At 71.7% G+C, this 56,163-nt stretch carries 53 protein-coding genes and 2 tRNA genes (1 of these 55 only partly in view); 35 read left to right on the forward strand and 20 right to left on the reverse strand.

All coding sequences use genetic code 11. The features are described 5' to 3' along the window. Window positions 1-101: 101 nt before the first annotated feature. From PYR91_RS25145 to PYR91_RS25160, 4 genes are all read right to left on the reverse strand, one after another. Complete coding sequence (locus tag PYR91_RS25145) at window positions 102-995, reverse strand: NUDIX hydrolase (protein WP_279783442.1); 894 nt, start codon at window positions 993-995, stop codon at window positions 102-104. Further along, window positions 988-3,081, reverse strand: coding sequence for an RNA degradosome polyphosphate kinase (locus PYR91_RS25150; RefSeq protein ID WP_279783445.1), 2,094 nt, complete (start codon window positions 3,079-3,081; stop codon window positions 988-990). Before PYR91_RS25150 ends, PYR91_RS25145 begins: the two co-directional genes overlap by 8 nt. A gap of 62 nt (window positions 3,082-3,143) precedes the next feature. Further along, on the reverse strand, window positions 3,144-4,268 hold the full coding sequence (locus tag PYR91_RS25155; RefSeq protein WP_279783448.1) for a TetR/AcrR family transcriptional regulator: 1,125 nt from the start codon (window positions 4,266-4,268) through the stop codon (window positions 3,144-3,146). 163 nt (window positions 4,269-4,431) lie between these two features. Beyond that, window positions 4,432-5,373, reverse strand: a complete 942-nt coding sequence (locus PYR91_RS25160) for an acyl-CoA desaturase (RefSeq protein ID WP_279783452.1) — start codon at window positions 5,371-5,373, stop codon at window positions 4,432-4,434. 352 nt (window positions 5,374-5,725) lie between these two features. On the opposite strand from PYR91_RS25160, the gene PYR91_RS25165 reads away from it, so the two are divergent. The 12 genes from PYR91_RS25165 to PYR91_RS25220 all read left to right on the forward strand — a co-directional run bounded on the left by PYR91_RS25165 (window position 5,726) and on the right by PYR91_RS25220 (window position 16,556). Beyond that, window positions 5,726-5,798 (forward strand) — tRNA-Gln (locus PYR91_RS25165). A gap of 208 nt (window positions 5,799-6,006) precedes the next feature. Beyond that, a complete protein-coding gene (glmU, locus tag PYR91_RS25170; protein ID WP_279783454.1) occupies window positions 6,007-7,524 on the forward strand; it encodes a bifunctional UDP-N-acetylglucosamine diphosphorylase/glucosamine-1-phosphate N-acetyltransferase GlmU in 1,518 nt (505 codons plus the stop codon). Between the two features lie 76 nt (window positions 7,525-7,600). Beyond that, on the forward strand, window positions 7,601-8,581 hold the full coding sequence (locus PYR91_RS25175) for a ribose-phosphate diphosphokinase (RefSeq protein WP_279783455.1): 981 nt from the start codon (window positions 7,601-7,603) through the stop codon (window positions 8,579-8,581). 153 nt (window positions 8,582-8,734) lie between these two features. Then, window positions 8,735-9,331 carry a 50S ribosomal protein L25/general stress protein Ctc gene (locus PYR91_RS25180; RefSeq protein WP_279783458.1) on the forward strand — a complete coding sequence of 199 codons (597 nt, stop codon included), beginning with the start codon at window positions 8,735-8,737 and terminating at the stop codon, window positions 9,329-9,331. Between the two features lie 93 nt (window positions 9,332-9,424). Beyond that, window positions 9,425-10,021 (forward strand): aminoacyl-tRNA hydrolase, encoded by a 597-nt coding sequence (gene pth / locus PYR91_RS25185; RefSeq protein ID WP_279783460.1) that lies wholly within the window; start codon window positions 9,425-9,427, stop codon window positions 10,019-10,021. A gap of 296 nt (window positions 10,022-10,317) precedes the next feature. Beyond that, window positions 10,318-11,670: a sugar transferase gene (locus PYR91_RS25190; RefSeq protein ID WP_279783904.1), complete on the forward strand. Its 1,353-nt coding sequence runs from the start codon at window positions 10,318-10,320 to the stop codon at window positions 11,668-11,670. 43 nt (window positions 11,671-11,713) lie between these two features. Then, window positions 11,714-12,490, forward strand: coding sequence for an inositol monophosphatase family protein (locus PYR91_RS25195; protein WP_279783463.1), 777 nt, complete (start codon window positions 11,714-11,716; stop codon window positions 12,488-12,490). Between the two features lie 35 nt (window positions 12,491-12,525). Then, complete coding sequence (gene cysD, locus PYR91_RS25200) at window positions 12,526-13,440, forward strand: sulfate adenylyltransferase subunit CysD (RefSeq protein WP_279783465.1); 915 nt, start codon at window positions 12,526-12,528, stop codon at window positions 13,438-13,440. Between the two features lie 55 nt (window positions 13,441-13,495). Then, entirely contained in the window at window positions 13,496-14,758 is a 1,263-nt protein-coding gene (locus tag PYR91_RS25205; protein WP_279783467.1) for a GTP-binding protein, read from the forward strand. Window positions 14,759-14,981: 223 nt separating this feature from the next. Further along, a complete protein-coding gene (locus PYR91_RS25210) occupies window positions 14,982-15,623 on the forward strand; it encodes a tetratricopeptide repeat protein (protein WP_279783468.1) in 642 nt (213 codons plus the stop codon). Between the two features lie 115 nt (window positions 15,624-15,738). Further along, on the forward strand, window positions 15,739-16,140 hold the full coding sequence (locus PYR91_RS25215; RefSeq protein WP_279783470.1) for a RidA family protein: 402 nt from the start codon (window positions 15,739-15,741) through the stop codon (window positions 16,138-16,140). Window positions 16,141-16,394: 254 nt separating this feature from the next. Further along, a complete protein-coding gene (locus tag PYR91_RS25220) occupies window positions 16,395-16,556 on the forward strand; it encodes a hypothetical protein (RefSeq protein ID WP_279783472.1) in 162 nt (53 codons plus the stop codon). Here PYR91_RS25220 and PYR91_RS25225 read toward each other — a convergent pair. Further along, complete coding sequence (locus PYR91_RS25225; protein WP_279783474.1) at window positions 16,553-17,152, reverse strand: ATP-binding protein; 600 nt, start codon at window positions 17,150-17,152, stop codon at window positions 16,553-16,555. The genes PYR91_RS25220 and PYR91_RS25225 overlap by 4 nt on opposite strands. 237 nt (window positions 17,153-17,389) lie before the next feature. On the opposite strand from PYR91_RS25225, the gene PYR91_RS25230 reads away from it, so the two are divergent. Continuing rightward, window positions 17,390-18,226: a helix-turn-helix transcriptional regulator gene (locus tag PYR91_RS25230; RefSeq protein WP_279783475.1), complete on the forward strand. Its 837-nt coding sequence runs from the start codon at window positions 17,390-17,392 to the stop codon at window positions 18,224-18,226. Further along, window positions 18,214-18,423, forward strand: coding sequence for a DUF397 domain-containing protein (locus PYR91_RS25235; RefSeq protein ID WP_279783476.1), 210 nt, complete (start codon window positions 18,214-18,216; stop codon window positions 18,421-18,423). Before PYR91_RS25230 ends, PYR91_RS25235 begins: the two co-directional genes overlap by 13 nt. A 67-nt stretch (window positions 18,424-18,490) precedes the next feature. Here PYR91_RS25235 and PYR91_RS25240 read toward each other — a convergent pair whose 3' ends face one another. Next, on the reverse strand, window positions 18,491-18,856 hold the full coding sequence (locus PYR91_RS25240) for a GntR family transcriptional regulator (protein ID WP_279783477.1): 366 nt from the start codon (window positions 18,854-18,856) through the stop codon (window positions 18,491-18,493). Beyond that, window positions 18,856-19,854 (reverse strand): hypothetical protein, encoded by a 999-nt coding sequence (locus PYR91_RS25245; RefSeq protein WP_279783479.1) that lies wholly within the window; start codon window positions 19,852-19,854, stop codon window positions 18,856-18,858. Before PYR91_RS25245 ends, PYR91_RS25240 begins: the two co-directional genes overlap by 1 nt. A gap of 75 nt (window positions 19,855-19,929) precedes the next feature. Here PYR91_RS25245 and PYR91_RS25250 point away from each other — a divergent pair, with 75 nt between their 5' ends. The 5 genes from PYR91_RS25250 (at window position 19,930) to PYR91_RS25270 (ending at window position 25,085) form a co-directional block, all read left to right on the forward strand. Beyond that, complete coding sequence (locus tag PYR91_RS25250; RefSeq protein ID WP_279783480.1) at window positions 19,930-20,511, forward strand: hypothetical protein; 582 nt, start codon at window positions 19,930-19,932, stop codon at window positions 20,509-20,511. A gap of 138 nt (window positions 20,512-20,649) precedes the next feature. Then, the gene (locus tag PYR91_RS25255) at window positions 20,650-22,026 is read left to right on the forward strand and encodes a sulfotransferase (RefSeq protein ID WP_279783905.1); all 1,377 of its coding nucleotides are present in this window, start codon (window positions 20,650-20,652) and stop codon (window positions 22,024-22,026) included. Further along, window positions 22,023-23,210 carry a glycosyltransferase family A protein gene (locus PYR91_RS25260; RefSeq protein WP_279783482.1) on the forward strand — a complete coding sequence of 396 codons (1,188 nt, stop codon included), beginning with the start codon at window positions 22,023-22,025 and terminating at the stop codon, window positions 23,208-23,210. The genes PYR91_RS25255 and PYR91_RS25260 overlap by 4 nt, the downstream gene beginning before the upstream one ends. Before the next feature lie 376 nt (window positions 23,211-23,586). Continuing rightward, window positions 23,587-24,453 carry a WecB/TagA/CpsF family glycosyltransferase gene (locus PYR91_RS25265; protein ID WP_279783485.1) on the forward strand — a complete coding sequence of 289 codons (867 nt, stop codon included), beginning with the start codon at window positions 23,587-23,589 and terminating at the stop codon, window positions 24,451-24,453. A 137-nt stretch (window positions 24,454-24,590) separates the two neighbouring features. Beyond that, on the forward strand, window positions 24,591-25,085 hold the full coding sequence (locus PYR91_RS25270) for a VOC family protein (protein WP_279783487.1): 495 nt from the start codon (window positions 24,591-24,593) through the stop codon (window positions 25,083-25,085). 95 nt (window positions 25,086-25,180) lie between these two features. Here the strand turns inward: PYR91_RS25270 and PYR91_RS25275 are convergent, their stop codons facing one another. The 6 genes from PYR91_RS25275 to PYR91_RS25300 form a co-directional block, all read right to left on the reverse strand. Next, entirely contained in the window at window positions 25,181-26,140 is a 960-nt protein-coding gene (locus PYR91_RS25275) for a sulfotransferase (RefSeq protein ID WP_279783489.1), read from the reverse strand. A gap of 189 nt (window positions 26,141-26,329) precedes the next feature. Next, on the reverse strand, window positions 26,330-27,925 hold the full coding sequence (locus PYR91_RS25280) for a lipopolysaccharide biosynthesis protein (RefSeq protein ID WP_279783491.1): 1,596 nt from the start codon (window positions 27,923-27,925) through the stop codon (window positions 26,330-26,332). 175 nt (window positions 27,926-28,100) lie between these two features. Continuing rightward, entirely contained in the window at window positions 28,101-28,994 is an 894-nt protein-coding gene (locus PYR91_RS25285) for a sulfotransferase (RefSeq protein WP_279783493.1), read from the reverse strand. Beyond that, window positions 28,991-30,091, reverse strand: coding sequence for a hypothetical protein (locus PYR91_RS25290; RefSeq protein ID WP_279783495.1), 1,101 nt, complete (start codon window positions 30,089-30,091; stop codon window positions 28,991-28,993). Before PYR91_RS25290 ends, PYR91_RS25285 begins: the two co-directional genes overlap by 4 nt. A 73-nt stretch (window positions 30,092-30,164) precedes the next feature. Continuing rightward, window positions 30,165-31,757 (reverse strand): O-antigen ligase family protein, encoded by a 1,593-nt coding sequence (locus tag PYR91_RS25295; protein ID WP_279783497.1) that lies wholly within the window; start codon window positions 31,755-31,757, stop codon window positions 30,165-30,167. Next, a complete protein-coding gene (locus PYR91_RS25300; protein ID WP_279783499.1) occupies window positions 31,754-32,959 on the reverse strand; it encodes a Wzz/FepE/Etk N-terminal domain-containing protein in 1,206 nt (401 codons plus the stop codon). The genes PYR91_RS25295 and PYR91_RS25300 overlap by 4 nt, the downstream gene beginning before the upstream one ends. Window positions 32,960-33,454: 495 nt before the next feature. Between PYR91_RS25300 and PYR91_RS25305 the strand changes: the two genes are divergently transcribed. After that, window positions 33,455-34,498: a glycosyl hydrolase gene (locus PYR91_RS25305; RefSeq protein ID WP_279783500.1), complete on the forward strand. Its 1,044-nt coding sequence runs from the start codon at window positions 33,455-33,457 to the stop codon at window positions 34,496-34,498. 21 nt (window positions 34,499-34,519) lie between these two features. On the opposite strand, the gene cysC is transcribed toward PYR91_RS25305, so the two are convergent. Continuing rightward, window positions 34,520-35,788 (reverse strand): adenylyl-sulfate kinase, encoded by a 1,269-nt coding sequence (gene cysC / locus PYR91_RS25310; RefSeq protein ID WP_279783501.1) that lies wholly within the window; start codon window positions 35,786-35,788, stop codon window positions 34,520-34,522. A gap of 92 nt (window positions 35,789-35,880) precedes the next feature. On the opposite strand from cysC, the gene PYR91_RS25315 reads away from it, so the two are divergent. Both PYR91_RS25315 and PYR91_RS25320 read left to right on the forward strand, forming a co-directional pair. Continuing rightward, on the forward strand, window positions 35,881-36,411 hold the full coding sequence (locus PYR91_RS25315) for a SigE family RNA polymerase sigma factor (protein WP_279783502.1): 531 nt from the start codon (window positions 35,881-35,883) through the stop codon (window positions 36,409-36,411). Continuing rightward, on the forward strand, window positions 36,408-37,607 hold the full coding sequence (locus PYR91_RS25320; protein WP_279783504.1) for a hypothetical protein: 1,200 nt from the start codon (window positions 36,408-36,410) through the stop codon (window positions 37,605-37,607). The genes PYR91_RS25315 and PYR91_RS25320 overlap by 4 nt, the downstream gene beginning before the upstream one ends. A 9-nt stretch (window positions 37,608-37,616) precedes the next feature. Here the strand turns inward: PYR91_RS25320 and PYR91_RS25325 are convergent, their stop codons facing one another. After that, a complete protein-coding gene (locus tag PYR91_RS25325; RefSeq protein WP_279783506.1) occupies window positions 37,617-38,348 on the reverse strand; it encodes a class I SAM-dependent methyltransferase in 732 nt (243 codons plus the stop codon). Between the two features lie 419 nt (window positions 38,349-38,767). Here PYR91_RS25325 and mfd point away from each other — a divergent pair, with 419 nt between their 5' ends. From mfd to PYR91_RS25360, 7 genes are all read left to right on the forward strand, one after another. Further along, entirely contained in the window at window positions 38,768-42,319 is a 3,552-nt protein-coding gene (gene mfd / locus PYR91_RS25330) for a transcription-repair coupling factor (protein ID WP_279783508.1), read from the forward strand. Window positions 42,320-42,422: 103 nt separating this feature from the next. Continuing rightward, window positions 42,423-43,058 carry a SurA N-terminal domain-containing protein gene (locus PYR91_RS25335; RefSeq protein WP_279783509.1) on the forward strand — a complete coding sequence of 212 codons (636 nt, stop codon included), beginning with the start codon at window positions 42,423-42,425 and terminating at the stop codon, window positions 43,056-43,058. Window position 43,059: 1 nt separating this feature from the next. Continuing rightward, window positions 43,060-44,025: a MazG family protein gene (locus tag PYR91_RS25340; protein ID WP_279783510.1), complete on the forward strand. Its 966-nt coding sequence runs from the start codon at window positions 43,060-43,062 to the stop codon at window positions 44,023-44,025. A 177-nt stretch (window positions 44,026-44,202) separates the two neighbouring features. Beyond that, window positions 44,203-45,480, forward strand: coding sequence for a phosphopyruvate hydratase (gene eno, locus PYR91_RS25345; RefSeq protein ID WP_279783511.1), 1,278 nt, complete (start codon window positions 44,203-44,205; stop codon window positions 45,478-45,480). A 57-nt stretch (window positions 45,481-45,537) separates the two neighbouring features. Further along, window positions 45,538-45,954 (forward strand): septum formation initiator family protein, encoded by a 417-nt coding sequence (locus PYR91_RS25350; RefSeq protein ID WP_279783513.1) that lies wholly within the window; start codon window positions 45,538-45,540, stop codon window positions 45,952-45,954. A gap of 103 nt (window positions 45,955-46,057) precedes the next feature. Beyond that, window positions 46,058-46,621 carry a DUF501 domain-containing protein gene (locus PYR91_RS25355; RefSeq protein WP_279783515.1) on the forward strand — a complete coding sequence of 188 codons (564 nt, stop codon included), beginning with the start codon at window positions 46,058-46,060 and terminating at the stop codon, window positions 46,619-46,621. Next, entirely contained in the window at window positions 46,618-47,532 is a 915-nt protein-coding gene (locus PYR91_RS25360) for a Ppx/GppA phosphatase family protein (protein WP_279783516.1), read from the forward strand. Before PYR91_RS25355 ends, PYR91_RS25360 begins: the two co-directional genes overlap by 4 nt. A gap of 475 nt (window positions 47,533-48,007) precedes the next feature. Here PYR91_RS25360 and PYR91_RS25365 read toward each other — a convergent pair whose 3' ends face one another. Genes PYR91_RS25365 through PYR91_RS25375 form a run of 3 tightly spaced genes read right to left on the reverse strand, consistent with a single transcriptional unit; the run spans window position 48,008 to window position 49,377 of the window. Further along, window positions 48,008-48,580 carry a TIGR03086 family metal-binding protein gene (locus tag PYR91_RS25365; protein WP_279783518.1) on the reverse strand — a complete coding sequence of 191 codons (573 nt, stop codon included), beginning with the start codon at window positions 48,578-48,580 and terminating at the stop codon, window positions 48,008-48,010. Further along, entirely contained in the window at window positions 48,567-49,049 is a 483-nt protein-coding gene (locus tag PYR91_RS25370) for an SRPBCC family protein (protein ID WP_279783520.1), read from the reverse strand. The genes PYR91_RS25365 and PYR91_RS25370 overlap by 14 nt, the downstream gene beginning before the upstream one ends. Beyond that, on the reverse strand, window positions 48,982-49,377 hold the full coding sequence (locus PYR91_RS25375; protein ID WP_279783522.1) for a metalloregulator ArsR/SmtB family transcription factor: 396 nt from the start codon (window positions 49,375-49,377) through the stop codon (window positions 48,982-48,984). Before PYR91_RS25375 ends, PYR91_RS25370 begins: the two co-directional genes overlap by 68 nt. Window positions 49,378-49,533: 156 nt before the next feature. Between PYR91_RS25375 and PYR91_RS25380 the strand changes: the two genes are divergently transcribed. From PYR91_RS25380 to PYR91_RS25405, 6 genes are all read left to right on the forward strand, one after another. After that, window positions 49,534-50,361 (forward strand): uracil-DNA glycosylase, encoded by an 828-nt coding sequence (locus PYR91_RS25380; RefSeq protein ID WP_279783524.1) that lies wholly within the window; start codon window positions 49,534-49,536, stop codon window positions 50,359-50,361. A 159-nt stretch (window positions 50,362-50,520) separates the two neighbouring features. Then, the gene (locus tag PYR91_RS25385; protein WP_279783526.1) at window positions 50,521-51,840 is read left to right on the forward strand and encodes an NAD(P)/FAD-dependent oxidoreductase; all 1,320 of its coding nucleotides are present in this window, start codon (window positions 50,521-50,523) and stop codon (window positions 51,838-51,840) included. A 231-nt stretch (window positions 51,841-52,071) separates the two neighbouring features. After that, a tRNA-Leu gene (locus PYR91_RS25390) sits at window positions 52,072-52,144 on the forward strand. Between the two features lie 508 nt (window positions 52,145-52,652). Beyond that, the gene (locus PYR91_RS25395) at window positions 52,653-53,447 is read left to right on the forward strand and encodes a Bax inhibitor-1/YccA family protein (protein WP_279783528.1); all 795 of its coding nucleotides are present in this window, start codon (window positions 52,653-52,655) and stop codon (window positions 53,445-53,447) included. A gap of 194 nt (window positions 53,448-53,641) precedes the next feature. Beyond that, on the forward strand, window positions 53,642-53,875 hold the full coding sequence (locus PYR91_RS25400; RefSeq protein ID WP_279783907.1) for a DUF4287 domain-containing protein: 234 nt from the start codon (window positions 53,642-53,644) through the stop codon (window positions 53,873-53,875). Between the two features lie 114 nt (window positions 53,876-53,989). After that, entirely contained in the window at window positions 53,990-54,334 is a 345-nt protein-coding gene (locus tag PYR91_RS25405) for a TIGR03618 family F420-dependent PPOX class oxidoreductase (RefSeq protein WP_279783530.1), read from the forward strand. Between the two features lie 88 nt (window positions 54,335-54,422). On the opposite strand, the gene PYR91_RS25410 is transcribed toward PYR91_RS25405, so the two are convergent. Both PYR91_RS25410 and PYR91_RS25415 read right to left on the reverse strand, forming a co-directional pair. Continuing rightward, window positions 54,423-55,640: an acetyl-CoA C-acetyltransferase gene (locus PYR91_RS25410; RefSeq protein WP_279783533.1), complete on the reverse strand. Its 1,218-nt coding sequence runs from the start codon at window positions 55,638-55,640 to the stop codon at window positions 54,423-54,425. Between the two features lie 230 nt (window positions 55,641-55,870). Then, window positions 55,871-56,163 carry the 3' end of a PQQ-binding-like beta-propeller repeat protein gene (locus PYR91_RS25415; protein WP_279783535.1) on the reverse strand. The gene runs 1,060 nt beyond the window's last position, so the window shows 293 of its 1,353 coding nt (coding positions 1,061-1,353); its start codon lies beyond the right edge, outside the window; the stop codon is at window positions 55,871-55,873.

The following is a 56,163-nucleotide window of genomic DNA, read 5'->3' on the forward strand; positions in this document are numbered from 1 at the left end:
CGGCGCCGGGAGTGACAGCACAGAGCGGTGCCGGGGTGGGGTCGCGCCGGGTGGGCGGCACGGGGCGCTCGGCCGGCGTCGGGTTTGCTCGGTTGGCGAGGTCAGGTGATGTAGCGGTCGGCGGTGGTTATTCGGCCGTCCTTGTGGTGGAGGACCGCCACGCCGCCTTTGCGCAGGTGGGTGTCCTCGATGTGGCCTTCGTGGCGGCGGTCGCAGAGGCCGGTGATGAGTTCGGGCAGCACCTTGCCGTGGCTGCACACGGCGGTGGGGACGCCCTCGTCCATGAGGGAGAGGGCCAGTTCGAGGGAGCGGGTGGCGTCGTAGCGGGTCTCGGACAGCAGGTCGTCGGTGCGGATGCGCAGCGCCTCCCTGGTGCCGTACGGCAGCAGGGTCTGCACGCAGCGGCGGCTGGGGGAGCTGACCAGCGAGCCGGGGCGGAAGGCGTCGAGGATGTCGGCGATCGTCCGGGCCTGCGCGGTGCCGTCCTCGTCCAGGGGACGCAGGTCGTCATCGCCGCTCCAGTCCTGGCGGGCGCCCGCGTACCCGTGCCTGACCAGCACGAACGGCGTGGTGTCGAGCGGCGCGGCCATCAGGCTGCGCAGCAGGCCGGCGTCCCACTCGTAGCTGAGCCGCTCCCGCGCGTCGGCCAGCGACAGCCAGGCGACCTCGTCCACCTCGTCGGAGGGCTCGGGCGTCACCTGCTCGACCACCTGGGCGACCCAGTAGTCGACGCGCTTGAGCCGCCAGCCCCTCAGGTAATGGACCGGCGGCAGGTGGCGGCCCAGCCGGACGCTCAGCCCGGTCTCCTCGGCGACCTCGCGCATCGCTCCCGCGATCACGTGCTCGCCCGGCTTGATCTTCCCCTTGGGAAAGGACCAGTCGTCGTGCTTCGGGCGGTGGACGAGGGCCACCTCGGGGTCGGCGGCGTCGCCGCGCCAGACGATCGCGCCGCCCGCGTGGATGAGGTCGGTCGGGTGCACCTGAGGCTCAGTCATCGATGGTCCTCCACCGTCGTGTCCCCACGAGATGCGACTGGAGGTCGCGCAGCGGCTGGCCGTCCTGCCCGCGGTGGTGACGCTCCCAGGTGCCGTCCCCGTTGAGCCACCAGCTGCTGGTCGTGTCGGCCATGGAGATGTCGAGCAGCTCCGACAGGTAGGCGCGGTGCTGGGCGCTGCTGACCTTCACCAGCGCCTCGACGCGGCGGTCGAGGTTGCGGCGCATGAGGTCGGCGCTGCCGATCCAGATCTCGGGCCGACGCCCGCCGCCGAACTCGAAGATGCGGGAGTGCTCCAGGAACCTGCCGAGAATGCTCCGGACCCTGATGGTATCGGACAGCCCCGGAACGCCCGGGCGGAGGGTGCAGACCCCGCGAACCACCAGGTCGACCGGGACGCCCGCCTTGGAGGCCGCGTACAACGCGTCGATGACCGGCTCGTCCACCAGGGAGTTCGTCTTCATGCGGATGCGCGCCGGCCGCCCGGCCAGGTGGTGGGCGACCTCCCGCTCGATGCGGGCCACCAGCCCGCCGCGCATCGAGTGCGGCGCGACGAGCAGCCGCCGGTACGCCGAGTGGTGGGAGTACCCGGTGAGGTGGATGAACAGGTCGGTGAGGTCCTCGCCCACCAGCGGGTCGGCGGTGAGCACGCCGAAGTCCTCGTACTGCCGCGCGGTCTTGGGGTTGTAGTTGCCCGTGCCGATGTGGCAGTACTGGCGCAGTTCGCCCGACTGCTCCTGGCGGACGACCAGCGCGATCTTGGCGTGGGTCTTCAGGCCCACCACGCCGTAGACGACGTGGCACCCGGCCCGCTCCAGCTTGCGCGCCCAGGAGATGTTGGCGTGCTCGTCGAACCGCGCCTTGATCTCGACGACCACCACGACCTGCTTGCCGGCCTCGGCGGCGTCGATCAGCGCGTCCACGATGGGGGAGTCGCCGCTGGTGCGGTAGAGCGTCTGCTTGATGGCGAGCACGCAGGGGTCGGCCGCGGCCTGCTCGATGAAGCGCTGCACGCTGGTGGAGAAGGAGTCGTACGGGTGGTGCACCAGGATGTCGCGCTCGCGCAGGACCGAGAAGATGTCGTCCTCGGCGTGCACGGCCTCCGACGGGACGAACGGGGGGAAGCTCAGCTCGCCGCGGTCGAGGTCGGCGATGGTATGCAGCCCCGAGAGGTCCAGCGGGCCGGCGAGCCGGTAGATCTCGTGGTCGGCCACGTCGAGCTCGTTGACCAGCAGGTCGAGCACCTCGGACGTGATCGTGTCCTCGACCTCCAGCCGCACGGGCGGCCCGAAGCGCCGTAGCTGCAGCTCCTTCTCCAGCGCCTGCATGAGGTTCTCGGTGACGTCCTCGTCGACCTCGAGGTCCTCGTTGCGGGTGACCCGGAAGACGTGGTGCTCGACCACCTCCATGCCCTTGAAGAGCTGGGCGAGGTGGGCGGCGATCACGTCTTCGAGCGGGACGAAGCGGTTCTCGGAGGCGGCGACGAACCGGGGGAGCTGCGAGGGCACCTTGACCCGGGCGAAGACGGTCTGCCCCGTGCCGGGGTTGCGGACGGTGACCGCGAGGTTGAGCGACAGGCCCGAGATGTACGGGAACGGGTGGGAGGGGTCCACGGCCAGCGGGGTCAGCACCGGCCGGATCCGCTCGCGGAACAGCCTGCGCATCGCCGTGCGCTCGTCCCTGCCGAGGTCGTCCCAGCGGACGATCTCGATGCCGACGGCCGCGAGCTGCGGCGAGATCAGCTTGTGGAAGGTGGCGACGTGCCGCTGCGCCAGATCGTCGGCGATCGCGCCGATGCGCGAGAGCTCCTCGCGGGGTTTGAGCCCGCTCTTGGTGCGCAGCAGCAACCCGGTCGCCATGCGGCGTTTGAGGCCGGCGACGCGCACCCGGAAGAACTCGTCGAGGTTGCTGGCGAAGATGGCGAGGAAGCGCACCCGTTCGAGCAGGGGGACGGCGGGATCCTCCGCGAGCTCCAGCACCCGCTCGTTGAACTGCAGCCAGCTCTCCTCGCGGTTCAGGAAGCGTTCCTGCGGGAGAGGGGATTCGTCCTGTTCTTCAGGGCGCGGCGTCACGATCTCGGCGGACATATGTCCAAAATGCCCTACTTAATTGAACGACACGTTAACTGGCCAGCAACGAGGGTTTTAGCTTACTCGGGAACCGCGAGCCCGTGGTGCAGCGCCTCGTCGGACACGTGGGGCTGCCGCTCCGCCATCTTGGCGTCGTGGGCGCGCTGCTTCTCCTGCTCGCGCAGCGCCTTCTCGCGGTCACGCTGCTCCTGCGCCCGGGCCTTCTCCTGTTCGCGCAGCAGCTTCTCCTGCTCGCGCTCGTCACGCGCTCGCGCCTTCTCCTGCTCGCGCAGGAGCTTCTCGTGCTCGCGCTGCTCGCGGGCGCGGACCTTCTCCTGCTCCCTGAGCTCCTTCTCCTGCTCCTTCAGCTCGCGCTCGCGGACCTTCTCCTGCTCCTTGAGCTCGCGCTCGCGGACCTTCTCCTGCTCCTTCAGCTCCTTCTCGCGGAGCTTCTCGAGCTCCCGGAACTCCTTGTCGCGCGCCTTCTCCAGCTCCTTGATCCGCTTCTCGCTGAACCGGGGGGCGGGGACGCGGGGCTCGGCGGAGGGCGCGGCCGGCGTGGCGGCCGCCCGCGTGGCGGCCGCGGTGAGGGTCGGGTGCGGGTCGAGCCCGTTCAGACCGTTCCACGCCAGGTTGACGAGGTGGGCCGCCACCTCCTCGCGGCCGGGGGTGCGGGCGTCCAGCCACCACTGGCCGGTGACCGCCACCATGCCCACCAGCATCTGGGCGTACATGGGGGCCAGCGTCGGCTCGTACCCGCGGTCGGAGAACTGGTCGGCGAGCACGTACTCGACCTGGCTGGCGATGTCGTTGATCAGGCTCGCGAACGTGCCGGTGCCCGAGGCGCCTTGGGCGCCCTGGGAGTCGCGCACGAGGATGCGGAAACCCTCGTGCGACTCCTCGATGTACTGCAGGAGCGCGATGGCGGCACGCTCCAGCCGCACCTTGGGATGACCGGCGTTCATCGAGCCCGACACCAGGGCGAGCAGGCGCTCCATCTCCCGGTCGACGACGACGGCGTAGAGGCCCTCCTTGCCGCCGAAGTGCTCGTACACGACCGGCTTGGACACCTTGGCGCTGGCCGCGATCTCCTCGATGGAGGTCGCGTCGAACCCCTTCTCGGCGAACAGGGTGCGGCTGATGCGGATCAGCTGTTCCCTGCGCTCCTTGCCGGTCATGCGGACACGCGAGCGGGGTTCGGCCATGGGTTCCATAATGGCTGGCCCGGCGGGTGCGGCCAACGTCATTGTCTGGATCCTTGTCGGCACGACGGTGTCGAGGGGGTGCGCCGCACCCGGCCCCCGGGGGGCCGGCGCGGCCGCGACGGGGGTGCGGGCCGCCATGTGGCGGCCCGACAGGGGGCCAGGATCAGCCAACTCGCTTCGCCGCCAGACGCTCGGGGGTAGGCCACCTGACGTCCGTCGCCCATCCCGCCTGCTCGAACCAGCGGATCACGCGGGCGCTGGGGTCGAGCTGACCCTTGAGCGCGCCGTGCCGGGCGGAGGTCGGGTCGCTGTGGTGCAGGTTGTGCCAGGACTCGCCGAAGGACGGGATGGCCAGCCACCACACGTTGCGGGACTTGTCGCGCACCTCGAAGGTCTCGTCGCCGAACACGTGGCAGACCGAGTTGATCGACCAGGTCACGTGGTGCAGCAGCGAGATGCGAACCAGGCTGCCCCAGAAGAAGGCGGTCAGCGCGCCGGTGAGCGACCAGGTGACCAGGCCGCCGATCACGCCGGGCAGGATCAGGGACGTCGCCACCAGGTACGGGAAGGCGTGGTGGATGCGGTTGATGTCCTTGTCGTTGATCAGGTCACGCGCGAAGCGCTCGCGGTTGGTGCGCTCGGAGGAGAACATCCAGCCGATGTGGGCGAACAGCAGTCCCTTGGTCAGGGCCTTCCAGTCGTTGCCGAAGCGCCACGGCGAGTGCGGGTCGCCCTCCTTGTCGGAGTACTTGTGGTGGCGGCGGTGGGTGGCGACCCAGTCGATGACGCCCATCTCGATCGCGAGGCTGCCCGAGAGCGCCATGGCGATCTTGAGCTGGCGGTTCGCCTTGAACGAGCCGTGGGTGAAGTAGCGGTGGAAGCCCACGGTGATGCCGAGGCCGGTGAGGATGTAGAAGAACAGGGTGATGATGACGTCGCTCCAGCCCAGGAAGCTACCCCAGGCCATGGGCACGGCGGCGACCAGGGCGAGGAACGGCACCGTGACGAAGACGACGAGCAGGAAGCGCTCGAAGTTGCTCTTCGGCTCTGGCTCGAGGTCGGGTCTCGGTGAGGGGGGAGTCGTGCGGTCTTCTACGACGGTCATTGGCTACCTCGCGTAGTGATCGGTTCCCACGGGACGAACTGGAGCTACGTAACCGTAACTTACGCCATCGTAAGTTAGGAAATCCTAAGCTAGGAATGTGGAGAAGATGACGCTTCGGGCCGGATCCCGTATTGGTTCCGCGTCTTGCGTCCCCCTGCCCACGTTTGATAAAGGGATGCGTTCCGTGACGGCAAAGGGCCGAAGGGATCACCGGGCGCCCGCGGCGGGCCATGATCGTCCCCGCGCCGGGGCGGCCCTCGATGGAACGTTCTCGGGGCGGGCGCAATGCGCTGGGCGGCGGCGGGCTCGGGTGGGTATCCTTGTCCCCGCGGTTCAGAAGCTGCTGAATCGGTCCGGCGTAGGGTAATTGGCAGCCCACCTGCCTTTGGAGCAGGTTTGTCCTGGTTCGAGTCCAGGCGCCGGAACGTCTCCACTCCCCCCGGCGCCGCCGTCTCGGCGCGTCCAGGCCTTCGCCGCAGGTCGGAGGCGATTTCAGCGAGGGGGCTGGTCCCTCGCCGGGAGGCGGCGGGTATCCTCGCGGTGTCGGATGGATGGCGAAACGGCGCCGTAACGGTTGCCGTGCGTCGTCCGCTTCGTCATGTCTCAGCCGCGACGCCGAGGGAGCCTCAGTCCGTGAGTGTGCCGCGCCCGGCAGCCGTCATCGTCCTCGCCGCAGGCGAGGGCACCCGGATGAAGTCCGCCAAACCCAAAGTCCTCCACGAGCTGTGCGGCCGCGCGCTCGTCGACCACATGCTGGCCGCCGCCCGGGGGCTCGCCCCCGAGCGCCTGATCGTGGTGATCGGCCACGCCCGCGAGCAGATGCGCGAGCACCTGGCCGCCACCGGCGCCGACGCCCACCCCGTGGTGCAGGAGGAGCAGAACGGCACCGGTCACGCCGTACGCACCGTCCTTGAGGCGGTCGGCACGATCAACGGCACGATCCTGGTGACCTACGGCGACACGCCGCTGCTGCGCACCGAGACCCTGAGCGGCCTGCTGGCCACCCACGGGGCCGAGGGCAACGCGGTCACCGTGCTCACCGCCGAGGTGCCCGACCCCACCGGGTACGGCCGCATCGTGCGAGACGCCTCCGGCGCCGTCCTGGAGATCGTCGAGCACAAGGACGCCACCCCCGAGCAGCGCGCGATCAACGAGATGAACTCCGGCGTCTACGCCTTCGACGGGCTGCTGCTCGCCGACGCCGTCAAGCGGGTGTCCAGCGCCAACGCGCAGGGCGAGGAGTACCTCACCGACGTGCTGTCCATCCTCCGCGAGGACGGCCACCGCGTGGGCGCGCACGTCGCCGCCGACCACGTCGAGGTCGAGGGCGTCAACGACCAGGTGCAGCTCGCCTTCGCCCGCCGCGTGCTGAACGACCGCGTCCTGCGCGACCACATGCGCGCCGGCGTCACGATCGTCGACCCCGCCACCACGTGGGTCGACGTCGGCGTCACCATCGAGCCCGACGCCGTCGTCCACCCGGGCTCGCAGCTCCACGGCCGTACGGCCGTCGGCGCCCGGGCCCAGGTCGGGCCGGCCACCACGCTCACCGACACCGTCGTGGGCGCGGGCGCGGTCGTGCGCAACGCCGTCTGCGAGGGCGCGGAGATCGGCCCCGACGCGTCGGTGGGCCCGTTCGCCTACCTGCGGCCGGGCACGGTGCTCGGGCGCAAGGCCAAGGCCGGCGCCTACGTCGAGATGAAGAACGCCCGGGTCGGCGCGGGCTCGAAGGTGCCGCACCTGACCTACGTCGGCGACGCCACCATCGGCGAGGGCACCAACATCGGCGCGGCCAGCGTCTTCGTCAACTACGACGGGGTCGACAAGCACCACACCACGATCGGCGACCACGTCCGGGTCGGCAGCGACAACATGCTCGTCGCCCCGGTCGCCATCGGCGACGGCGCCTACACCGCCGCCGGCTCGGTGATCACCAACGACGTCCCGCCAGGGGCGATGGCGGTGGCCCGGGCACGACAGCGCAACATCGAGGGGTGGGTGTCGCGCAGACGAGGCGGCACGGCCTCGGCCGAGGCGGCCTCGCGCGCGACCCGCGCGCAGGACGAGGCGGCCGGGCGCCCCCTCGACCAGGACGGGCAGGGCCGCGACATGGCCGGGCCCGCCGGAGAACGACAGCAGGGGAACGAATGAACCAGCGCGGCGGTCGAATCGGAGGGTACTGCGGTCCTACGCGGGCACGTACCACGTGTCAGGCGAGGAGGGCGGCATGAGCAGCGGAAAGAAGACCACCGGCGAGAAGCACCTGATGCTGATCTCGGGCCGGGCCTACCCCGAGCTCTCCCAGGAGGTGGCCCAGCACCTCGGCTTCGAGATCACGCCGACGAAGCTGCACGACTTCGCCAACGGCGAGATCTACGCCCGCTACCTGGAGTCCGTGCGGGGCAGCGACGCCTTCGTCATCCAGAGCCACTGTGAGCCGATCAACAAGTGGGTCATGGAACAGCTCATCATGGTCGACGCGCTGAAGCGGGCCTCCGCCAAGCGCATCACCGTGGTGCTGCCGTTCTTCGGCTACTCCCGCCAGGACAAGAAGGGCCGCGGCCGCGAGCCGATCACCGCGCGCCTGATGGCCGACCTGTTCAAGACCGCGGGCGCCGACCGCCTGATGTCGGTCGACCTGCACACCCCGCAGATCCAGGGCTTCTTCGACGGCCCGGTCGACCACCTGTTCGCGATGCCCGTGCTGCACCGCTACCTCAGCGGCAAGCTCGACCCCGCCAACACCACGATCGTGTCGCCCGACACCGGCCGTGTGCGCCTGGCGGAGCGCTGGGCCGACCAGCTCGGCACCTCCGTGGCCTTCATCCACAAGCGCCGCGACCTCGACGTCGCCAACCAGGTGAAGGTGCACGAGGTCGTCGGCAAGGTGAAGGACCGCACCTGTGTGCTGATCGACGACATGATCGACACCGGCGGCTCGATCTGCAAGGCGGCCGACGCCCTGTACGAGCAGGGGGCCACGAACGTCATCGTGGCCGCCACCCACGCGATCTTCTCCGAGCCGGCCGTCGACCGCCTGAAGAACTCCCGCATCTCCGAGGTGGTCGTCACCAACACGCTGCCGATCGCCGAGGAGAAGCGGTTCGACAAGCTCACCGTCCTGTCGATCGCCCCGCTGATCGCACGCGCGATCAGCGAGGTCTTCAACGACGGCTCCGTCACCAGCCTGTTCGAGGGCGACAGCTGACACTCCTCCCCTCCGGCCGGCCGCCGCTCATGGCGTTGCCGGCCGGACGCGGCGGGTCGGGTAGTCTTTGAGGGTTGTGCGCTCGTAACGCCTCCCGCTAGGGCGGATGAGGGTGTGCGCCTCCCGTTCCCCAGACTCCCTAGGAGACCTGCCGTGTCCGAAGTACGCATCGCCGCCGAGCCCCGCACCGAGTTCGGCAAGGGCGCCGCGCGCAAGATCCGCCGCACCGACAAGGTGCCCGTCGTCCTGTACGGCCACGGCATCGAGCCCAAGCACCTCACCCTGCCCGGCCACGAGCTGCTGCTCGCGCTGCGCACGCCGAACGTGCTGATCCGCCTGGAGGGCGAGGGCGTCAACGAGCTGGCGCTGCCCAAGGGCGTCCAGAAGGACCCGCTGAAGGGCTTCCTGGAGCACGTCGACCTGCTCCTGGTGAAGAGCGGCGAGAAGGTCACCGTCGAGATCCCGGTCACCACCACGGGCGAGATCGCCCCGGGCGGCCTGCTCGACCAGCAGCTCCTGTCGATCGGCGTCGAGGCCGAGGCCACGCACATCCCCACCGGCATCGAGGTCGACATCGAGGGCCTTGAGGTCGGCGCGGTCGTCACCGCCGGCGACCTGAAGCTCGCCGAGGGCAGCACGCTGTCGGCCGACCCCGAGACCGTCATCCTCCAGGTCATCACCGTCCCGACCACCTCCGAGGCCACCGAGGGCGAGACCGAGGGCGAGAGCACCGAGGGCGACACCGAGTAGTCCCCGCCGTAGGCAGGGCAGCCGCGAGAGCCGGTCACCGGCCCCGGGCTGCCCTGTTCGGTACCTGTGCCGAATCGAACAGAGAGGTCTGTCGTGGACCGCTGGTTGATCGTCGGGCTGGGCAATCCCGGTCCGGAGTACGCCGGTAACCGGCACAACGCCGGGTTCATGGTGGTGGAGGAGCTGGCGGCCAGGGTCGGCGGCCGGTTCAAGGCGCACAGGGCGCACGCCGAGATCGTCGAAGGCCGCCTGGTGGGCGCGCCGGTGGTGCTCGCCAAGCCGCGCTCGTACATGAACCTGTCGGGCGGCCCGGTGAAGGCGCTGGCCGACTTCTACAAGGTGCCGCCGGCCAACGTGATCGTCGTCCACGACGAGCTGGACGTCCCCTACGGAGCGCTGCGCGCCAAGCTGGGCGGCGGCGACAACGGCCACAACGGCCTGCGCTCCCTCACCAAGTCGCTCGCCACCAAGGACTACCTGCGCGTCCGCTTCGGCGTGGGCCGCCCGCCCGGCCGCATGGACGCCGCCGACTACGTGCTGCGCGACTTCGCCACCGCCGAACGCAAGGATCTCCCCTTCCTCGTCGACCGCGCCGCCGACGCGGTCGAGTCGCTTATCACCTCGGGGCTTGAGGCCACGCAGAACACCGTGCACGCCGCCGACCTGAACCCGGTCAAGCCGCCCCGCTGACACCTCGCACGTGGGCGCGGCTCTCGTGGTGTCCGGGAGCCGCCGGGCCGTTCCGCACGCCGCTGACTGCGCCCAGTCCGTCCCCGGTGGGCCGGTGTTGTTCTTGCTTTCCCCAAGATTGCGCCATCAGTAGCGCTAGCATCCCTCACGCACCGTATGCGATCGGCCACGTGGAGGAACCGGTGGGAGTCGGCGAGAGGGCCGTGGTCGCCGGGGGCGAGGCGGCCGAGACCGGCGCGGCGGTGCCGGGACGGGCACGCCTTCCCGGGTGGGCGCGGCGGTACCGCTCCCGGGCGATGGCCGCCGACCTCGGGTGCGGGCTGGTGGCGGGCGCCGCGGCGGTGCTGGTGCGGTTCGGGGAGGTCTCGCCGCACGTCACGCCGTACCTGCTGCTGAGCCTGGTGCTGCCGGCCCTGTGGGTCGCGGTGGTGGGGCTCAACCGCGCCTACGAGGCGCGGCTGGTGGGCGTGGGGTCCGAGGAGTTCCGGCGGATCACCCAGTGCGGGTTCCTGCTCACCGCCGGGGTGGCGATCGCCGCCTACGTGACCAAGACCGATGTCGCCCGCGGGTACGTCGTCCTGGCGTTGCCGCTGATGACGCTGCTCACGCTCGCCTGCCGGTACGCCCTGCGCCGCAGGCTGCACGCCATGCGGGCGAGGGGCTCGTGCATGCGGCGCGTCGTGGCGGTCGGGCACCGGGCGGCCGTCGCCGACCTCACCCGCCGTTTCCGCCGGGAGCGCTACCACGGCATGGAGATCGTCGGGGCGTGCCTGCCGCGCGACGACGCCGCCGGGGAGGTCGAGGGCGTCCCGGTGCTCGGCGACTTCACCGACGTCCCGCTGGTCGTGGGCCAGGCCGGCGCCGACACCGTCGCCGTCCTGGCCTGCCCGGAGCTCGACGGCACCGCGCTGCGCCGCCTGGCGTGGCGGCTGGAGAAGACCCGCACCGACCTGGTGGTCGCGCCCGCCCTGATGGAGGTCGCGGGCCCGCGCACGACCATCAGGCCCGTGGCGGGCCTGCCGCTGCTGCACGTCGAGCATCCCGAGCTGGCCGGCCTGAGGCAGTTGCTGAAGAACGCCTTCGACCGCGTCGTGGCCGCCTGCGCGCTGGCCGTCCTGGCGCCCCTGCTGGCCGGGCTCGCGGTGGCGGTGCGGGCCACGAGCCCCGGGCCCGCGCTGTTCCGGCAGACCCGCGTCGGCAAGGACGGCGTGGAGTTCACCATCTACAAGCTGCGCACGATGGCCCGCGGCGCCGAGTGCCGGCGGGTCCACCTCGTGAGCGACCAGGACGGCCTGCTGTTCAAGATCAGGGACGATCCCCGGGTCACGCCGCTGGGCGGCCGCCTGCGGCGCCACTCCCTCGACGAGCTGCCCCAGCTCGTCAACGTGCTGCTCGGCCACATGTCCCTGGTCGGACCGCGCCCCCCGCTGCCCGAGGAGGTCGCCGGGTACGGCGACGACGTCCGCAGGCGTCTGGTGGTCCGGCCGGGGATGACCGGCCTGTGGCAGGTCAACGGCAGGTCCGACCTCTCGTGGGAGGAGTCGGTCCGGCTGGATCTCCGTTATGTCGAGAACTGGTCGCTCACGCTTGATCTTCAAATTCTCTGGAAGACCTGGTCCGCCGTGGCGCGAGGGTCGGGTGCCTACTAACTTTGGGCGCAGTGGACTCAGCGCAGGCATCGGGAAGGGCATCGTGACCATTCGTGACGACCACGCACTCGCCGCAGATCTCGCCACCGAGGCCGGCACGCGCCTGCTCGATCTCCGCTCCAGCATGGGGCACGCCGACTCCGCCGCCCTGCGCAAGGCCGGCGACCGCGAGGCCCACCTCTACCTGACCGAGTCGCTGGCCCGCCTGCGCCCGAGCGACTGCGTGCTGTCGGAGGAGGGCACGCACGACGAGCGGCTCGACCCGCGCCGCGCCACCGCCGAGCGGGTGTGGATCATCGACCCGCTCGACGGCACCCGCGAGTTCGGCGAGGAGGGCCGTGCCGACTGGGCGGTCCACGTCGCCCTGTGGCAGCGGGGCGACGACGGCGGCGCCCTGGCCGCCGGTGCCGTGGCGCTCCCGGCCCAGGGGAAGACCCTCACCACCGCCGCGCCGCCCACGCTCGCCGCGCCCCGCGAGGGGCGCGTCCGCATCGCCGTCAGCCGCACCCGTCCCCCGGAGTTCGTCAGGAAGCTGGCCTTCCTCATCGGGGCCGATCTGGTGCCGATCGGCTCGGCCGGCGCGAAGATCGCCGCCGTGCTCACCGGCCAGGTCGAAGCATACGTTCACGGGGGCGGGCAGTACGAGTGGGACTCTGCGGCGCCGGCCGCCGTGGCGCTCGCCGCGGGCGCCCACGCCAGCCGCATCGACGGCTCGGCGCTGGCCTACAACCAAAGCAACCCCTCGCTGCCGGATATTGTTGTCTGTCTACCGGATCTGGCGCCGACGCTGCTCGCCGGCATCCGTGAGGTCCACCGTTGACCATCGCCGCGCTATAGCTTCCGGAGGAAGAGGAGATGCTGCAGAGCGACTACACCACGTCGCAGCTTGACGTGCTCGAGGCCGAGGCCATCCACATCATGCGTGAGGTGGCCGCGGAGTTCGAGCGCCCGTGTCTGCTCTTCTCCGGCGGCAAGGACTCCATCGTCATGCTGCGCATCGCCGAGAAGGCTTTCTGGCCCGCCCCGATCCCCTTTCCCCTGATGCACGTCGACACCGGCCACAACTTCCACGAGGTCATCGACTTCCGTGACCGCCGGGTGGCCGAGCTGGGCGCCCGTCTCGTCGTGGCGTCGGTGCAGGCGTCCATCGACGCCGGGCGGGTGGTGGAGGAGACCGGGCGGCGCGCCAGCCGCAACCGCCTGCAGACCACCACGCTGCTCGACGCCATCGAGGAGCACGAGTTCGACGCCGTCTTCGGCGGCGCCCGCCGCGACGAGGAGAAGGCCCGCGCCAAGGAGCGCGTGTTCTCCTTCCGCGACGAATTCGGCCAGTGGGATCCGAAGAACCAGCGGCCCGAGCTGTGGAACCTCTACAACGCCCGCATCCGCAAGGGCGAGCACATCCGGGTCTTCCCGCTGTCCAACTGGACCGAGCTCGACATCTGGGACTACATCCGGCGCGAGCGCATCGAGATCCCCTCGATCTACTTCGCCCACACCCGCAAGGTGTTCGAGCGCGACGGCATGCTGCTCGCCGAGCACGAGGTCGTCAACCGCGGCGACGACGAGCCGGTCTTCGAGACGGTCGTCCGCTACCGCACCGTCGGCGACATGACCTGCACGGGCGCCGTGCAGTCCGCCGCCGCCACCGTCGAGGAGATCATCTCCGAGATCGCCGCCACCCGCATCACCGAGCGGGGCGCCACGCGCGCCGACGACCGCACGTCCGAGGCCGCCATGGAGGACCGCAAGAAGGAGGGCTACTTCTGATGGCCCCGACGATCGCGCCTCCCGTCCGCCGCACGACCGATGGAGAGCAGTTTTGATGGACATCCTGCGTTTCGCCACCGCGGGCTCGGTCGACGACGGCAAGTCGACGCTGATCGGCCGGCTGCTCTTCGACTCGAAGGCGATCTTCGAAGACCAGCTCGAAGCCGTGGAACGTACTAGCCGCGACCGCGGCACCGAGTACACCGACCTGTCGCTGCTGACCGACGGCCTGCGGGCCGAGCGCGAGCAGGGCATCACGATCGACGTCGCCTACCGCTACTTCGCGACGCCGAAGCGGAAGTTCATCATCGCCGACACCCCGGGGCACATCCAGTACACCCGCAACATGGTGACCGGCGCCTCCACGGCCGACCTCGCGATCGTCCTGATCGACGCGCGCAAGGGCGTGGTGGAGCAGTCGCGCCGCCACGCGTTCCTGACGACCCTGCTGCGCGTGCCGCACGTCGTGCTCGCGGTGAACAAGATGGACCTCGTCGACTACTCGCGGGAGCGTTTCGACGAGATCCGCGAGGAGTTCACGGCGTTCGCCGCCAAGCTGAACATCCCCGACCTGACCTTCATCCCGATCTCCGCGCTGCACGGCGACAACGTGGTCTCCCGCTCGGAGAACATGCCGTGGTACCAGGGCACGTCCCTGCTGCACCACCTGGAGAACCTGCACATCGCCTCCGACCGCAACCTGGTCGACGTGCGCTTCCCGGTGCAGTACGTCATCCGCCCGCAGCGGGCGACCGACCCCGCGTTCCACGACTACCGGGGGTACGCCGGCCAGATGGCGGGCGGGGTGCTCAAGCCGGGCGACGAGGTCCTGCACCTGCCGTCCGGTCTGACCACGCGGGTGGCGGGCATCGACACCTTCGCCGAGCCGGTGGAGGAGGCGTTCCCCCCGATGTCGGTCACCCTGCGGTTCGAGGACGACATCGACATCTCGCGGGGCGACATGATCTGCCGCCCCAACAACAGGCCGCAGGTCGCCCAGGAGATCCAGGCCATGGTGTGCTGGATGGCCGACGGCGCGAAGCTGGCGGCCCGCACCAAGCTGGTCATCAAGCACACCACGCGCACGGCGCGCGCCCTCGTCCGCGACCTGCACTACCGCCTGGACGTCAACACCCTGCACCGCGACGAGGCCGCGACCGATCTCGGCCTGAACGAGATCGGCCGGGTGTCCCTGCGCGTCACCCAGCCCCTGTTCGTCGACGACTACGCCAGAAACCGCCTCACCGGCGGTTTCATCCTCATCGACGAGGCCACCAACACGACGGTGGCCGCCGGCATGATCGTCGAGGCCCGCTGACGCCGTAACGCCCGCTGATGCCGTTAGGGCGAGGCCCCCGAACCGGGCCTCGCCTTCGGGGCGGGCCGTGTCTCCGGGGCCTGACGCCGCTCTTCCGTCCGCGAACCGAGCATCGGCCTGATCGAGTCCGTCGGGCGATAGGCTTCCGGCTCGCGCGTGATGAGAAACCCCAGGGCTGGCGGACACCGTCGGTCGCCTTGTGTCGAAGGGCGAGCGGGAGACGATGAGCACGGAAGATCGAATCGAGCGGTCCCGGCTGCTCTACGAACAGTTCGTGTTCGGCGGCGACGCCACCGCGCTAGTGAGCGCGGGGCGAGAGCTCGACGCGGTCGAGGCCGATCTCACCTTGGCCCGTGGCCGGGTGATGCACGGCCGGTTCCTCGCGGAGGGATATGAGGATCCGCGTGAGTTGCCGTCGTTCGAGCACGCGGCACAGCTCTACGAGACGCTCGGCGACGTTCGCGGCGTGGCCGAGTCGCTGTTCTGGGTCGGCATCTTCCACCAGGTGGTGCGGCGAGACGACGACGCCGCGGTTCCCGTGTTCGAGCGGTCCCGGGAGTTCGCCGCGCAGGTCGCGGACCCGCGCATACTGTCCTACGTGCTCCGGCACCTCGGCATCGCCGCGCACGCCCGGGGCCGGTTGGACGATGCTCGCGCGTGGCTGGAGGAGTCGGTGCGGCTTCGCCGGCAGCTCGGCCTCCTGCCCGGTGTCGCCGCGAACATGGTCGGGCTGGCGTACATCGCCGCCGCGCAGGGCCGCCGCGACGACGCGGTGGCGCTGCTGGACGAAGCCGGCACCATCGCCGAGTCCACCGGCGCCCACGGCATCACCCGGCAGGTCGAGGAAGCGCGAACCTCCCTGTAGAAGGCGTCTGCTCCGGAGTTTCCTCTCGCGATCGATCGCCCGGCCGCAGGCCTTCCAGTGGCGTATCCCTGAAAAGGGGGTGCGTTGCCAACGGCGATGGGCGAAGATCCGCGTCATGGCCGAGACTCCGCTGGAAACCATCACCCACAATCCGACCGAGGGCGTGTACGCCGCCGTCGGCGACTACGTCCACGCTTTGGAGGTCCGCAACGCCCAACGGCTGCTCTTCGTCTCCGGAACCATGGGCCTCGAAGCCTCGGGCGCGGCCGGTGCCGGCCTCTCCCGGCAGCTCGAACTGATCTGGTCGAACCTGCGCACCATCCTGGCCTCGGCCGACATGACCGTCGACAACATCGTCCGACTCACCAGCTACCTGCGCGACCCCTCCTACACCGGCCCCAACGCGGAGGCCAGAACGGCGGCCCTTGGCGGTCGCGCCATCCCCACCACCGCGATCGTCGTCCAGACCCTCGCGACCGACTGGCTCGTAGAAATAGAAGTAATCGCCGCAGCCTGACCGAACGGCCAGGCAAATGGGCTTCGCCTTCGGCTCAGCAGTATTCCTGCGGCCTGACGGCTCCCCTGCCCCGGGCGCCCACCTGCTTCGTCGGATAGCGGGGGACAGGCCGCAGAAGCCCCCTCCCCGAATGCCGCCGCAGCGTCCCGCGACACCCGGCCGGCCGGTTCCGCTGTTTCTCGCATAGGTGCCGTGGCGGTCCCGGTAGGCTCCCGAGTCGCGCAAGAGACCAGGGAGGCCGTCTGACGGACGGGGTGCGCGAGTTCGTCGAGATCGAGCGCACCGTACACGGCCAGGAGTCCGGCACCGCCGTCCAGGACGACCTCGACACCTTCGCCCAATCTCTCGGCGTCCCCTTGACCCGCACAAGCGACACCTACGACTCCCTGGTGCGCGCCGCACTGCCCACGGCCTAGAACAGCGCGACGGCATCCGACCCGGTGAGGTCTGGATCAAGCCTTTCGGGTGGTGGGTCGGCTGGAAGAGTGCACCAGACGGTCTGGCCGGGGCCGTGGGGGTTGGGGTGGGAGCCCCAGTGGCCGTTGGAGAGCAGGTCGACGATGGCCAGGCCCCGGCCGCCCTCGGGGAGCAGGATGGCCAGGTCGCGGCCGTCCTGGGTGACGAGGAAGGCCGGGTCCATCCGGATGTGGGGGTGGTCGGCGGTCAGGCCGGTGTCGGTGACCTCCACGCGGAGGCGGTCGTCCTGGGTGGACAGGCGGAGGGTCAAGGGGGCGGAGAACGTCGTGTCGAGGGCCGCTCCGTGGGGCGCGTTGAGGCCGGGTCCTTGAGGGGCGTGGGGAGTCGTTTCGCGGGGTGCTTCGTGGGGCGGGGCGGCGGCTACGTCGTGGTGGGCGTGTTTGACGGCGTTGGTCACCAGCTCTGAGACGGCCAGGCGGACGTGCTCGTACGCCGGGTGGTCCTGGCCGAGCCAGTCGCTTACCTCGGCGCGGGCGCGGGCGGCGCATTCGGGATTGCTGGGCAGGCGGAGTTCTCTGAACGTATCCGGCGCCATTGGCGTGCCTTTCCCGGGAGGGTTCCGGTTGAATTCGAAATTCGCTCGGCACGGTCGTCCGAGGCGCCGCGCGTGACGTCGGCGCGGTCCTCATACGGTGGCAAGAAATCGGGGACCCGGAATGCCGATCGGCGTCCGCACTGCGTTCACAGTCGCGTGAAACCGCTCGCGCGATCAGGTGAAAGCCCTGGATAATCGCTGGGACGCGGTGTCAGGCGGCGAGAGAGGAGCCCGGAGATGAGCGTCCCCCTGGAACCGGATCCGTCCATATCCCCGCGCATTCAGTTCGGTACAGAACTACGCAAATTCCGACTTCTCTCAGGATTCACCCAGCGAAAACTCGGCGCCGCCATACACCTGTCGGTCAGCCAGCTCAGCATGATCGAGAACGGCCACCGCTCACCCAGCATCGAACTGGCCCGACAGGTCGACGAGACCCTCGGCCTCGGCACGGCCCTCACCGGCCTCCTCGACCGCCTCAACCGCGCGGCAGCCCAGCTCCCCCAGTGGTTCCGCCCCTGGCTGGACTTCGAGCGCGAGGCCGAGACGCTGTACATCTGGGAGCTGTCCATGGTTCCCGGCCTGCTCCAGACGGAGGGGTACGCACGAGCACTGATCAGCAATGAGCCGGGCGTGTCCGTTGAGCAGATCGAGGAGCGCATCGCGGCTCGACTCGATCGGCAGACGATTCTCCAGAGGTCCCGGCCGCCCGTGTTGAGTGTGGTGCTGGATGAAAGCGTTCTGCACAGGCCGGTAGGCGGCCCCCACGTGATGCTCGCCCAGATGGACCATCTCCTTTCGATGGGCGACAACTCCTGCATCTCACTTCACGTGCTCCCGTACGAGGCTTACAGCACCGTCGGCTTGCTCGGAGGATTCGTTGTCGCCGACATGCCTGGAGGCGCACCAGCCGTGGCCTATATCGACTCCCAAAGCACGGAGGATCGAGTAAGTGGTGGGCGAGAGGAGGTGCGAGGGCTAGCATTCAGGCACGGCGTGATTCGGGGAGACGCCCTGTCCCGGCGCGCGTCACTCGACATGATCAAGGAGACGAGGCGGAAATGGACGACGTGACCGACGAACTGGGTCAGGCCCGTTGGCGGAAGTCCAGCTTCTCCGGTGGCGACGGAAGTAACTGCGTCGAGGTAGCCCACCTGGCCGGTGGTAAGGCCCTGCGTGACAGCAAGAACCGCACCGGTCCCGTCCTCCTGGTGCCCCACGCCGAGTGGACCGCCTTCCTCGACGACCTGAGGACGGGACGCTCCGCCTGACCCCTCAGGATCCACGGTGGTTCACCGAAGCCCTCCGGCCCATTCTGAGGGCTTCGCGATGCCGTGGTCAGCTTCGCATGGAGAGCAGCGCCTCTCGGGCGGCGGCGAGGGCCTCCTCCTCTGAGGCTCCGGCTTGCAGGGCTGCCCTGGCGAACTCCTCGGCCGCGGCGGCGAGGCGGAGGCGGAACTGGTCGGCATTGCCGGTGATGACGGCCGCTCGGCCGCGGCGTAGCTCCACCAGGCCCTCGTCGCGCAGTTGCTGGTAGCCCCGCAGGACGGTGTGCAGGTTGATGTCGAGGGCGGCGGCCACGTTGCGCGCCGAGGGGAGCTTGTCTCCTGGGGCGGCCGTGCCGTTGGCCAGCGCGGCGCGTACGGAACCCGCCACCTGGTCGGCGAGCGACTGCCCCGACGACGGGTCGACCGTGATCAGCACTACGCCGTCCCCGCCTGACGGTCCCTGCTCAGCCATCCGTTGACCAGCGAGGCCGCCGTCTGCGCTTCGTGTGTGGAGTAGACGAACCACCGGTCGTCGCTGAGCGACAGGGCTAGCACCGGTCCCTTCCCGCTGACGACGCCCCAGCCCGCCTCCCGGTCTTCCAGCTTGTACTTTCCAGGGGGAGCTTCGCTCCTCGCCTCGGCGAACCTCACCATGGCGTAGGGCACCGTCCGGCGCAGGGCGGGCAGCCAGGGGAGCCTCACCGTGACCCCCGAGCCGTCGATCTGCAGGCGGGTGCGCGCCTGCGCCAGCTCGAAGACCGTCCACAGTGCCAGCCATGCCGTGCCCTGCCACGCGCTGGAGCCGTTGGACACGGTCAGCGCGGTCACCGCTGCCAGCACCGCGGCGACCAGGAGCTTGCGCTTGGACCAGGCGTAGGTCACGAACATGGCGCGCTGCCCCGGGCTGAGCGCCATGGTGGGCGCGTGCGGCGGTGGCGTGGCGGTGACAACGGGCGCCGACGGCAGCGGGCCCGCCGCCACCCAGCCCAGAGCGAGCGCCCCCAGCATGGCGGCGATCTCCACCGGGAGGTACCAGGCGGGCCGCGCGGCGACGGCCGGCGCGAGCAGCGACAGCGCGCCGGACACCGGAACGGCCACGCCGATGACGAAGCTGCCGACCACCAGCCCCCGCTGGACCTGCGGCAGGCGCCAGTTGCACAGGAACGAGAGGAGGAACAGCGCTTCGAACCACACCATCACCCCCCAGAGGGGCTGCGAGACCCAGCCATGCCAGGTGGCGGCGTCCCTGGTGTTGATAGCCCAGTTCTGGATGTGGACCCGATCGGGAAGTCGCTCGCCGTACAGGGCGACCACGGTCATGGGCACAGCCAGGAGTAGCAGCGGCCCGGCGGCCGTCAGAACCAGGCGACGGAGCCTGCCCGGCGCGGCGTGATCGTCGTAACGACGCTCCGTGGAGGACAAGGGAATCAACACGGCACACCTCCAACTGTTTGCCTGTCACTATAACAGTGCAAACAATCGTCGGAGGAGGGGCGGAAGGGTGCGTGGATGACCCAGGCGGTCTTGGATGGGGTCATGGACGTCACCAAGGACGGGCGGAGCTGGCGGATCGGCACGGACGCCGAGGTCGCCTGGCTCGCCGGGCGGACCACGCAGGGCTTGTCGGTCACCACGGCGATCCCGCCGGTGTTCGACGCCTACGCGACCTTTCACCCACCCGACGGCGTGGACGTCGAAGCCCATGAACGCGCGGTGGTCGACAGGCTCACCGAGCACACGCCCGACCAGCCCTGGTGGCTGGGCTATCTCGACACCGGCGCCCACGACGTCGTCTTCCCTCTCGCCCCAAAGCTCTCCCTGTACTGGGACTGGGCCTACGTGCTGGTCGAAGCCGGGCCCGAACAGGCCCTCACCTGGCGGACGGGTCACATGCGCGGCGACGGGGCGCTGCCCGACCTGTTCTTCCCCGCGGATCGCTCCTGGCTCGTCTCCGCCCTCTGGGACGACACGTGGACCGACATCGGCGGCACCGCCGCCCTGATCGCCGCGCTGCACCGCGATCCGCTGGTGGGCGCCCGCCCCGTCGGGCCCGACGAAGACGCGCTCCCGCCCGGCCTCACGCGCGACTAGTGGCAGGAGTGGTTGACCTCCCCTTTCTGTGGACAGTAGATCCTTTACCGTTTCGCCACCCGATGATTACTCTCAGCGATAGCGTGTTCACGTTGCGTATCGACTGTCCATCGGGGGTCCGTTCCAGTGGCTGTTCGTGTGATCTTCGTAGGCGGGTTGGGCCGTAGTGGCACGACACTGCTGGAACGGATGCTCGGCGAGGTTCCCGGCATCGCCCCGCTCGGCGAAGTGGTTCACCTGTGGGAACGCGGGGTCAACCACGACGAGCCCTGCGGGTGCGGGCAGCGGTTCGCCGTCTGCCCGTTCTGGCGCCGGGTGGGCCTGCGGGCGTTCGGGGGGTGGTCGCCCGGGCTGGCCGACCGCATACTGACCCTGCGTAACCGGGTCGACCGCACCCGGCACATCCCCGCCCTGGCCGTCCGGCGGTGCGGGGTGGGCCTCAGCGGGTACACCCGGGCCTACTCCCGGGTGTACGAGGCGGCGGCGCAGGTCGCGGCCCGGCCGGTGGTGGTCGACTCCAGCAAGCACGCGTCCCTGGCGTTCTGCCTGCGCACCTCCCCGGTGGTCGATCTCAGCGTCGTCCACATGGTGCGCGATCCCCGGGCGGTGGCCCACTCGTGGCTCAGGCAGGTCCGCAGGCCCGAGGACGGCACGCCCATGGCGCGCTGGCGCCCGTGGAGGACCGCCACCCACTGGTTCGTCCAGAACCTCGCCTTCGAGCTGCTGGCCCACCGTGGCGGCAGGGTGCTCCGCGTCCGCTACGAAGACCTGCTCGACGATCCCCGCACCGTCCTGTCCGCCCTCCTGGCGGCCCTGGGCCTGCCGTCAGGCCGCCCTCCGGCCCCGTACGGCGGCACGGGCAACGGCTTCCTGGCCGCCCCCACCTGCCTCGACACCGGCCCTGCCCCCGCGCCCTCCGCCCTCGGCGACCGGCACGGCGACTGGCCCCAAGGCGGCACAGGCGCGGCCCCAGGCGGCCAGGGCTACGGCGCGGGCCGTGACGGCGCGCCAGGGGCAGGCAGCGGTGTGAGTGCGAGCGGCCGCGGTGCGGTCCCGGGCGGGCACGGCTACGGCGCGGGCCGTGGCGGCGCTCCCTGGGCAGGCAGCGGGGCGACTGGGAGCGGAACCGGTGCGGTCCCGGGCGGGCGGGGCTACGGCGTGGGCCGTGGCGTCGTCCCCGGGGCAGGCAACGGGGTGAGCGGCACCGGCCCCGGTGCGGGCGCGAAGAGCGGTGGTTCCGGTGACGGGCTCGGGTTCCTGCGGCCGGGGGTGGTGCGGTTGTCCGTCGCGCACACCTGCGCGGGCAACCCCATGCGGTTCCGGTCCGGCCCGCTGGAGCTCACGCGGGACGACTCCTGGCGCGAGCACCTGCCCCGCCGCCATCGCTGGCTGGTCACGGCGCTGGCCTGGCCCTTGATGCTGCGGTACGGCTACCGCGTACGCGACCAGCGCGCCCGTGAAGGCGCGGCCGCCTCATGGCTCACCGCCGGCATGCCCGCCTCGGGGTGCCGATGACCCCCACCATCGGCGTGGTCATCCCCACCCGGGGAGACCGCCCCGCATCCCTCCGCGAGGCCCTGGCCGCCGTCCTGGCCCAGCGCCACCCCGGCGGCGTAGACGTCGTGATCGCCGTCGACGGCGCGCCCCCCTCCGCAGTCGCCGCCCAGCTCACCGACCTGCTCCAGCCGTCCGGCGCCCCCCTGCCCTCCGCCACGCCTCCGGTCGACACCGCCCAACTCGTCCCTGACGATCAGGCGGCCGGCCCAGGGTTCCCCGACACGGCCCTAACCGCTGCCACCCGACCGCCCGGCACTGTCCGGTTCCCCCATGCCGACCAGGCGGCCGGCCCGCGGCCCCCCGACACGGCCCTGCTCGCCGGCATCGAGCCGCCCAGCGCGGTCCCGTTCCCCCATGCCGATCAGCCGGCCGGTCCGATGTTCACCGGCATCCGGTCGGCCCGTGCCGCGATGCCGGGGCGGGTCCGGGTGCTGGGCAATCGGTTCAGTCCCGGGTTGCCGGGGGCGCGCAACACCGGCATCGCGGCGCTCGGCACCGAGCTGGTGGCGTTCTGCGACGACGACGACGTGTGGCTGCCGGGAAAGCTGGCCGCCCAGGTGGCCGCGCTCGCGGCCGATCCCGCAGCCGAGTTCGCCGCGTGCGCCATCGAGGTCGAGTACGGCTCGCGCCGCGTGGTGCGCCTCGCCGGGACGAGCAGGGTGACCCGGCGGCACCTCACCCGTTCGCGCATGGTGATGGTGCACTCCTCGACGTTCCTGTTCCGGCGCGGGTCCGTGTGGCCCGACGAGAGCGCACCGGCCGGGCAGAACGAAGACTGGGACTTCGCGCTCCGCGCCGCCACGCGCCACCCCTTGGCGTGTGTCGACCGTCCGCTGGTGCGGGTCCGCTGGGGGTCGTCCCACTACGCGACCCGCTGGTCCGAGCGCATCGCCGGGCTCGAATGGATGCTCGCCCGCCACCCCGACCTGGCTGACGATCCGCGCGGAGCCGCGCGCATCTACGGCCAGTTGGCCTTCCTCAACGCCGCGCTCGGCCACCGGCTCAGGGCCACCAGGTGGGCACTGCGCGCCGTCGCCGCCCGCTGGGCCGAGCCCCGCGCGCCCATCGCGCTGGCGGTCGCCCTCGGCTTCCCGCCCGGCCTCGTGCTCGGGGCCCTCCACACCCGGGGACACGGCATCTGATGGCACTCCCAACTCCCTACGGTCGACCGTGCCCCCATGGCGTCGCCGACGCGGTCTGCTCCGTCGGTCCGCGCACTCGCCGGTCTTCGAGCACGGCGGGGCGCGTGGTCGGGTTTTCAAGTCCTTCCGGTCGGCGGTGGTCCCATGAGGTGACCAGCGCGGCTTCCCCGGCCGGGCCGGGTGCCCGCCGGTCTTCGAGCACGGCGGGGCGCTTGGTGGGGTTTTCAAGTCCTTCCGGTGGGCGGTGGTCCCATGAGGTGACCAGCGCGGTTTCCCCGGTCGGGCCGGGTGCTCGTCGGGCTTCGAGAGAGCGGCGGGGGGTCTGATGGGGCCTCGTACTCCCTCCGGAGGGCCGCATCCCTTCGGCTCCGCCGGCATGACCTCCCTGATCAAGCTCGCCGCGCGCCCGTCGCCGAAAGAACGGCAGGGGGGCCCGCGCGGCGTCGGGCGGGTGCGGGTCGCCGGTGTGGTCGTGGACGCTCTCACCGAGCGTGAGGTGGTGGCGCACGTCATCGCCGCCGCCGCACGCGGGCAAGGGGGGCACGTGGTGACCCCCAACGTCGACATCTGCCGCACCTGCGCCCGCGACCCCGAGGTCCGCGCCATCGTGGCCGGCGCCGAGCTGGCGGTGCCCGACGGCATGCCGCTGGTGTGGGCGTCCCGGCTCCTGGGCACGCCGGTGCCCGAGCGCATCACCGGCGCCGACCTCATCTGGTCGCTGTCGGAGGCGGCGGCGGCCCACGGCATTCCCGTCTACCTGCTCGGCGGCCCGCCGGGGGTCGCGGTCCGCGCGGCGGAGGTGCTGGGCGAGCGCTTCCCCGGCCTGCGGGTCGCCGGCGTCATGGCCCCGTTGTACGGCTTCGACACCTCGGCCGACGGCGTCGCCCTGGTCGAGGAGGCCGTGGTCGCCGCGCGGCCCGGCCTGGTCTTCGTCGGGCTCGGCTTCCCCAAACAGGACCGGTTGATCACCACGCTCCGCGCCGCCGTGCCCGGCGCGTGGTTCGTCGGCTGCGGCGCCGCCATCGCCTTCACCGCCGGCTCGGTGCGGCGGGCCCCCGAGTGGATGCGACGCTCAGGCCTGGAGTGGCTGTACCGCCTGGCCTGCGAACCCGCCCGGCTGGCCCGCCGCTACCTCGTCGACGACCTCCCCTTCGCCCTCCGCCTACTGACGATCTGCCTGCTCAAACGCCTTACGAACGCCATGTTGCGCCGCCTCGGACTCGGGCGAAGACCAATGAGCTGATGCCCCGAGCGCCTGCGTGAGACGGGGCACCGCGTCCTACGCGCCGTCGGGTGGAGTGTCATGTAGGACAGAACCTGGCCTAATCACCTCCTAGCGTCGGTGACACGTTCTGGTGTCACGTCACAGGAGGCACGCACATGTCCGTCAAGGCGATTCCCGAGGGCTACACGACCGTCACGCCGTGGATCATCTCTCGCGACACCGCCGGGGTCATCGACTACCTGCGGCGCGCGTTCGACGCCGAGGAGCTCGGCCGGGTCGCCGGCCCCGGCGGGCGCATCGGGCACGCGGAGGTCCGCGTCGGTGACGCGATCGTGATGATGTTCGACGGCGACCCGAGCTGGCCCGCGACGCCCGCGTTCCTGCGCCTGTACGTCGAGGACGCCCACGCCGTCCATCGGCAGGCCGTCGCCGCCGGTGGCACGTCCATCACCGAGGTCACGCACCTGGCTTTCGGCGATCTCGTCGGACGGGTTCGCGATCCGTTCGGCAACGTGTGGTGGATCCAGACCCGCATCGAGGACGTGACCCCGGAAGAGATGGAGCGGCGCTCCAGCGACCCGGTGTTCACCGCAGCGATGGAGTACATGCAGAGCCCGGACACCGAGATCCTGCCGCGCGCGACCACTTAGGCGAGACGGTTGCCGTGCCGTCCAGCGATCTCGATGACCAGGCGTGGCCGGCTGACTTCCGTTCAGGCGGATACGTCGACCTGACCTGGACGGTCTCACCCTGACGTCCGGCGACGGGGTATCGGGACGCATCCGCCCTCGTGGGCCACACGGGTCAGGTCGTGGATGCGGGTGATCTGGGCGGGGGTCAGGCCGCAGGCGAGGTCGGTGAGGGCCTTGCGGGAGTCCATCGGGCGGAACGCCGTCCGGGACAGGCCGGTGCGGACGAAGGCGTGGCGGGACGGCTCGCCCGGGGCCGTGCAGGCGCCCTCGACACGGCGTCGCGCCCGATCTGTCCAGGTGAGGCCGCACCAGGCGTAGAGGTCGCGGTAGGCGGCGACGGGGTCGGCGGCGAGGTGCTCGTAGGAGACGAGGCGTATGGCCGGGTGCCGCTCGGCGAGGGCGCCGGCGACCGTCCTGGCCACCTTCCACAGGGCGGCGGCCTTGGTGAGGCGGTCCTGCGAGCCGACCAGGGGGCGCAGGGCCCACATACACGGATGATCGCGGGTGAGGAGCGGCTGTTCCAGCAGCTCGTGGAAGTAGACCGTCCAGCCGAGCCGCTGCCAGCTCGCGACGAAGGACACCGGGTCCCTGACGAGCAGGACGACGCGGCATCCCAGCCGTTCGGCGAACCATCCGGCGGAGAACAGCGCGAACGGGTCGTCCAGCAACGCCCGACGCCCCCGGAGCCTTCCGGCGGTGAACGCCGAGCCGTTCCTCACCAGGCGGGCGAGCCCGCCCGCCGAGCGGGCGCCCCGGCTCAGCTCGGCGGCGTACCGGTAGCGCAGGGCGACCGTGTCGGAGAAGGCCCGCAGCCACGGGTGCTCGTTGTCGCGGCAGATGTACTGGAAGCGGTGGCTCACCGTCGCGTCGAGCACCCCCGGAGAACGCCCGGGCGGGCGCTGGGGGTTGAGCGGCTCGTTGACGTAGACCACCTCGCCCCCGGCCGCCAGCATCCGCCCCGCCCAACTCGTCCCACTACGCGGCAGCCCCGTCACGAGGATGGGCCCGCTCATCGTCCCTCCCGGCTTCCCGGACGGCCTCGTCGTCGCCGTGGGGTGTCCGCGTGGCCTCTTCTGCCGGGGGGCGGCGGCGTCAGGACGCGCATCGAACGTCCCGGTCGGTCGGGTGCCTCGTCGTCGCGGTGATTCGCTCTTGTGCCCCGCCGACATGCGGTGGTGCCGTCATCGGGATGGGGACGCCCATCACACCTCTCCGTTCGTTCGTGTCGTGGCCCCCGAAGGGCGGGCGGGGTGGTCGCCGTGGCGCGCGGTCGCGCGGCGCAGGGCTGGGCGGCTGTGGGGGCCGAAGGGGCTCAGGCCGTACCAACGGGCCAGTTGGAGCAGGGGGAGGGCGTTCTTCGTCAGGACGCCCGCCGACCAGCCGAGCGTGGCGCCCAGGGCGCCGTGGGACGGCACCAGGGAGAGGTCGACGGCCACGGTGACGGCGATGGCCAGCAGGACGTTCACCGTGCTGGCGGTCGTGTGCCCGGCGGCGATCAGGACGACGTCGACCATGCCGCAGGCCGTGGCCGCCATCATCGTCACGGCCAGCACCGCCGCCACGGCGGCGCCCCGCCGGTAGCCGTCCCCGAACACGCCGAGCACCCAGGGCGCCAGGGCGGCGTACCCCAGCCAGACCGGCCAGGTGACGGCGACCAGCCACATCGTGGCCGTCTGGTGGAGCCTGCGGGCCGAAGGCAGGTCGCCCCGGGCCATGGCCCGCACCAGGCGCGGCTGAACGGCCTGGGCCAGACCCTGGTTGACGAGCTGACCGACCACCTTGAACCGGGTGGCCGCGGTGTAGACGGCGGCCTGCTCCGGCCCGGCCAGCACGCCGACGACCACGATGTCGAGCCGCTGGAACACCGCCTGAACGGCACCGCCGACGGCACGCGGCCCCGCATAGCGCCAGAACTCCGTGACACTCACCGGAACGGGCCGGGTGCGACGCCCCCACACTCCCGCACGGCCGACGGCGCTCGGCCATGCGGGCCGCCAGCATCCGGCGACGGCGTCCAGAACCGCTCCGGTCCGGCGTCCTCGCACGGCCGTGCGGGCGGACGGGGGAGGGGCGGTCGTCCGGTCGTACTTGGGGAGGGGGCTGGCCGGTGCTGACCCGAGGGGGCCGGGTATTCGGCGGTGTAGCCACCGGGCGCTGAGGAGGAGGACCGGCAGGGCGGGGAGGGACCAGGCGGCCGGGAGCAGCCAGGCCCCCGTTCCCGTGAGGCCGGTGAGAGCCAGTGTCCCGATCAGGACGAGTTGCGCGCCCGGTTGCAGCAGGCCGCCGAGCAGCGTGGTCGGCCGCATCGTGCCGAAGCCCCGCGTGGCGGCGACCAGGGTGTCCGCGCACGCGAGCACCGGAAGCGCCACCCCGAGCACCCTCAGCGTGTCGGCGAGCGCGGCCTCGCCGGTGTGCGGGGCCGGGCGGGGCAGCCCGGGGCCGGTGGGCGGGGTGGTGCCGGGCAGCAGCGCCGCCGCGATCGCGTCCGCGTGGACGGTGACGAGCACGGCGGCGGCCACGGAAAGCGCCACGACCGGCACCAAAGCGGCCCGCAGGTGGCGGGCGGCGCCGTGGTACCCGTGGTCGCGGGCCCGGGCGATGAAGTAGATCAGCCCGTTGCCGGCGTCCAGCCTGACGACGCCCGCGATCATGAGGCACAGCGTGGTCGCGGTGAAGAAAGCCCCCGCGGTACGGGCGTCCAGGCCGCGGGTGATCGCCACCACCACGAGGAACTGCGACCCGGCGGCCACCACCGCACCGGCCACCCCGGCGACGCCCCCCCTGACCAGAGACCTCATGACGCCGCCGCGAACCAGCCAGCGGTCTGAGGCGTGCTGACCGGGTGGCACGGAGCGACGGCCCCGATCGAGCGTCCCGCTGTGCACTCCCAGTGGCGACTCAGGGGCGCCATGACGGGGTGGTGCCCGGCGGCTGTTCGGGCGGGGTGGCGGGCTGGGGAGTGCCGGGTGGGGGTCAGAGGCGCCATGACGGGGTGGTGTCCAGCCATGCTTCTAGCTGGGTGTCCCAGGGCTCGAAGTGGGCGGACAGGCGGCGGCGGAGGGAGACGGGCATGTCGGCGGGGCGGGGGCGGGCGTTGTGGTGCTCGAAGAGCGGGTCGCCGAGGCGGGGGAGGCCCAGGAACTCCAGAACCTGGTCGTACACGGGCTCCGGCGTCCGGAAGAACCGGCCGCTGTCGACGACGAGCAGGCGCAGGCGGCCCACCTGGCGTTCCAGTTCCGCCAGTTGGCAGGCGTAGCGGCCACGGGCGAGGTAGGCGTGGTGGCGGTGCGCGTGGCTGGTGGCGTGCGGGTCGTTCGCCAGCCGCTCGTGCTCCCCGGCCAGGCGGTGCTCCTCCAGCTCGACGGCGCGCTCGAACGACGGCTCGGGCTCGAACCCCCGCGCCACCTCGTGCGCGTGCGCCGAGTACGCCCGCTCCACCGGGTCGCGCACCAGCACCACCAGCTTGACCCCCGGCAGGTCGCGCGCGATGCGGGCCGCCGCCAGCGGATGGAACATGTAGTACGGCGACGACTCGAAGGCCGGCGGCCGGGTGCCGTACCGCCGTTCGAGCCGGTTGGCGGTCGCCTTCAGCGGGAAGTGCGCGCGATACCACGCCGGCCCCCTGCCGTAGGCCACGTCGAAGTAGTGGACGCCCTTGCGCAGCGCGGGCTTGAGCACCAGCGGGTGCCGGGCGAGCGTCCGGTACAGGGACGTCGTGCCGCAGCGCTGAGCGCCGACGATCAGAAAGGACGGCAGCAGCCGCCCGCCCACGGTCAGCCGCCCGGCCGTGTAGGAGACGACGTGGGCGGACCTTTTAACGGTGCGGTTCACCGGGGGGACCTCCTGACGGAAGGTGGGGCGGTTCACAGAAGAGCCTCCTGCCGGTCGGCGAGGGGGGTCAGCCACTCGGATGGGGGGCCGAGGGGGTGGTGGCCGTCCTGCTCGTGCCGGTCGGCGAGGGTGATCAGGTAGTGGAGGGCGGTCGAGCGTGCCTGGTGCGCGGGCACCGCGAACGGCTCCAGCGTGCGCGCCGACTGCGCGAGGCACGCCTGGGCGGCGATCGGCGGCGGCATGCGGCGCAGGGCCCGCTGGAAGGAGTGGTGGAGCGCGTCGAAACCGATGGGGACACCGGTGGCGAACCGCTCCCAGTCCCACACCAGCAGGCGGCCGTCCGGAGCGGCGGCCATGTTCCACGGCGCGAAGTCACCGTGCCAGGCGTGGTTCCACGACGAGGCGGTGGCCGTGTTCGGTGGCGCCCCATGCCGGTCCGCGCTCCGGGAGGCGGTGACCGGCCAGGCGTGAGCGCCGACCGGCAGGGCGGCTCGCCCGAGGTGGTCTCCCAGAAGGTCCTCGGACGCGGTGGTGCCGGGGATGGCGACGGGGGCGAGAGCGGCGATCTCCCGGACGGCTCGGGTGAGCAGGGAGGTGGGGATGCTGGTTCGGCCGAGGCGGAGGCGGACGGGGAGGGGAACGGGCGGCACCGGTAGGGGAGAGAGGGCCAGGACCTCTAGCTCGTTCCACACGCCGTGGTGGAGCACTGCCGGCGGGGTGACGATCTTCAGGGGGGTGCCGGCCAGTGCGTCCAGCGTCGCGCCCTCGTGGCGGACGAGTGCTCGCGAGCGCTCGGTGTGGCCGATCTTGACGAATGCGAGCAGCCCGCCGTCCGTTCCGCGCACCTCCAGGACGGGCTTGCGGTTGGCCCGGCGCGCCGGGCGTATGTGCGCGGTGGCCCTGACCCGCCGCCCGAACACCTCGCTGAGATACGCCTCTATCGTGCCCGCCCCCGCCGGGAGCCGCCTGCGCCCGGGCAACCACCGCGAACGCGGCACCAGACGACGGGGCAGCAGCCTGCTCGGCACCACCGCATATGAGGCGCGTCTCGCCGCGGGGCCCGGTGCGGCGGCGGGATACAGCAGGGGGATGACCTCGTCCAGGTAGCGCAACCGAGCGCGGAAGTCCCTCATGGGCGACCCGGCGTGGAGGGATGAGGCGGGGGGATGATCTTGTCCGGGGGGTACGGCCGTGCGCGGAGGTCGTTCATGGGCGACCCGGCGTGGTGGCGGGGCTCGGCCAGGTCGCTTGGGCGGTGAGGGCCGGGCCGGGGGTTTGCGGTGACCGGGCCGGTGGTCGCGAGACCCCGCCCGGGTGTCGCGGGGGCTCGGCCGGTGGGCGGGGGTCGGAGGGTGGGGGGTTGCGCCAGAGGGTGGCGTAGGAGATCAGGTAGAGGGTGAGGGCGGAGATCAGGCCGTCGTAGATGAACATGTAGAGCAGGGCCAGGAGCATCACGAGCGTTCCGGCCTGGCCGATGGGGGTGCGGTCGCGGCGGAAGCGGCGCACCGCGCCGGCGAAGAAGGCGACGTACAGCAGGGCGCCGGTGAAGCCCTGGGTGATGAGCAGCAGCCAGAGCTGGCCGTCGCTGCCCAGCGGGGGGTGGCCGCACTCGTGGCACCACGTGGTCCTGCCGGTGGTGATCGACCGGTAGTTGCCGTGGGCGTTGCGGGTGTTGCCGTACCCGATCACCGGCGAGTGGGTGGCGGCCTTCAGCGTGCTCATCACCGTGAACGCCCTGATCTGGTTACTGTGCGGCTTCTCCAGGCGCTGCGCGACCATCGTGGTGAGCGGCCCCGCGAGCAGGGCCGGCACCGCCACCAGCAGCACCGCGCAGACCGTGAGGGCCGTCCGTGGGCGCGCCCGCAGCACGGCGCGGGCGGCGCGCGGCCCGGCCCGCACGATGACGTACACCACGGACACCGCCAGCCCGATCCACAGGCCCCGGTTGAGCGAGTAGACGACCGGGACGGCTGCCAGCCCGACGGCGGCCACGCAGACCAGCCGCCGCGCCGGCCCGCCGTACGTCCACCAGCCGACGACGAACCACACCAGCAGCACCGAGAGGTTGCCGCCCCAGGCGTTGGCCCACTCGAACGGCGCCTCCGGGCGGGGCGCGGCGTGCCCGAGGACGTGCTGCATCTGCGCGGCGGTCGGGTGGACGAGGTTGCGGACGAAGGAGTTGCCGCTGACCCAGCCGGGCAGCAGCGTCTCCATGGGCGAGGTGAACTCGAACCGCGGCGCGAGCACGCCGAGCAGCCCCCCGGCCACGGTGACGAGGAACAACGCCCCCAGCATCCGCACGAGGGAGCGCTGCGGCAGCTCCCGCTCGGTCAGGTTGGCCAGGTACAGCACCACGACCGCGAGCGAGACGTAGACCAGGCCGCGCATGACGTACCCGGCGATTCGGCCGGTGGACAGCGCCCCGTAGGTGCCGGGAGGCGTGTCGCCCAGCATCGCGGCGCTGACCAGATACCCCGCGAGCAGCAGCGCCCACAGCCCCATGCCCTTCGGCACGGCCACCGGACGCCTGCGCCACAGCACCACGGCCATGGGCACCGCGAGCACGACGACGCAGAGCCCCCCGAACCCGAGCGCCCACCAGACCGGGTACCCCACCAGCAACCCCGCGATCGGCCACGCCGCCGGTGCCGGCAACGCCCGGACGATCCGCCCGGGCGGCCTGCGGACGCGCAGCTCCCGGGTGGGGAACTCCCTCGTGGCGGGGAACTCCCAGGTGGACGCCTCCCAGGCCGGGACGCCCTGAGCGGGTGCCGCGGAACCCGGCGGAAGGGGGGTCATGGGGTCGGGCGGGGGAGTTCGGCGGGGGAGGGGAGCAGGATCACGCCCAGGGCGGCGGTGTCGGTGCGGCGGAGTTGGCGGACGGCTTGGGCCAGTTGCTTGGAGCGGGCGGCGCGGCTCTCGACCAGGAGCAGGGCGGCGTCGGCGCGGGCCGAGTGGTCGGTGCGGACCCAGATGGGCGCCAGGCCGGTGAGCGCGACGCGCAGGTCGTCGGCGATGGGCTCGGGGTCGGTGCCGGGGGTCACGCTCCGGACTAACAGCTCGCCGCCGTCGCGCAGGTGCCGGGCGACGGCCATGGCCAGCTCGCGCAGCTCGCGGGCGTTCTCACCCTCGCAGAGCACCGGCAGGCCGGTCAGCCGCTCGACGTCGGCGGCGGTGCGGAGCCGGGTGTCGACGCGGTCGCGCAGGACGGCGGCCCCGACGCCGGCCAGCAGGCCGAGGAACAGCCCGCTGCCGAGGTAGAGCGGCAGGCTGGGCGCGGTGGGCGCGCCCGGCGGGCGGGCGTCGCTGATCACGGCGCCCGGGGTGACGGCGACGGTCTTCAGCGCGTCGTACCGGGCGGTGAGGGTGTGGATCTGCCGGTTCAGGACGTTCTGCCGCTGCGCGGCGATCGTGCGCGCGGCGGACCCCTGCGGGTGCCGCGCCAGGCCGGCGACGGTGGCGGCGAGCGTGGCGTTCACCTCGCGCAGCTTGGCGGTGAACATCTTGAGCTGCGCGGCGAGCGCCTGGGTGGCCGTGGCCCGCCGGTTGGCGAGGTAGGCCTTGGCGAACGCCTGCGCCCCCGCCGCCGCGCTGATGGGGTCGCGCGCCGTGTACGACACCGCGAGGACCGCCGAGTTCGGCGGCACGCTGACGGTGACCTGGCCGCGCATCGTCTCGGGATCGCCGGCCTTGAGGCTCCGCGCGGCTCGCGCGGCGACCACGGCGGAGCGGGCCACGTGGGCCTCGGTGTCGAGGTTGAGCGGTTCACGCTGGCGGGGGGTGGTCTGGTTGAGCTGATCCTGCACGCTGGTCGGCGCCACCAGGACCTCGGCGGTCGCGGTGTAGGACGGCGGGGTGGTGGCGAGCGCCACACCGCCGCCGCAGACGCCGGCGAGCACGCACCCGGCGACCGCCACGCGCCGCCGCCGCAGCAGCGAGCCGATGTCGGCCAGCTCGCGCCCGTCGGCCGGGCCTGGGACTGCGGACGCCGGCTGGCTCATGGGTTCGGCGTGCCTCTCGGTGCGGGTGCGGGTTTGGTCACAGGGGCGGGGCGGGGCGGGGCGAGGGGTGCGGTTACGGGCCCGGGTGCGGGGCCGGGGCCGGATGCGGGTGCGGGGGCGGTCGTGGTTGTGGGGCGGAGTGCGGTCGCGTTGTGCGGTGTGCGGGCGTGCTTGGTGGGGACCCCGGGCCGCGGATGAGCGACGCCCAGGCCGGAAGGGCTCATCCGCGCGGGGAATCCCGGAAACGCATTCAGAGAACTATAGACACACCCAGCGTTTCCCCGACCCGGATATCGCGGTTTTCCCCGCCGTGCGGAACAGTGCTATGAATGTCGATATCTTGATTTGTCCATATATGGTAATTAGCAGGTCAGGCCACCATCGCCGAGTTCCCTCCGGTTCGGCGGCGTTTAGTGGGAAGGTGAATACCAGCCTTCGAGGAAACGGGGAAAAGGGGGTTAGGCCGCCTTGCGCAAGATAACGGGAATATGGGTCTTGGGTGTCGGGGTCGCCGCCGGGGGCGCGCTGCTCGTCTACACCGTCGCGTCGGCGAACCCGCGGCCCGGCATGATGGCCCGCGACCGCACGCCCGGCGCCGCCATCCCGAACGGCGTCCCGGGCTGCGTGGCCACCGCCAAGCTCATCCCGAGCTGCGGCGCCTGGTGGGGCGTGGCGCCCGACGTCTTCGGCGGGCGGCCCCCCGCCCGCGCCCTGGCCGCCGCCGAGAAGCGCATGGGCCGCAAGGCCGACATCGTCCACGTCTACCACCGGGGCGGCGAGCCGTTCCCCACGCCCGAGGAGCGGCAGCTCGCCAAGACACGGCTGCTGCTCATCAACTGGAAGCCGTCCGTGCGCCACACCTGGGCGCAGATCGCCGGCGGCGCGATCGACCGCCGCATCGACCGCGTCGCCGCCTCGCTCAGGCGCATGCTGCCCGACAGGTTCTTCCTGACCGTCCACCACGAGCCCGAGAACGACGTCCGCCCGGGCCACGGCTCGGGCATGACGGCCGACGACTACGCCTCGATGTACCGCCACGTGGTGCTGCGCCTGCGTGAGCGGGGGGTGCGCAACGCCGTCACCGTGATGACGTACATGGGCGCGCCCAACTGGGCCGCCAAGCCGTGGTTCGAGCGCCTCTACCCCGGCGACGACGTCGTCGACTGGATCGGCCTCGACCCCTACGCCGACCGCAGGGTCGACGACTTCGCCACCCTCGTCGACAAGGTGCGCCGCGACCACGCCGCCTGGCCGGGCTTCTACCGCTGGACGCAGGCGCGGTTCCCCGGCAAACCGATCATGGTGGCCGAGTGGGGCGCGTTCGAGCGGCCCGACGACCCCGCCTTCAAGGTCGAGTTCTTCAACTCCGTGCGCCGCCAGATCCGCGGCTACCCGCAGATCAAGGCGCTGGTGTACTTCGACTCCCCGATCGCGCCGCGCGGCGACACCCGCTTCGACGCCACCGCCGCCGCGGGGCGCGCCTTCACCGAGCTGGCCCGCGCCCCGTACTTCAGCTCCACCCCCGTGCCCGGCCGGTGACCCGGCCGGGCCCAGGAGGGCTCAGCGCACCCAGCCGCCGGAGGTCAGCAGGCCCATGACCGCGCTCACGGCGTGCTCGACGGGCATGCCGGTGGTGTCGACGGTCAGGTCGGCGTCGTCGGGCTCCTCGTAGGGGTCGGAGATGCCGGTGAACTCCGGGATGACGCCCGCCCGCGCCTTGGCGTACAGGCCCTTGCGGTCGCGCCGCTCGCACTCCTCCAGCGGGGTGGACACGTGGACGAGCACGAACTCGGCGCCCACGCTCTCCACCATGTGCCGCACCTCGTCGCGGGTGGACGCGTACGGGGCGATCGGCGCGCAGATCGCCAGGCCGCCGTGCCGGGCGACCTCGGCCGCGACGAAGCCGATGCGGCGGATGTTCAGGTCGCGGTCGGGCTTGGAGAACGTGAGCCCGGCCGACAGCAGGCGCCGTACGACGTCGCCGTCGAGGTAGGTGACGGTGCGGCTGCCGCTTTCGAGCAAGGCGTCGTGCAGGCCGCGGGCGATCGTCGACTTGCCCGACCCCGACAGCCCGGTGAGGAACACCACCACGCCGCGCCGGTGCGGCGGCCCCGGCAGCGTGACGGGCTCGGGCCCGGCGAGGTGCTCCACGGCCCCGTAGGCGGTGGCGACGTGCTCGCGCAGCTCCAGGTCGATCTCGGGCTCCCGGGGCGCCAGGGGCACCACGGCGACCCGGGTGGCGGGCGGCAGGCCGTCGCGGGCCTTGAGCGCCGCGCGCACCACGGCGGGGCCGCCGTCGCCGAACGCCAGCGGCAGCAGCAGGATCGTCGCGCCCAGCTCGCGGGCCGTGGCTGCGACCTCCTCCAGGTTGTCCAGCGGCCCGCGCATGGTGACGGCGAGCACCGGGCCGGCGCCCAGTTCCTCGCACACCTGCGCCGGGGTGAGCCGCAGCCGCGCGAACGGCCCGTGCTCGGGCACGCCCAGCGAGGCGACCGGGCCCGCGACCTGGCCGTCGGCGGTGCGCTCGGTGACCGTCACCACGGCCACGGCGGCCCCCTCGGGGTCGCGCAGCACGAGCTCCTGCCCGGCGGACACCGGATGGTCGTGCGGCACCATCAGCGTCACGGGGTCGGGCCAGGGCGTGCCGTCGGCCAGGCGGCCGTTCTCGACGACCGAGGCGGCCTCGGCGGAGTCGAGGAAGCCGGTCAGCGGGTGGAAGGCCCCGGAGAGCAGGAGCTCGAGATCGGCGAGCTCGCGGGCGTCGGGAGTCCACTCGGGAGCCGGCGCGGCGCTCGGCGGGGTCGCGGTGGGCTGCTCAGCGTTTCGCACCGGGACAGGATATTGCGCCGGAGGCGGCGGGAGCGGCATAGCGGCGCGGGGGCCGAGGCGTCAGAAGGTTGCATCGAACATTGGAGGTGAGCGTGGACGTTGCCGAGGAGCGACGTTTCCGCGAGTTCGTGACGGCGCGTTCGCCCGCCCTCATGCGGCTGGGCTTCCTGCTGACCGGAGGCGACCAGCACGCCGCGGAGGACCTGCTGCAGACGGCGCTGGCCAAGGTCGTCACGCGGTGGAACCGCATCGAGGAGCCCGAGGCGTACCTGCGCCAGGTCATGTACCGCCAGCAGGTGAGCTGGTGGCGGCTGGCCTCGCGGCGCCGCGAGACGGTGGTCGCGCAGGCGCCCGACGTGGCCGGGCGCGACGACACGCACGCGGCGGACCTGAAACTCGTGCTGCGCCACGCCCTGACCCGGCTCACGGCGCGCCAGCGCGCGGCCCTGGTGCTGCGCTACTTCGAGGACCTGCCCGAGGCCGAGGTCGCCGTGATCATGGGCTGCTCCGTGGGCACGGTGCGCAGCACGGTGCACCGCTCGCTGGCCCGGTTGCGGGCGGTCGCGCCCGAGCTGGCCGACCTGAGGGTGTCCGACCCGAGCTTCGAGGAGGTCAAGCCATGAAACCGGAGAACCTGATCTCCGAGACGCTGCGCGAGTGGGCCGAGGAGGCCCGGGTTCCGCCTGACCTCGCCGGCCGCGCCCTGCGGGGGCGGGTGCGGCGGCGGGTGCGTACGGGGGCGATGGCCGCCGCGGCGGCGGCCTGCGTCGTGGCCGTGGGGGTGGTGGCCCCCGGCCTGGTGGCCGACCGGCTGCCGGGGGACCGTTCCGCCGTCCTGACCGACCCGACGGCGTCCACGACGCCCGGGCCCCTGGAGGTGAGCGCCGACCCGGAGGGCTCGCCGCCGCGCACGTTCGTCGCCGCCGGCCGGATGGCCATGTCGGCGTACTACACGTGGAAGGAGGTCGAGATCGCCGAGCGCAGCACGCGGCGGGAGGAGACGTGGTTCCTCTACGACGCCCGCACCGGCGGGTACGTGAAGACCCCCTGGGGCAGGGTGGGCGTCGCCCGGGGCATGCGTCACGCGGTCGTCCTGGAGCGCGAGCAGCCCGCGCGGCGGCTCGGCATCCTCGACATGGCCACGCACGAGGTGGTCAGGTGGGTGGACCTGGAGAAGCCGGTGTCCTACGTGACGTGGTCGCCGGACGGCACCAAGGTGCTCGCCACCGCCTACGAGAGGGATCCGACCATCCGCGAGAACGTCTCCGAGGACGGCACCAGCTCCTCGATCCCGTCCCCGGGCCGCAACGGCTTCTACGTCGTGGACGGGGCGACCGGAGAGGCGAGCTACCACGCCGTATCGGCCACGGACGCCATGAAGGGGCCCGGCACTGAGCCGTTCCGCTGGAGCGAGGACGGCACCAGGATCAGCGGGTCCTGCTGCGACTCGCCGGAGTACTACGACCTGGACGGAAAGCCGGCTGGTGCGCCCGAGCGGCGGGTCGAGACCTTCCAGCAGGCGGGGATCTCGCCCGACGGACGGCTGTACGCCGCCGACGGGGCGCCGCCCGGCCCGCAGACGACCGTCAGGGACGTCCAGACCGGCAAGATCGTGGGCACGCAGCCGATGCTGCAGTTGATGGCCTGGGCGGACGACAGCCACCTGATCGCGCTGGGCTGCGCGGGCACCTGCGAGAACGAGTTCACCAACGGACTGGTGGTGGTCAGCGTCGACGGGAAGGAGGTCGCGCGCCTCACGGGGGACCGCGATAACTCTCAGCGGGCCGGCAACTGGGTGCCGGTGCTGACGCCTCGCTGAGACCGGGGGCTAGATCAGGCGGGCGAAGTGGTTCTGCGGCTTGCGGATGACCAGCGTGATCTCGTCTCTCGTGGCGGGGAGGCGACCGCCGGACAGCCTCTCGACGGCGTGGCACGCGGCGCGCGCCAGCCGGGAGTGCGGGCCGCGCAGGGCGGGGCCCGATGAGCCGGAGTAGTCTTCGGCGATCATCAGGCCCCGCATGAGGCAGTAGGAGTGGATGCCCTCGCGGGAGGCCACCTGCTCGTAGACGGCGGGCAGCGGGCCGACCGCGCCCTGCGGGGCAAAGGCCGACCACAGCAGGCGGCGCAGCCAGGACGGCAGGGCGCGGTCGCAGAAGCCGTAGGCGGTGGTGCGGTCGCGCATGCGGATGAGCAGGAGCCCGCCGGGGCGCAGGGCGTTGACCATGCGGTCGAGCACGAGCTCGGTGTGGCGCACGCGTTCGAGCAGGAAGGCCACGTGCACGACGTCGAAGGTGCGCGGCAGCAGGGGGGCGGCGCGAAGATCGCCGAGGAAGCGGGCGTCGAGATCGCCCCGGGACTCCAGGGCGGCGCGCAGGATGGGCAGCTCCTCGTCGATGCCGGTGATCCTGGACTCGACGCGTTCGAGTTCGAGCGGGTGGCCGTTGCCGCAGCCGGCGATCAGGATGTCGAGCCTCCGGCCGAGTTGTTCGGTGCGCAGCTCGCGGATGCGGAGGCTGAAAACGTCGCCCTGGGTGGCCGGCCACCATCGAACCTCAGACATGTAACTCAGCGTAGTCACAAAAACTCCTTCTGTAGTGGATTCACTTTAAGGAGGGGTGGGCCCGCACCCGAGGCGACCCGCCGCCCGGTCGCGCGCCCGCATTCCCCTGGTCGGCCGGGTGTGGTATGCCACCTGGTACGTTTCATGACAATCCCGGTCAAAACCACCAGAGGACCGGTTCTCAGGTCTCGCCGGGCCTCGGGGGAAGTAGCCTTGGGCTAACCCCGGTGACCCGACGAACCCGGGGTCACGCGTGCCGCCATGCTGAGCCGCCATGCCCGTCGCACCGCCGCGCGGGCCCGGCCGGCCGCCGCCCGGCGGCGCGCGGCGATGGAGTCGCCGCGCGGGACCCCCGTGTATGGGGCAAGGCCGTCCGCGCCGGCGTCGAAGGCGGGCATGACCATGTGGGGGCATTGCGAATGAGTCTTTCCGGACTGCTCGACCTCGTCGTCGCCGAACAGCCGCTGGCCGGCGCGCTCGAACGCTCCGGCGAGGACGTCGACCTGATCGCGCCGCCCGCGCTGCGGCCGTTCGCGGTCGCGGCGCTCGCGCGCAGGCGTCCCGTGCTGGCCGTCACGGCCACCGGCCGCGAGGCCGAGGACCTCGCGGCGGCGCTGACCGGCCTCACCGGCGAGCACAGCGTCGCCGTCTTCCCCGCGTGGGAGACGCTGCCGCACGAGCGGCTGTCCCCGCGCAGCGACACCGTCGGCCAGCGCCTCGCCGTGCTGCGCAGGCTCGCCCACCCCGTGGAGGGCGACGCCGCGGCGGGCCCGCTGAGCGTGGTCGTCGCGCCCGTGCGCGCCCTGCTGCAGCCGCTGGTCAACGGCCTCGGCGACCTGGAGCCGGTACGGCTGCGCGTGGGCGACGACGCCGACCTCGAGGACGTGGTCGCGCGGCTGGTGGGCAACGGCTACCACCGGGTCGACATGGTCGAGAAGCGCGGAGAGGTCGCCGTGCGCGGCGGCCTGCTCGACGTGTTCCCGCCCACCGAGGAGCACCCGCTGCGCCTGGAGTTCTGGGGCGACACCGTCGAGGAGATCCGCTGGTTCAAGGTCGCCGACCAGCGCTCCCTGGAGGTCGCCGAGGGAGGCCTGTTCGCCGCGCCGTGCCGCGAGCTGCTGCTCACCGACGAGGTCCGGCAGCGGGCGGCCGATCTCGCCGAGCTGCACCCCGCCCTCGCCGAGATCCTCACCCAGCTCGCCGACGGCATCCCGGTCGAGGGCATGGAGGCCTTCGCCCCCGCCCTCGTCGACGGCATGGATCTTCTGCTCGACCACCTGCCCGCCCGGGCGTCGGTGTTCATCTGCGACCCCGAGCGCATCAGGGGCCGCGCTGTCGAGCTCGTGCGCACCAGCCAGGAGTTCCTTGAGGCCTCCTGGATCAACGCCGCCGCCGGCGGCGAGGCGCCGATCGACCTCGGCGCGGCCGCCTTCCGCGACCTGGCGGAGATCCGCCGCCAGGCCCGCGAGCTGGGCCAGTCGTGGTGGACGATCGCCCCCTTCGTCTCCGCCTCGCCCGAGCGTGAGGCCGGCGACGCCCACGACGTCGACTACGACCCGCGCGACGCCGTCGAGCTGGCCGGCCGCGAGGCCGAGTCCTACCGCGGCGACACCCAGCGGGCGCTGGGCGACATCAAGGGATGGCTCGGCGACGGCCGCGCGGTCGTGCTGCTCAGCGAGGGGCACGGCCCTGCCGAGCGCATCGTCGAGCTGCTCAAGGGCGTCGACGTCGCGGCGCGCCTGGTGCCGGCCCTGGACACCCCGCCCGGCAAGGACGTCGTGCACGTCACCACCGGCCGGGTCGAGCACGGGTTCGTCACCGACGGGGTGGCCGTGCTCACCCACCTCGACCTCGTCGGCCAGAAGGCCTCCACCAAGGACATGCGGCGGCTCCCCTCGCGCCGCAGGAACATGGTCGACCCGCTCCAGCTCAAGGTCGGCGACCACGTCGTGCACACCCAGCACGGCGTCGGCCGGTACGTCGAGATGGTGCAGCGCTCCGTGCAGGGCGCCACCCGCGAGTACCTGGTGATCGAGTACGCCAAGGGCGACCGCCTGTACGTGCCCACCGACCAGCTCGACGAGGTCACCCGCTACGTCGGCGGCGAGTCGCCGTCCCTCAACCGCATGGGCGGCGCCGACTGGGCCAAGGCCAAGTCGCGGGCGCGCAAGGCCGTCAAGGAGATCGCCGGCGAGCTGATCCGCCTCTACAGCGCCCGCATGGCCTCGCCCGGCCACGGCTTCGCGCCCGACACGCCCTGGCAGCGCGAGATGGAGGACGCCTTCCCCTACGCCGAGACCGGCGACCAGCTCGAAGCCATCGACGAGGTCAAGCGCGACATGGAGCGCTCGGTCCCGATGGACCGCCTGATCTGCGGCGACGTCGGCTACGGCAAGACCGAGATCGCGGTGCGCGCCGCCTTCAAGGCGGTGCAGGACGGCAAGCAGGTCGCGGTGCTGGTGCCCACGACCCTGCTGGTGCAGCAGCACCTGTCGACCTTCGGCGAGCGGTTCGCCAGCTTCCCCGTGGTGGTCAAGCCGGTGTCGCGGTTCCAGACCGACGCCGAGGTGCGCGCGACCATGGAGGGCATGCGCGACGGGACGGTCGACATCGTGATCGGCACGCACCGCCTGCTCAACCCCGACGTCCGCTTCAAGGACCTCGGCCTCATCATCGTCGACGAGGAGCAGCGCTTCGGCGTCGAGCACAAAGAGGCCATGAAGCACATGCGCACCCAGGTCGACGTCCTTGCCATGTCGGCGACGCCGATCCCGCGCACGCTGGAGATGGGCCTCACCGGCATCCGCGAGATGTCCACGATCCTCACCCCGCCCGAGGAGCGGCACCCCATCCTCACCTTCGTCGGGCCCTACGACGAGAAGCAGATCGCCGCGGCCGTGCGGCGCGAGCGCATGCGCGACGGCCAGGTGTTCTTCGTCCACAACCGGGTGTCGTCGATCAACCGGGTCGCCGCCCGCCTGCGCGAGCTGGTGCCCGAGGCCAGCGTGGCCGTCGCGCACGGGCAGATGAACGAGCAGCAGCTCGAACGCATCATGGTCGGCTTCTGGGAGCGCGAGTTCGACGTGCTGGTCAGCACCACGATCGTCGAGTCGGGCCTCGACATCCCCAACGCCAACACGCTGATCGTCGACCGGGCCGACAACTACGGCCTGTCGCAGCTCCACCAGCTCCGCGGCCGGGTAGGCCGGGGCCGCGAGCGCGGGTACGCCTACTTCCTGTACCCGCCGGAGGCGCCGCTCACCGAGACCGCCCACGAGCGGCTGGCGACGATCGCCCAGCACACCGAGATGGGCGCGGGCATGTACGTCGCCATGAAGGACCTGGAGATCCGCGGGGCGGGCAACATCCTCGGCGCCGAGCAGTCCGGTTTCATCGCGGGCGTCGGGTTCGACCTTTACGTGCGCATGATGGCCGAGGCCGTCCAGGAGCAGAAGGCCAAGCTGTCGGGCGAGGAGGTCGAGCGCGAGCGCGCGGACGTCAAGGTCGAGCTGCCGGTCAACGCGCACATCCCGCACGACTACGTGACCTCCGAGCGCCTTCGCCTGGAGGCGTACAAGCGCCTGGCCGCGGTGGGCACCGACGAGGACGTCGTGGCCGTCCGCGAGGAGCTGACCGACCGGTACGGACGCCCGCCGCAGGAGGTGGAGAACCTGCTGGAGGTGGCCCGCTTCCGAGTCCACGCGCGCAAGGCCGGGCTGACCGACGTCGCCCTGCAGGGCCAGCACATCAGGTTCGCGCCCGTGGCGCTGCGGGAGTCGCAGCAGGTGCGCCTCGACCGGCTGTACCCCAAGGCGATCCACAAGGCGGCGGCCGGCGCGCTGCTGGTGCCCGTGCCCAAGACCAAGCCGCTGGGCGGGCAGCCGCTGCGCGACCTCGACCTGCTCAGGTGGTGCTCCGACCTCGTCGAGGCCATGTTCCTTGAGCCGGCCAGGGCCGCGGGCGGCCGGTGACCCCGGCCGCCGGGGGGCCGGCGGGCCCGCCGCGCTGTGGCCGATGACGGTTCCGGCGCGGGGTTTGAGTAGAGTTACCGCGACTGTCGAAGGGACCAGACCAGTGAAGTCGAAGAGTGTGCGCGTGCTGTTGGCCGCGGCCGCCACGGGCGTCGCGCTGACCGCCTGCTCCTCACCCACGCCCATCGGCGTGGCCGCCACGGTCGGCGGAGAGCGCATCAGCACCAAGCAGCTCGACGCCGAGGTCACCGAGTTCCAGACCGCGCTGGCCAAGGCGAAGGTCACGCAGGAGCAGATCCAGCTCCCGTCGATCCCGCGGGCCGTGCTGCTGCAGCTCGTCTACTTCAAGCAGTTCGACCAGTTCGCCGAGCGCAACGGCGTCAACGTGACCGAGGGCGACGTCGACTCCTTCGTGGCCGAGCAGGGCGGCATGGAGCGCATCGGCCCCGCCGCGCTCAGCAAGGGCGTCCCGCCGTCGGAGACCCGCCAGTGGATCCGCACGGCGCTGATCTACCAGAAGGGGCTGGAGCGCTTCGGCGCCAACCTTTCCGACCAGGCGTCCAGCCAGGCCGCGCAGGTCAAGGTGTTCGAGCAGATGGACGCCATCCCGGTCAAGGTCGCCCACCGCTACGGCGTGTGGGACCCCCAGCAGGGCCTGGTCAACCAGCCGCGCTTCGGCGCCCCCGCCGAGCAGGACGCACCGCCCGCCGGACAGCCGGATCCCTCCGCCGGTCAGTGACGTGGCCCTTGTCGTCGTCACCACCTCTCCCCGGGTGGCCCCCGGCCTGCTGAGCGGGCGGGCGTGGGCGGTCCTCGGGGCGGGGCGGGTGCTGACGGGCTCGCCCGCCCACCCCCTCCTGCCCTACCTGGCCGAGGAGGGCATCCCCGTCGAGGCCGTGACGCCCGATCCCGCCGCCCTGGCCCGCGAGGCCGCCGCGGGCACGGTCGTCTGGCTGGCCGCCCAGGACGGCGACGAAGATCTGATGCGCGCCGTCGGCCGCGCGGCGCTCGCCATGGAGGACCCCCCGGTCATCGAGGTCGTGCCCGGGTCCTACGACCTGCCCGGCGCCCGCCTGCTCGACCTGGTCGCCGTCATGGACCGCCTCCGCCGCGAATGCCCCTGGGACGCCCGGCAGACCCACGAGTCCCTCGTGCCCTACCTGCTGGAGGAGGCGTACGAGGTGCTGGAGACCATCGAGGACGCCGACTACGCCGCTCTGCGCGAGGAGCTCGGCGACCTCCTGCTGCAGGTGGTGTTCCACGCCCGCCTGGCGCAGGAGCGCACGCCGGGCGAGGGCGGCTTCGACGTCGACGACGTCGCCGGCGGCATCGTCGACAAGCTGGTGCGCCGCCATCCCCACGTCTTCGCCGACACGGCGGTCAGCGGCGCCGACGAGGTCAGCGACAACTGGGACACCATCAAGGCCGCCGAGCGCGCCGCCAAGGGCCAGGAGTCGCTGCTCGACGGCGTCCCCATGGGCCAGCCCGCCCTGTCGCTGGCGCACGGCCTGCAGAGCCGCGCCGAGCGCGCCGGGGTGCCCGACACTCTGGCCCGCGCCGTCGGGCAGGGCGTCGGCAGGGAGCTGTTCGACCTGGTGCGCAGGGCCCGCGCCGCCGGCATCGACCCCGAGGCCGAGCTGCGCGCCGCCGCCCGCGACTACCGCGACCGGGTGCGCGCCTGGGAGCGCTCGCGGCCGTCCGGGTAACTCCGCACACCGTCCCCGCGCCGCATGTGAGCCCCGTGCGGGGGGGAGGTGCAGCCGTACCGGTGGGTAGGGCCCGATAGGCTCATGAGGCAAACCGTCCGCAACCGCATCGCGCACGACGGCGCGGTGCCGCGCATCCGGGGGCCGGTCCCCGGGCTGACATCCTAGGAGAGCGTCGTGGCTGCGATCGAGGCCGTTAACGCCCGCGAGATTCTCGACTCCCGCGGCAACCCCACGGTCGAGGTGGAGGTTCTGCTCGACGACTACAGCACCGGCCGGGCGGCGGTCCCGAGCGGCGCGTCCACCGGCCAGTTCGAGGCCGTGGAGCTGCGCGACGGCGGCGAGCGCTACGGTGGCAAGTCGGTGCGCAAGGCGGTGCTGAACGTCACCGACGAGATCGCCGAGGAGATCGTCGGCTTCGACGCCGAGGAGCAGCGCCTCGTCGACCAGACCATGATCGACCTCGACGGCACGCCGAACAAGAGCAGGCTGGGCGCCAACGCCATCCTCGGCGTGTCCCTCGCCCTGGCCAAGGCCGCCGCCGACAGCGCCGACCTGCCGCTGTTCCGCTACGTCGGCGGCCCGAACGCCCACGTGCTCCCGGTGCCGATGATGAACATCCTCAACGGCGGCGCGCACGCCGACAGCAACGTCGACATCCAGGAGTTCATGATCGCGCCGATCGGCGCGGAGACGTTCTCCGAGGCCGTGCGCATGGGCACCGAGACCTACCACGCGCTCAAGGGCGTGCTGAAGGAGAAGGGCTACGCCACCGGCCTCGGCGACGAGGGCGGCTTCGCCCCCAACCTGCCGAGCAACCGCGACGCGCTCGACCTCATCCTGGTCGCCATCGAGAAGGCCGGCTACGCCGCGGGCACCGACATCGCGCTCGCGCTCGACGTCGCGGCCAGCGAGTTCCACTCCGGCGGCGTCTACACCCTCGACGGCAAGGGCCACAGCTCCGACGAGCTGATCTCCTTCTACGAGGAGCTGGTGCGCTCCTACCCGCTGGTCTCCATCGAAGACCCGCTCAACGAGGAGGACTGGGACGGCTGGAAGGCCATGACCGCCGCCCTCGGCAACCGGGTGCAGATCGTCGGCGACGACCTCTTCGTCACCAACCCCGAGCGCCTGGCCCGCGGCATCCAGGAGGTCTCGGCCAACGCCCTGCTGGTCAAGGTCAACCAGATCGGCACGCTCTCGGAGACCCTCGACGCCGTCGACCTCGCGCACCGCAGCGGCTACCGCTGCATGATGAGCCACCGCTCCGGCGAGACCGAGGACACCACGATCGCCGACCTCGCCGTGGCCACCAACTGCGGCCAGATCAAGACCGGCGCGCCGGCGCGCTCCGACCGCGTCGCCAAGTACAACCAGCTTCTTCGCATCGAGGAGCTTCTTGATGATGCCGCCCGTTACGCGGGTCGTGCGGCTTTTCCCCGCTTCCAGGGCTAGCTTTCTCCGTACGGCCCGCCCGCCCGCGGCGGGCGGTCGTACGGACCTGGAGGGGGCATGAGGAAACGTCCGCAGCTGACCGGTAGGGCCGCGATCCTGGCGGTCGTGGTGTGCGCCGTCGCGATGAGCCTCGCCTACCCCGTGCGCGAGTACGTCGCCCAGCGGCGGCAGATCGCCCAGCTGGAGCGGCAGCAGGCCGACGCGCTCAAGCACCTCCAGGCGCTGGGGGAGCGCAGCAGGCAGCTCGACGACCCCGCCTACATCCGCCGCCAGGCGCGGGCGCGGCTGCACTACTGCGGCACCGGGGAGAAGTGTTACGTGGTGCTGGACTCCGAGGCCAAGGCCAAGCCGGCCAAGCCCGGCACGGCGCGCCGGGACAACGCGCCGTGGTACCAGACGCTGTGGGAGTCGGTCGAGGCCGCCGACCGCGGCACCGGCCAGAGGGTGGGAGCCGGCCGCACACCGGCTCCCTGACCGACGGACGGCCCGTGCCCGGCGGGCCGGCCGCGCGGGTTTTGAAGGCGGGCGCGCCGGCCTGGCGGGCCGGGGCCGTCCGACGTGTATCAGGGGAGTGGCGATGGTGGATCCGGCGGACGCCGAAGCGGTGGAGCGGCAGCTCGGCCGCCCGCCCAGAGGGCTGCGCGCGGTCGCGCACCGGTGCCCGTGCGGGCTGCCCGACGTCGTCGAGACGGCCGCGAGGCTGGACGACGGCTCGCCGTTCCCCACGCTGTACTACCTGACCTGCCCGAGGGCGGCTTCGGCGATCGGCACGCTGGAGTCCTCGGGCCTGATGAAGCGCATGCAGGAGCGCCTGGCGGAGGAGCCCGCGCTGGCCGAGGCGTACGCCCGCGCGCACGCCGACTACGTCGAGCGGCGCGACAAGGCCGCCGCCCGAGACGGCCTCGAACCACTGCCGCGCGACATGCAGAGCGCGGGCGGCATGCCCGGCCGCGTGAAGTGCCTGCACGCGCTGGTCGGCCACGAGCTGGCCGTCCCCGGGGCCAACCCGCTGGGCCGGGAGGCGCTGGACGCCCTGCCCGACTGGTGGCGCGACGGCCCTTGCGTGGCCGCCCACGACGATCCGGCCGCCCACGATGATCCGGCCGCACCCGGCCCCACGGCCCCTGAGGAGAGCGCATGACACGCGTCGCGGCGATCGACTGCGGTACGAACTCGGTCCGGCTGCTGGTCGCCGACGTCTCCGCTGACGGGGTGCTGTCGGACGTCGAGCGGCGCATGGAGATCGTCCGCCTCGGGGAGGGGGTCGACAAGACCGGGCGGCTGTCGCCCGAGGCGCTGGAGCGCACCTTCACCGCGATGCGCGGCTACGCCAAGCTGATCAGGGACCACGACGCGTCCCGGGTGCGCGTGGTGGCCACCAGCGCCACCCGTGACGCCGCCAACCGCGCCGACTTCACCGGCGGCGTGCGTGAGATCTTCGGCGTCGGCCCCGAGGTGGTCACCGGGTCCGAGGAGGCGCACCTGTCGTTCCTCGGCGCCACCGCGTCCCTGGGGGACGTCGAGCCGCCCGTCCTGGTGCTCGACATCGGCGGCGGGTCCACCGAGTTCGTGCTCGGCACCGCCGACGTCGACAGCGCGATCTCCGTCGACATCGGCTGCGTCCGCATGACCGAGCGCCACCTGGCCGCCGGGGTCACGCCCGAGACCGTCGCGGCGACGGTCGCCGACATCGACGCTGCCCTCGACCGCGTCTCGGCCGCCGTGCCGGTGGCCCGGGCCCGCACCCTCATCGGCCTGGCCGGCTCGGTCACCACCGTCGCCGGCATCGCGCTCGACCTGCCCGCCTACGACCCCGAGCGCATCCACGGCTCACGGGTCCCCGCCGCCCGCGTCCACGAGGTGTCGCAGTGGCTGCTCGACCTGACCTACGAGCAGCGGGCCGCCATCCCGGTCATGCACCCCGGCCGGGTGGACGTCATCGGCGCCGGCGCCCTCATCCTCGACCGCGTCATGTCCCGCTTCGGCTTCGCCGAAGTGGCCGTCAGCGAGCACGACATCCTCGACGGCATAGCCCTCAGCCTCCGCCCCTGACGGGGCGCAGCAGCCCCCACAGGGCCGCACAGACCCCGCTGCGGCATCCCCCCGCCGCCCAGCCCCGACCAACCGGCCGCAGAACCGCCTCCCGTCCGTAGGTCCGCTGCGTCCGTTGAAGCCGCCGTCCGAAGGTTGAAGTCGCCGTCCCCGAAATGGCGCCTTCGGCGCGCCTTATCAAGGGCGCCTCTCACCTGGCCGTCCTCCCGCCGTCGCGCGGGCAACCGTCCTCGGTCCGTCGTCGGGCTCGTTCCGGGACGTTCTAACGTCCCCGAATGCGGGCTGGAGGCCGTCCCGCATGAGCGGGCCCGAGGGCGGGGAATGAGTGGCCTGTGCGCTCGTGGCGATCACCGTCGCCTGGCGCCGCCCGCGTGACGGCGGGGGGTGTGCTGGTGAGGGTCGCCCTGATGACGCGTGCCGAAGGCACCATTCGGGGGAGGGCCGTCACTGCTTGGCCGGGGCGGGGCTGGTCGGTTCAGGGGCTTGACCAGAACGGGTCGCGGCCGATGAAGCCGAGCATGCGGGTCTGGGGGCCGGCGTCGTCGGGGACCTCTACGCGGGGGCCGTACTGGCCGGAGGAGCGGATGGCCTGCTCCAGGGGCTCCATCTCGGCGAGGAGGTGGACGCAGAAGTCGGGGTCCAGGCGGTCGTCCTGGCCGGTGGCCCGGGACAGGTCCCAGGTGTGCATGAACACGTCGGCGGTGTAGAACCGGTCGATCCCGGTGTCCAGGGGCACGAGGCCGATGTGCCGGTTGCTGAGTTTCCGGTGCGCCGTCTCCGGGTCGTCCAGCAGCGCCTGCACGGCGTCGCTGTGGATCCGCCACGCGGCGACCGGGTTCTCGTCCACGGACGGGCCGCGGGGCAGGTCGATGCCTGCCCCGGAGGCGAGGAACGAGGGGAACCATTCGGTCAGGTGCCGCACGACGTCGCGGGCGGTCCAGCCGGCGACCGGGGCCGGCGCGTCCCAGTCGGGGGCGCCGAGGACCCGGTCGGTGAACAGGCCGGCGATCTGACGGTGCCGCTCGGCCGGGCGGTCAGAGAGTGCCATCGACGACCATCCGCTCCAGCTTCGCGTACCCCTCTTCGACGCCGACCTCCATGCCGCTGCGCAGCCACGCGTCGCGGCCCTCGAAGCTGTCGACCAGCGACTGCGACCGCAGCCGGGTACGGCCGTCGCCCAGGTCCTCGAACCACAGCGTCTCCAGCGCGACGTCGTCGGGCTGACCCTCGAACGTGAAGGTCTGCACGATGCGATCTGGACCTACGTGGTGGAAGCAGCCGTGGAACCCGTACTCCGTGCCGTCGTGCACCGAGACGTACCGCCAGCTCCCGCCGGTGGACGCGTCCCAGTGCTCGATCCGGACGGTCGTGGCGTCGGGGCCCACCCACTTGGCGAACAGCGCCGGATCGGTGTGGGCGCGGAGAAGCTGCTCGGGGGTCGCCGCGAAGTCACGCGTGATCCGGATGACCGGAAGCTTCGGGTCGGCCTCGATGGCCGCCTGCGCGTTCTTGTTCATGATCGTCTCCATTCATGGCCGCCAGGACGTCGTCGAGGCGGCGGTAGCGCTGTTCGGCGCGGCGCCGATAGTGCTCGATCCAGGTGTCCATCAAGTCGAAGATCTGGACCTCCAGGTGCACCGGCCGGGGCTGTGGCCCCGGGGGGCGGCTGACGATTCCGGCGTTCTCCAGCACCCGCAGGTGCTTGTAGACGGCCTGGAGCGTCATCCCGTACGGCTCGGCGAGCTGGCTCACGGTCGCGTCGCCCTCCGAGAGCCGGGCCACCATGTCACGCCGGGTTGGATCCGCGAGGGCGGCGAAGACTCGGGACAGCGTGTCCGGCGTCATCCGTCCTCCGTTTCAACTCATCGGTTGAAAGAACCCTAGCCCGCGGACCGCCGGTGTGTCAACCATTTGGTTGAAAGCGCACTTCAGTGCAGTGTTTCATCGGATATCCGGGCGTTCGCGGGCCCGGGCATCGCGGTCGTGCTGGCACGATGGGGTATGAGCTCTGTTCCCCCCGGCAGCGGATGGCCGGAAGACCCCGCGAGCCCTGAGACGCCGGTCGCGGGCACGCCCGAAGAGGTGCGCGCGCTGGCCGGGTCGAGTCGCGACCTCGGTGAGCTGACGGCCAGGCAGTCGGTGTGCCGGGCCTGCCCGCGGCTGGTCGAGTGGCGTGAGGACGTCGCGCGGGTCAAGCGGCGGGCCTTCATGGACGAGACGTACTGGGGCAGGCCCATCGCCGGGTGGGGGGACGACAGGCCGCGCGTGCTGATCGTCGGGCTGGCGCCGGCCGCGCACGGCGGCAACCGCACCGGGCGGGTCTTCACCGGCGACCGCAGCGGCGACTGGCTGTTCGCCTCGCTGCACCGCACCGGGCTGGCGGCCCTTCCCACCAGCACGCACGCGGGGGACGGCCAGCGGCTGCTGGGGGCCCGCATGGTGGCGGCGGTGCGCTGCGCCCCGCCCGCGAACAAGCCCGCCGTCGAGGAGCGCGAGGCCTGCCTCCCCTGGCTGGCCCGCGAGCTGGAGATGGTCGCCGAACCGGTCAGGGTGGTCGTCTGCCTCGGCGGCTACGCCTGGCAGGCCGTCTGGCCCGCGCTGCGGGCGGCGGGGTACACGCTGCCGCGCAGCAGGCCGCCGTTCGGCCACGGCGCCGAGGTGGAGCTCTCGTACCGCGGGGCCCCGGTGCGCATGCTCGGCTGCTACCACCCGAGCCAGCAGAACACCTTCACCGGCCGGGTCACCGCGCCGATGCTCGACGCCGTCTTCACCCGCGCCGCGGACGTGGGCGGGCTGGGGGGTAGCGTGGAGAGTGAAGTCCGTCACTAACGTGAAGATTCGCTGAACTTCCCTCGTTAACCGGCAGTGTCGCTGCACGTTTCGGCAAATGCCGCCGAAGTTGCACTATGGGGGATTGGCGCTGACGGACCTCGTGACGTAACCTTGTGAATGGTTTCACAAGCCACCATGCCATGAAGGGGCACCCACGTGGACCACAAGGCCAAGCACATCCTCATCGTCGGCGGAGGGTACGTCGGCCTCTACACCGCGCTCGGCCTCCAGCGGAAGCTGCGGCGCGAGCTGAAGACCGGCAAGGTGCGGATCACCGTCGTCAACCCCCACTCCTACATGACGTACCAGCCGTTCCTCCCCGAGGCCGCCGCCGGCAACCTGTCGCCGCGCCACGTCGTCACGCCGCTGCGACGCGTGCTGCCGCGGGTCCGCGTGCTCAACGGCAAGGTGACCAAGGTCGACCACGCCGGCCGCACCGCCACCTTCGAGCCCAGCGCGGGCCCGAGCGAGGAGCTCCCCTACGACCTCATCGTGATGGCGGCCGGTTCGATCTCCCGCACGCTGCCGATCCCCGGGCTGGCCGAGGCGGCGATCGGGTTCAAGACCGTCGGGGAGTCCATCGCGCTGCGCAACCGGGTGCTGGCCCTGCTCGATCGCGCCGACTCCACCACCGAGGAGCACGTGCGCCGCCGCGCGCTCACCTTCGTCGTGGTCGGCGCCGGCTTCGCGGGCGTCGAGGCCCTCGCGGAGCTGGAGGACATGTCCAGGGACGTGGTGAAGTACTACCCCACGCTCTCGGAGAAGGACCTGCGCTGGGTGCTCGTGGAGGCCAGCGACCGCATCCTGCCCGAGGTCGGCCCCGAGATGGGCCGGTGGACGCTGGAGGAGCTGCGCGCGCGCGACATCGACGTCAGGATGGGCACGCTGCTGAAGTCCTGCGTGGGCGGGCACGTCGTGCTCTCCGACGGCGACGAGTTCGAGTCGGCCACGATCGTGTGGACGGCGGGCGTCAAGCCCAACCCGGTCGTCAACGCAGGCGACCTGCCGCTCGACGAGCGCGGGCGGATCAAAACCACCACCCGGCTCACCGTCGCGGGCACCGAGGGCGCGTTCGCCGCCGGTGACGTGGCCGGGGTGCCCGACGTCACCAACCCCGGGCAGTACTGCGCGCCCAACGCCCAGCACGCCGTCCGCCAGGCCAAGGTGCTCGCCGACAACATCGTCAGTTACCTCCAGGGCCGTCCATTGCAGGAATACCGCCACAAGTACGCTGGATCGGTCGCGGGCCTCGGCCTGCACAAGGGCGTGGCCAACGTTTATGGGGCGAAGCTTCACGGATTGCCTGCGTGGTTCATGCACCGCACCTACCATCTGTCCCGGGTGCCGACGATGAACCGCAAGGTCCGCGTGGTGGCCGACTGGACGCTGGCGCTGTTCTTCAAGCGCGAGACGGTCTCGCTCGGGGAGCTCGAGTCTCCCCGCGACGAGTTCAAGGCCGCGGCGGCCACGGGCTGACCGGCTCTGGTACGGCCCGCCACCGCGGTCGCGGTGGCGGGCCGTACCGTCATCTGAAGGCGGGCAAGGGACGGTGTGGGGAATATGGGCTACATGAGCAGTCTGTTGTTCATTGCCCGGGTCGCGGGGGCGCGTCCCGTATACCGTTATCTTGTGACCTACGGAAGGAAGAGCGGAGACGTGTGCTCTGACCCGTTACGCAAGTGTGGTCCGTTACGTATGATTTACGGCGCCCCCGTAGCCCAAAGGCAGAGGCAAACCCCTTAAAAGGGTTCCAGTGTGGGTTCGAGTCCCACCGGGGGCACTCTGCCGTTCCCGAAACGTGCCGCCCACCTCATGACCTGCCATATCTGACCTATCGCCCCCGGCACCTCGCGTGCGCCATTTGCCACTTGGACCGTTTGAATCACCTTAATAACGGACTTCCAGGAAAAAGGGCCCCCCAAGCTGCGTTATCGGTCAGACGTAACAACTTCCCGCGTGTCCGGCGTGAGCCGACCCTTGACGAAACGTCTCGCGGGCGGAGCGAGGCTCGTTCGCGTAGGCTGTGGGAGCCGAGGACTCCGGGCGGTGGTCGCAGCCCGCGTGGGCCGGGCGCCACGGTGATCGAACCGCAATGTACGGGCCGGAACTCCGGCGCGGGGCCGCTCGTTGTATCCGTTGCCGTCGGCTCCAGGGTGCGCCCGTGTCCGGCGGTGCACCACGGCAGGCCCGTCCTGCCCGCCACACAAGAAGAAAGCCATGTGCTAGAGGCGGCACTCCCTGTGAGGCTTGACCGAACAGGCTGATCGCAGGTCGCAGTGGAGGCAGTAATGCAGAGCAGGAACCCGGTTATCAACAAACTGGGGCAGAACAACCGTCAGTCCTGGGGCGGCCCGACGGCGAGTCCGCAGCACCTGCAGGACATGTACAACGCGCCGTCGTATGCCGCGCCGCCGCCCACCACCACACGCCCCATGACGATCGACGACGTCGTCGTCCGGGGGTTCATCACGCTCGGCACGCTCGTGCTGACCGCCGCGCTGGCCTGGTACTTCAACCTGGGCATCGGCGTCGCGGTCGCGGGCGTGGTCGTCGGCCTGATCCTCGGGCTCATCGTCTCGTTCAAGCAGAGCACCAACCCGGTGCTGATCCTCGGCTACTCCGTCTCCTACGGCCTCGCCGTGGGAGTGATCAGCAGGTTCTACAACACGGCGTACGACGGCGTCGTCATCGCGGCCGTGTTCGGCACGATGGTCGCGTTCGCGGGCGTGCTCGCCGTCTACGCGCTCAAGATCTTCCGTCCCACGCCGAAGTTCACCAAGTTCGTGGTCGCGGCCGGGTTCGCCGCGGTCGGCCTGATGCTGCTCAACCTGGTGGCCGGCTTCTTCATCCCGGGCGGGCTCGGCCTGCGCGCCGACAGCCCCCTCGGCTGGGTCTTCAGCGCCGCGATGATCCTGCTCGGCTGCTTCTTCCTGCTGCTCGACTTCGACGCCGTCGAGCAGGGCGTGCGCGCGGGCGTTCCCGAGAAGTACTCCTGGCTGATGGCCTTCGGCCTCACCGTGAGCCTCGTCTGGCTCTACCTGGAGATCCTGCGCTTCGTCAGCTTCTTCTTCAACAACGACTAGTCGCGCTAAGAACAGAGCCCCGCCGGGCACCCGGCGGGGCTTTCTTCGTCGCAGGGCGCGGGGAACCTCGGATCCTCCCACGCGAAGGCTCAAGGATCTACCTCTTATGAGACAAGCCTGGCCGTCTGGGGCTTGCCATCTGCCTGCGGGTGATGCAGTGTCAACCGAAAGAGGCTTCACTCATGGAGGTGCCCATGTCGTTGAACCACTCACCGGAGACGCAGAACAAGCTGATTGCCAGGGTTCCGGACATCACCGGACGCGCACTCCCAGAGTGGTTCCAAGCCATCGACAACGGCCCGGCTTTCCTTCGACGTGACGAGCGGGCGAACTGGCTCGCCGACGAGCACGGGCTGACCCACGGCTATGCCGCCGCGATCGTGATCGAGCACGAGCGGCAGCGCCGTTCCCGCATGGGCTTCCTGTAAGCCCCTGCCCGTACTAGCGCGCCCACGTCGATCAGGCGTGGGCGCGGCCGTGCCGCCACCCGCACGGCGCGCCGGGCGTGGCAGCCTCCGCCCGGCATCGATCATCATGGGGGCATGGATCTCGACAGGGCCCGTGACTTCATCCGGGACAACCACCGCGCGGTGATGCTCACCTCCCATCCCGGCGGCCGGCCGCAGATGTCCCCGGTGGTGGTGGCGGTCGACCCCGAGGGCCGCGTCGTCGTCAGCACCCGCGAGACCGCGGCCAAGACCCGCAACCTGCGCCTGAACCCCGCCGTCTCCTTCTGCGTGACCAGCGACTCCTTCTTCGGCGACTGGATCCAGGTGGAGGGGACGGCGCGAATCGTGTCCCTGCCGGAGGCCATGGAGCCGCTGGTGGAGTACTACCGCTCGGTCTCCGGCGAGCACCCCGACTGGACGACTACCGGGCGGCCATGACACGGGAACGGCGCGTGGTGGTGCTCGTCGACCTCACACGCGCCGGTCCCGACCGTCACGGGTAGCCCGCCCTGGGCTGGGCGCCGGGCTAGTTCAGGCGCTCCAGCACCATCGCCATGCCCTGGCCGCCGCCGACGCACATCGTCTCCAGGCCGATCTGCCGGTCGTGGAAGCGCAGGCTGTTGATCAGCGTGGAGGTGATGCGGGCGCCGGTCATGCCGAACGGGTGCCCGACGGCGATGGCGCCGCCGTTGACGTTGAGCCGGTCGAGGTCGATGCCCAGCTCCTGGTACGACGGGATGACCTGGGCGGCGAACGCCTCGTTGATCTCCACCAGGTCGACGTCGCCGATCGCCATGCCCGCCCGGCCCAGCGCCTGGCGGGAGGCCTCGACCGGGCCGAGGCCCATGATCTCCGGCGACAGCCCGGTGACGGCGGTGGACACGATGCGGGCCAGCGGGGTGACGCCCAGCTCGGCGGCCTTCACGTCGCTCATGACGACCACCGCGGCGGCGCCGTCGTTCAGCGCGCAGCAGTTGCCCGCCGTCACCGTGCCGTCGGGCCGGAACACGGGCTTGAGCTGCGACACCGCCTCGTAGGTGGTGCCCGCCCGCGGCCCGTCGTCCTTGGCGACGACGCTGCCGTCGGGCAGCGTCACCGGCGTGATGTCCTGCTCCCAGAACCCGTTCGCCAGGGCCTTCTCGGCCAGGTTCTGCGAGCGCACGCCGAACTCGTCCTGCTCGCGGCGGCTCACGCCCCTGATCTGGGCGACGTTCTCGGCGGTCTGGCCCATCGCGACGTAGATGTCGGGCAGGCGGCCTTCCTGGCGCGGGTCGTGCCACTCGCCGCCGCCCTGGGCCAGCTCGTCGGTGCGGGTCTTGGCGTCGAGGAAGAGCGGGTTGGTGGTGCCGGGGTGGGAGTCGGAGCTGCCGTGCGCGAACCGGGACACGCACTCGACGCCCGCGGAGACGAAGACGTCGCCCTCGCCCGCCTTGATGGCGTGGAAGGCCATGCGCGTCGTCTGGAGGGACGAGGAGCAGTAGCGGGTCACCGTGGTGCCGGGAACGCCGTCCATGCCGAGCAGGACGGACACCACCCGGGCCATGTTGAAGCCCTGCTCGCCGCCGGGCAGGCCGCAGCCCAGCATCAGGTCGTCGACGTCGTCCGGCGCGAGCTGCGGGACCTTGTCCAGCGCGGCTTTGACCATCTGGGCGGTGAGGTCGTCGGGACGGATGTCCTTGAGCGACCCCTTGAAGGCTCGGCCGATCGGCGAACGTGCGGTCGCGACGATTACTGCCTCTGGCATCTGGCTCTCCTGGGTTCGTGGCAGGGCTCCCTGAGCGGAGGTTACCCCGGGGCGGCCGCGGTGGGACGCGCGGGGGCGCCAGAAACAGAACTTTGTACGGTTGCACATCGGGGAAGGCCTCGCGCCGGACGCGCGAGGCCTTCCACGGCCCGGCGGGCCCGGCGGGAGCGTGCGGCTTGGAGGAGGAGGCCGCCGCTCACCGGCCGCTGCCCGGCGGGAGCTTAACCGGCTCAGCCGTACATGCCGGGGGCCGTGCCCGTGGTGTCCCGCACCGCGTGCAGGCCGCCCTTGTCGTCCCGCCACAGGCGCCAGCCCTCGTGGCTGCCGGTGAACCACTCGGGCGGCACGCCGGGCCCCTCGGCGCGCTTGCCCGTGGCCAGGTCGAACTCGCACAGGGCGGCCACCGAGTAGAACCCGCGCGGGGCGCCGGTCAGCTGCAGCGGCTGCGGGTCGGTCACGCAGAACGACCAGCCCCGCTCGTCCTTTAGCGGTACGGCCTGCCCGGAGGTGAGGTCGTAGGAGG

Source organism: Sphaerisporangium sp. TRM90804, assembly GCF_029846175.1.
Classification (GTDB): Bacteria; Actinomycetota; Actinomycetes; order Streptosporangiales; family Streptosporangiaceae; genus Sphaerisporangium.

What these genes read in the sequence shown, in the direction of transcription:
- PYR91_RS25145 (WP_279783442.1), bottom strand. Translation starts at nt 995, where the DNA reads ATGACTGAGCCTCAGGTGCACCCGACCGACCTCATCCACGCGGGCGGC.
- PYR91_RS25150 (WP_279783445.1), bottom strand. Translation starts at nt 3,081, where the DNA reads ATGTCCGCCGAGATCGTGACGCCGCGCCCTGAAGAACAGGACGAATCC.
- PYR91_RS25155 (WP_279783448.1), bottom strand. Translation starts at nt 4,268, where the DNA reads ATGGCCGAACCCCGCTCGCGTGTCCGCATGACCGGCAAGGAGCGCAGG.
- PYR91_RS25160 (WP_279783452.1), bottom strand. Translation starts at nt 5,373, where the DNA reads ATGACCGTCGTAGAAGACCGCACGACTCCCCCCTCACCGAGACCCGAC.
- PYR91_RS25175 (WP_279783455.1), top strand. Translation starts at nt 7,601, where the DNA reads ATGAGCAGCGGAAAGAAGACCACCGGCGAGAAGCACCTGATGCTGATC.
- PYR91_RS25190 (WP_279783904.1), top strand. Translation starts at nt 10,318, where the DNA reads ATGGCCGCCGACCTCGGGTGCGGGCTGGTGGCGGGCGCCGCGGCGGTG.
- cysD (WP_279783465.1), top strand. Translation starts at nt 12,526, where the DNA reads ATGCTGCAGAGCGACTACACCACGTCGCAGCTTGACGTGCTCGAGGCC.
- PYR91_RS25205 (WP_279783467.1), top strand. Translation starts at nt 13,496, where the DNA reads ATGGACATCCTGCGTTTCGCCACCGCGGGCTCGGTCGACGACGGCAAG.
- PYR91_RS25210 (WP_279783468.1), top strand. Translation starts at nt 14,982, where the DNA reads ATGAGCACGGAAGATCGAATCGAGCGGTCCCGGCTGCTCTACGAACAG.
- PYR91_RS25215 (WP_279783470.1), top strand. Translation starts at nt 15,739, where the DNA reads ATGGCCGAGACTCCGCTGGAAACCATCACCCACAATCCGACCGAGGGC.
- PYR91_RS25225 (WP_279783474.1), bottom strand. Translation starts at nt 17,152, where the DNA reads ATGGCGCCGGATACGTTCAGAGAACTCCGCCTGCCCAGCAATCCCGAA.
- PYR91_RS25230 (WP_279783475.1), top strand. Translation starts at nt 17,390, where the DNA reads ATGAGCGTCCCCCTGGAACCGGATCCGTCCATATCCCCGCGCATTCAG.
- PYR91_RS25235 (WP_279783476.1), top strand. Translation starts at nt 18,214, where the DNA reads ATGGACGACGTGACCGACGAACTGGGTCAGGCCCGTTGGCGGAAGTCC.
- PYR91_RS25250 (WP_279783480.1), top strand. Translation starts at nt 19,930, where the DNA reads ATGACCCAGGCGGTCTTGGATGGGGTCATGGACGTCACCAAGGACGGG.
- PYR91_RS25260 (WP_279783482.1), top strand. Translation starts at nt 22,023, where the DNA reads ATGACCCCCACCATCGGCGTGGTCATCCCCACCCGGGGAGACCGCCCC.
- PYR91_RS25265 (WP_279783485.1), top strand. Translation starts at nt 23,587, where the DNA reads ATGACCTCCCTGATCAAGCTCGCCGCGCGCCCGTCGCCGAAAGAACGG.
- PYR91_RS25270 (WP_279783487.1), top strand. Translation starts at nt 24,591, where the DNA reads ATGTCCGTCAAGGCGATTCCCGAGGGCTACACGACCGTCACGCCGTGG.
- PYR91_RS25275 (WP_279783489.1), bottom strand. Translation starts at nt 26,140, where the DNA reads ATGAGCGGGCCCATCCTCGTGACGGGGCTGCCGCGTAGTGGGACGAGT.
- PYR91_RS25280 (WP_279783491.1), bottom strand. Translation starts at nt 27,925, where the DNA reads ATGAGGTCTCTGGTCAGGGGGGGCGTCGCCGGGGTGGCCGGTGCGGTG.
- PYR91_RS25290 (WP_279783495.1), bottom strand. Translation starts at nt 30,091, where the DNA reads ATGAGGGACTTCCGCGCTCGGTTGCGCTACCTGGACGAGGTCATCCCC.
- PYR91_RS25295 (WP_279783497.1), bottom strand. Translation starts at nt 31,757, where the DNA reads ATGACCCCCCTTCCGCCGGGTTCCGCGGCACCCGCTCAGGGCGTCCCG.
- PYR91_RS25300 (WP_279783499.1), bottom strand. Translation starts at nt 32,959, where the DNA reads ATGAGCCAGCCGGCGTCCGCAGTCCCAGGCCCGGCCGACGGGCGCGAG.
- PYR91_RS25320 (WP_279783504.1), top strand. Translation starts at nt 36,408, where the DNA reads ATGAAACCGGAGAACCTGATCTCCGAGACGCTGCGCGAGTGGGCCGAG.
- PYR91_RS25325 (WP_279783506.1), bottom strand. Translation starts at nt 38,348, where the DNA reads ATGTCTGAGGTTCGATGGTGGCCGGCCACCCAGGGCGACGTTTTCAGC.
- mfd (WP_279783508.1), top strand. Translation starts at nt 38,768, where the DNA reads ATGAGTCTTTCCGGACTGCTCGACCTCGTCGTCGCCGAACAGCCGCTG.
- PYR91_RS25350 (WP_279783513.1), top strand. Translation starts at nt 45,538, where the DNA reads ATGAGGAAACGTCCGCAGCTGACCGGTAGGGCCGCGATCCTGGCGGTC.
- PYR91_RS25355 (WP_279783515.1), top strand. Translation starts at nt 46,058, where the DNA reads ATGGTGGATCCGGCGGACGCCGAAGCGGTGGAGCGGCAGCTCGGCCGC.
- PYR91_RS25360 (WP_279783516.1), top strand. Translation starts at nt 46,618, where the DNA reads ATGACACGCGTCGCGGCGATCGACTGCGGTACGAACTCGGTCCGGCTG.
- PYR91_RS25365 (WP_279783518.1), bottom strand. Translation starts at nt 48,580, where the DNA reads ATGGCACTCTCTGACCGCCCGGCCGAGCGGCACCGTCAGATCGCCGGC.
- PYR91_RS25370 (WP_279783520.1), bottom strand. Translation starts at nt 49,049, where the DNA reads ATGAACAAGAACGCGCAGGCGGCCATCGAGGCCGACCCGAAGCTTCCG.
- PYR91_RS25375 (WP_279783522.1), bottom strand. Translation starts at nt 49,377, where the DNA reads ATGACGCCGGACACGCTGTCCCGAGTCTTCGCCGCCCTCGCGGATCCA.
- PYR91_RS25380 (WP_279783524.1), top strand. Translation starts at nt 49,534, where the DNA reads ATGAGCTCTGTTCCCCCCGGCAGCGGATGGCCGGAAGACCCCGCGAGC.
- PYR91_RS25395 (WP_279783528.1), top strand. Translation starts at nt 52,653, where the DNA reads ATGCAGAGCAGGAACCCGGTTATCAACAAACTGGGGCAGAACAACCGT.
- PYR91_RS25400 (WP_279783907.1), top strand. Translation starts at nt 53,642, where the DNA reads ATGTCGTTGAACCACTCACCGGAGACGCAGAACAAGCTGATTGCCAGG.
- PYR91_RS25405 (WP_279783530.1), top strand. Translation starts at nt 53,990, where the DNA reads ATGGATCTCGACAGGGCCCGTGACTTCATCCGGGACAACCACCGCGCG.
- PYR91_RS25410 (WP_279783533.1), bottom strand. Translation starts at nt 55,640, where the DNA reads ATGCCAGAGGCAGTAATCGTCGCGACCGCACGTTCGCCGATCGGCCGA.